The 57,671-nt window shown below is 40.1% G+C and carries 55 protein-coding genes (1 of these 55 running past the window's edge); 5 read left to right on the top strand and 50 right to left on the bottom strand.

Going from position 1 to position 57,671, the window contains the following annotated elements:
- The 5 genes from radA to ald all read right to left on the bottom strand — a co-directional run.
- Positions 1 to 456, bottom strand: partial view of a DNA repair protein RadA gene (gene radA, locus ACQRD1_RS11780; protein WP_235234235.1) — the beginning only. Its footprint begins 903 nt before the window's first position; 456 of the gene's 1,359 nt are visible here — the first part of the coding sequence; the start codon lies at positions 454 to 456; the stop codon falls past the left edge of the window.
- A gap of 107 nt (positions 457 to 563) precedes the next feature.
- The gene (locus ACQRD1_RS11775; RefSeq protein ID WP_235234233.1) at positions 564 to 977 is read right to left on the bottom strand and encodes an endosialidase; all 414 of its coding nucleotides are present in this window, start codon (positions 975 to 977) and stop codon (positions 564 to 566) included.
- Between the two features lie 56 nt (positions 978 to 1,033).
- Entirely contained in the window at positions 1,034 to 3,472 is a 2,439-nt protein-coding gene (locus tag ACQRD1_RS11770; RefSeq protein ID WP_235234231.1) for an ATP-dependent Clp protease ATP-binding subunit, read from the bottom strand.
- Positions 3,469 to 3,852 (bottom strand): GntR family transcriptional regulator, encoded by a 384-nt coding sequence (locus tag ACQRD1_RS11765; RefSeq protein ID WP_235234230.1) that lies wholly within the window; start codon positions 3,850 to 3,852, stop codon positions 3,469 to 3,471. Before ACQRD1_RS11765 ends, ACQRD1_RS11770 begins: the two co-directional genes overlap by 4 nt.
- A gap of 133 nt (positions 3,853 to 3,985) precedes the next feature.
- A complete protein-coding gene (gene ald / locus ACQRD1_RS11760) occupies positions 3,986 to 5,104 on the bottom strand; it encodes an alanine dehydrogenase (protein ID WP_235234228.1) in 1,119 nt (372 codons plus the stop codon).
- Between the two features lie 318 nt (positions 5,105 to 5,422).
- Between ald and ACQRD1_RS11755 the strand changes: the two genes are divergently transcribed.
- The 3 genes from ACQRD1_RS11755 to ACQRD1_RS11745 all read left to right on the top strand — a co-directional run bounded on the left by ACQRD1_RS11755 (position 5,423) and on the right by ACQRD1_RS11745 (position 9,486).
- Positions 5,423 to 6,280 (top strand): MurR/RpiR family transcriptional regulator, encoded by an 858-nt coding sequence (locus tag ACQRD1_RS11755; protein WP_235234004.1) that lies wholly within the window; start codon positions 5,423 to 5,425, stop codon positions 6,278 to 6,280.
- Positions 6,281 to 6,322: 42 nt separating this feature from the next.
- The gene (locus ACQRD1_RS11750; RefSeq protein WP_235234003.1) at positions 6,323 to 7,156 is read left to right on the top strand and encodes an AraC family transcriptional regulator; all 834 of its coding nucleotides are present in this window, start codon (positions 6,323 to 6,325) and stop codon (positions 7,154 to 7,156) included.
- A gap of 107 nt (positions 7,157 to 7,263) precedes the next feature.
- The gene (locus ACQRD1_RS11745; RefSeq protein ID WP_235234002.1) at positions 7,264 to 9,486 is read left to right on the top strand and encodes an alpha-galactosidase; all 2,223 of its coding nucleotides are present in this window, start codon (positions 7,264 to 7,266) and stop codon (positions 9,484 to 9,486) included.
- 87 nt (positions 9,487 to 9,573) lie between these two features.
- Here ACQRD1_RS11745 and purD read toward each other — a convergent pair whose 3' ends face one another.
- The 27 genes from purD to dapF all read right to left on the bottom strand — a co-directional run bounded on the left by purD (position 9,574) and on the right by dapF (position 37,834).
- Entirely contained in the window at positions 9,574 to 10,845 is a 1,272-nt protein-coding gene (gene purD, locus ACQRD1_RS11740) for a phosphoribosylamine--glycine ligase (protein WP_235234001.1), read from the bottom strand.
- Positions 10,846 to 10,847: 2 nt separating this feature from the next.
- A complete protein-coding gene (gene purN / locus ACQRD1_RS11735) occupies positions 10,848 to 11,477 on the bottom strand; it encodes a phosphoribosylglycinamide formyltransferase (protein ID WP_235234000.1) in 630 nt (209 codons plus the stop codon).
- Positions 11,471 to 12,496 carry a phosphoribosylformylglycinamidine cyclo-ligase gene (purM, locus tag ACQRD1_RS11730; protein WP_235233999.1) on the bottom strand — a complete coding sequence of 342 codons (1,026 nt, stop codon included), beginning with the start codon at positions 12,494 to 12,496 and terminating at the stop codon, positions 11,471 to 11,473. The genes purN and purM overlap by 7 nt, the downstream gene beginning before the upstream one ends.
- A 51-nt stretch (positions 12,497 to 12,547) precedes the next feature.
- Positions 12,548 to 13,060 (bottom strand): 5-(carboxyamino)imidazole ribonucleotide mutase, encoded by a 513-nt coding sequence (gene purE / locus ACQRD1_RS11725; RefSeq protein ID WP_235233998.1) that lies wholly within the window; start codon positions 13,058 to 13,060, stop codon positions 12,548 to 12,550.
- A 71-nt stretch (positions 13,061 to 13,131) separates the two neighbouring features.
- Positions 13,132 to 15,192, bottom strand: a complete 2,061-nt coding sequence (locus ACQRD1_RS11720; RefSeq protein WP_427787614.1) for an aminopeptidase — start codon at positions 15,190 to 15,192, stop codon at positions 13,132 to 13,134.
- A complete protein-coding gene (locus tag ACQRD1_RS11715; RefSeq protein ID WP_235233995.1) occupies positions 15,193 to 15,588 on the bottom strand; it encodes a DUF6142 family protein in 396 nt (131 codons plus the stop codon).
- On the bottom strand, positions 15,551 to 16,036 hold the full coding sequence (locus tag ACQRD1_RS11710) for a VanZ family protein (RefSeq protein WP_235233994.1): 486 nt from the start codon (positions 16,034 to 16,036) through the stop codon (positions 15,551 to 15,553). The genes ACQRD1_RS11715 and ACQRD1_RS11710 overlap by 38 nt, the downstream gene beginning before the upstream one ends.
- A 30-nt stretch (positions 16,037 to 16,066) precedes the next feature.
- Positions 16,067 to 16,219, bottom strand: a complete 153-nt coding sequence (locus tag ACQRD1_RS11705; protein ID WP_235233993.1) for a hypothetical protein — start codon at positions 16,217 to 16,219, stop codon at positions 16,067 to 16,069.
- Between the two features lie 17 nt (positions 16,220 to 16,236).
- Entirely contained in the window at positions 16,237 to 16,917 is a 681-nt protein-coding gene (pyrE, locus tag ACQRD1_RS11700; RefSeq protein WP_235233992.1) for an orotate phosphoribosyltransferase, read from the bottom strand.
- 126 nt (positions 16,918 to 17,043) lie between these two features.
- On the bottom strand, positions 17,044 to 17,946 hold the full coding sequence (locus ACQRD1_RS11695; RefSeq protein WP_235233991.1) for a dihydroorotate dehydrogenase: 903 nt from the start codon (positions 17,944 to 17,946) through the stop codon (positions 17,044 to 17,046).
- Complete coding sequence (locus ACQRD1_RS11690; protein ID WP_347376513.1) at positions 17,946 to 18,728, bottom strand: dihydroorotate dehydrogenase electron transfer subunit; 783 nt, start codon at positions 18,726 to 18,728, stop codon at positions 17,946 to 17,948. The genes ACQRD1_RS11695 and ACQRD1_RS11690 overlap by 1 nt, the downstream gene beginning before the upstream one ends.
- 91 nt (positions 18,729 to 18,819) lie before the next feature.
- Positions 18,820 to 19,737 carry an orotidine-5'-phosphate decarboxylase gene (gene pyrF / locus ACQRD1_RS11685; protein ID WP_235233989.1) on the bottom strand — a complete coding sequence of 306 codons (918 nt, stop codon included), beginning with the start codon at positions 19,735 to 19,737 and terminating at the stop codon, positions 18,820 to 18,822.
- Positions 19,738 to 19,792: 55 nt separating this feature from the next.
- Positions 19,793 to 21,070 (bottom strand): dihydroorotase, encoded by a 1,278-nt coding sequence (locus tag ACQRD1_RS11680; protein WP_235233988.1) that lies wholly within the window; start codon positions 21,068 to 21,070, stop codon positions 19,793 to 19,795.
- 156 nt (positions 21,071 to 21,226) lie between these two features.
- On the bottom strand, positions 21,227 to 22,405 hold the full coding sequence (locus ACQRD1_RS11675) for a S41 family peptidase (protein WP_235233987.1): 1,179 nt from the start codon (positions 22,403 to 22,405) through the stop codon (positions 21,227 to 21,229).
- A gap of 18 nt (positions 22,406 to 22,423) precedes the next feature.
- Positions 22,424 to 23,533 carry a murein hydrolase activator EnvC family protein gene (locus tag ACQRD1_RS11670; RefSeq protein WP_235233986.1) on the bottom strand — a complete coding sequence of 370 codons (1,110 nt, stop codon included), beginning with the start codon at positions 23,531 to 23,533 and terminating at the stop codon, positions 22,424 to 22,426.
- Positions 23,534 to 23,551: 18 nt separating this feature from the next.
- Positions 23,552 to 24,460, bottom strand: a complete 909-nt coding sequence (ftsX, locus tag ACQRD1_RS11665; protein ID WP_235233984.1) for a permease-like cell division protein FtsX — start codon at positions 24,458 to 24,460, stop codon at positions 23,552 to 23,554.
- Positions 24,450 to 25,136 (bottom strand): cell division ATP-binding protein FtsE, encoded by a 687-nt coding sequence (ftsE, locus tag ACQRD1_RS11660; RefSeq protein ID WP_235233982.1) that lies wholly within the window; start codon positions 25,134 to 25,136, stop codon positions 24,450 to 24,452. Before ftsE ends, ftsX begins: the two co-directional genes overlap by 11 nt.
- A gap of 16 nt (positions 25,137 to 25,152) precedes the next feature.
- Positions 25,153 to 26,241, bottom strand: a complete 1,089-nt coding sequence (locus ACQRD1_RS11655; RefSeq protein ID WP_235233981.1) for a PucR family transcriptional regulator — start codon at positions 26,239 to 26,241, stop codon at positions 25,153 to 25,155.
- Positions 26,242 to 26,437: 196 nt separating this feature from the next.
- Positions 26,438 to 27,112 (bottom strand): WecB/TagA/CpsF family glycosyltransferase, encoded by a 675-nt coding sequence (locus ACQRD1_RS11650; RefSeq protein ID WP_235233880.1) that lies wholly within the window; start codon positions 27,110 to 27,112, stop codon positions 26,438 to 26,440.
- Between the two features lie 101 nt (positions 27,113 to 27,213).
- Complete coding sequence (locus tag ACQRD1_RS11645; RefSeq protein WP_235233922.1) at positions 27,214 to 27,405, bottom strand: small, acid-soluble spore protein, alpha/beta type; 192 nt, start codon at positions 27,403 to 27,405, stop codon at positions 27,214 to 27,216.
- A gap of 123 nt (positions 27,406 to 27,528) precedes the next feature.
- Entirely contained in the window at positions 27,529 to 27,723 is a 195-nt protein-coding gene (locus tag ACQRD1_RS11640) for a PspC domain-containing protein (protein WP_235233881.1), read from the bottom strand.
- A gap of 14 nt (positions 27,724 to 27,737) precedes the next feature.
- Positions 27,738 to 28,583, bottom strand: coding sequence for a DUF4097 family beta strand repeat-containing protein (locus tag ACQRD1_RS11635; RefSeq protein ID WP_235233883.1), 846 nt, complete (start codon positions 28,581 to 28,583; stop codon positions 27,738 to 27,740).
- 2 nt (positions 28,584 to 28,585) lie between these two features.
- Positions 28,586 to 29,308, bottom strand: a complete 723-nt coding sequence (locus ACQRD1_RS11630) for a DUF1700 domain-containing protein (RefSeq protein ID WP_235233884.1) — start codon at positions 29,306 to 29,308, stop codon at positions 28,586 to 28,588.
- A complete protein-coding gene (locus tag ACQRD1_RS11625) occupies positions 29,305 to 29,628 on the bottom strand; it encodes a PadR family transcriptional regulator (RefSeq protein WP_235233885.1) in 324 nt (107 codons plus the stop codon). Before ACQRD1_RS11625 ends, ACQRD1_RS11630 begins: the two co-directional genes overlap by 4 nt.
- Before the next feature lie 238 nt (positions 29,629 to 29,866).
- On the bottom strand, positions 29,867 to 33,496 hold the full coding sequence (gene addA, locus ACQRD1_RS11620) for a helicase-exonuclease AddAB subunit AddA (protein ID WP_427787610.1): 3,630 nt from the start codon (positions 33,494 to 33,496) through the stop codon (positions 29,867 to 29,869).
- A 3-nt stretch (positions 33,497 to 33,499) separates the two neighbouring features.
- Complete coding sequence (gene addB, locus ACQRD1_RS11615) at positions 33,500 to 36,853, bottom strand: helicase-exonuclease AddAB subunit AddB (protein ID WP_235233887.1); 3,354 nt, start codon at positions 36,851 to 36,853, stop codon at positions 33,500 to 33,502.
- A gap of 123 nt (positions 36,854 to 36,976) precedes the next feature.
- Positions 36,977 to 37,834: a diaminopimelate epimerase gene (dapF, locus tag ACQRD1_RS11610; protein WP_235233888.1), complete on the bottom strand. Its 858-nt coding sequence runs from the start codon at positions 37,832 to 37,834 to the stop codon at positions 36,977 to 36,979.
- Positions 37,835 to 37,983: 149 nt separating this feature from the next.
- On the opposite strand from dapF, the gene ACQRD1_RS11605 reads away from it, so the two are divergent.
- Complete coding sequence (locus ACQRD1_RS11605; protein WP_235233889.1) at positions 37,984 to 38,826, top strand: helix-turn-helix domain-containing protein; 843 nt, start codon at positions 37,984 to 37,986, stop codon at positions 38,824 to 38,826.
- Here ACQRD1_RS11605 and hflX read toward each other — a convergent pair.
- From hflX to ACQRD1_RS11545, 12 genes are all read right to left on the bottom strand, one after another.
- Positions 38,818 to 40,065, bottom strand: coding sequence for a GTPase HflX (gene hflX, locus ACQRD1_RS11600; RefSeq protein WP_235233890.1), 1,248 nt, complete (start codon positions 40,063 to 40,065; stop codon positions 38,818 to 38,820). The two genes, ACQRD1_RS11605 and hflX, sit on opposite strands and share 9 nt — an antisense overlap.
- Before the next feature lie 11 nt (positions 40,066 to 40,076).
- On the bottom strand, positions 40,077 to 40,601 hold the full coding sequence (locus tag ACQRD1_RS11595; protein WP_235233894.1) for a tetratricopeptide repeat protein: 525 nt from the start codon (positions 40,599 to 40,601) through the stop codon (positions 40,077 to 40,079).
- An 8-nt stretch (positions 40,602 to 40,609) separates the two neighbouring features.
- Positions 40,610 to 42,472 carry a heavy metal translocating P-type ATPase gene (locus ACQRD1_RS11590; protein WP_235233895.1) on the bottom strand — a complete coding sequence of 621 codons (1,863 nt, stop codon included), beginning with the start codon at positions 42,470 to 42,472 and terminating at the stop codon, positions 40,610 to 40,612.
- 30 nt (positions 42,473 to 42,502) lie between these two features.
- Positions 42,503 to 42,862, bottom strand: coding sequence for an ArsR/SmtB family transcription factor (locus tag ACQRD1_RS11585; protein WP_235233896.1), 360 nt, complete (start codon positions 42,860 to 42,862; stop codon positions 42,503 to 42,505).
- Between the two features lie 121 nt (positions 42,863 to 42,983).
- Positions 42,984 to 45,323, bottom strand: a complete 2,340-nt coding sequence (locus tag ACQRD1_RS11580) for a heavy metal translocating P-type ATPase (RefSeq protein ID WP_427787608.1) — start codon at positions 45,321 to 45,323, stop codon at positions 42,984 to 42,986.
- Between the two features lie 245 nt (positions 45,324 to 45,568).
- Positions 45,569 to 46,102 carry a hypothetical protein gene (locus tag ACQRD1_RS11575; RefSeq protein WP_427743868.1) on the bottom strand — a complete coding sequence of 178 codons (534 nt, stop codon included), beginning with the start codon at positions 46,100 to 46,102 and terminating at the stop codon, positions 45,569 to 45,571.
- Between the two features lie 87 nt (positions 46,103 to 46,189).
- Positions 46,190 to 47,617 (bottom strand): dihydrolipoyl dehydrogenase, encoded by a 1,428-nt coding sequence (gene lpdA, locus ACQRD1_RS11570; RefSeq protein WP_427787606.1) that lies wholly within the window; start codon positions 47,615 to 47,617, stop codon positions 46,190 to 46,192.
- A 27-nt stretch (positions 47,618 to 47,644) separates the two neighbouring features.
- Entirely contained in the window at positions 47,645 to 48,313 is a 669-nt protein-coding gene (locus tag ACQRD1_RS11565; protein ID WP_427787605.1) for a uracil-DNA glycosylase, read from the bottom strand.
- A 16-nt stretch (positions 48,314 to 48,329) separates the two neighbouring features.
- The gene (gene hisF / locus ACQRD1_RS11560) at positions 48,330 to 49,091 is read right to left on the bottom strand and encodes an imidazole glycerol phosphate synthase subunit HisF (protein WP_235233906.1); all 762 of its coding nucleotides are present in this window, start codon (positions 49,089 to 49,091) and stop codon (positions 48,330 to 48,332) included.
- Positions 49,092 to 49,105: 14 nt separating this feature from the next.
- Positions 49,106 to 49,711: an imidazole glycerol phosphate synthase subunit HisH gene (gene hisH / locus ACQRD1_RS11555; protein WP_235233908.1), complete on the bottom strand. Its 606-nt coding sequence runs from the start codon at positions 49,709 to 49,711 to the stop codon at positions 49,106 to 49,108.
- 64 nt (positions 49,712 to 49,775) lie between these two features.
- Complete coding sequence (locus tag ACQRD1_RS11550; RefSeq protein WP_235233910.1) at positions 49,776 to 51,239, bottom strand: sensor histidine kinase; 1,464 nt, start codon at positions 51,237 to 51,239, stop codon at positions 49,776 to 49,778.
- On the bottom strand, positions 51,236 to 51,919 hold the full coding sequence (locus tag ACQRD1_RS11545) for a response regulator transcription factor (protein WP_235233912.1): 684 nt from the start codon (positions 51,917 to 51,919) through the stop codon (positions 51,236 to 51,238). The genes ACQRD1_RS11550 and ACQRD1_RS11545 overlap by 4 nt, the downstream gene beginning before the upstream one ends.
- 184 nt (positions 51,920 to 52,103) lie before the next feature.
- Between ACQRD1_RS11545 and ACQRD1_RS11540 the strand changes: the two genes are divergently transcribed.
- Entirely contained in the window at positions 52,104 to 53,258 is a 1,155-nt protein-coding gene (locus tag ACQRD1_RS11540) for a double-cubane-cluster-containing anaerobic reductase (RefSeq protein WP_235233914.1), read from the top strand.
- Positions 53,259 to 53,379: 121 nt separating this feature from the next.
- On the opposite strand, the gene ACQRD1_RS11535 is transcribed toward ACQRD1_RS11540, so the two are convergent.
- From ACQRD1_RS11535 to ACQRD1_RS11510, 6 genes are all read right to left on the bottom strand, one after another.
- Positions 53,380 to 54,303: a TDT family transporter gene (locus ACQRD1_RS11535; protein ID WP_235233916.1), complete on the bottom strand. Its 924-nt coding sequence runs from the start codon at positions 54,301 to 54,303 to the stop codon at positions 53,380 to 53,382.
- Between the two features lie 33 nt (positions 54,304 to 54,336).
- Positions 54,337 to 54,861 carry a C-GCAxxG-C-C family protein gene (locus tag ACQRD1_RS11530; RefSeq protein ID WP_235233918.1) on the bottom strand — a complete coding sequence of 175 codons (525 nt, stop codon included), beginning with the start codon at positions 54,859 to 54,861 and terminating at the stop codon, positions 54,337 to 54,339.
- 208 nt (positions 54,862 to 55,069) lie between these two features.
- Entirely contained in the window at positions 55,070 to 55,735 is a 666-nt protein-coding gene (locus tag ACQRD1_RS11525) for a LysR substrate-binding domain-containing protein (RefSeq protein ID WP_427787602.1), read from the bottom strand.
- A 206-nt stretch (positions 55,736 to 55,941) separates the two neighbouring features.
- Entirely contained in the window at positions 55,942 to 56,847 is a 906-nt protein-coding gene (locus ACQRD1_RS11520; protein ID WP_235234279.1) for an IS3 family transposase, read from the bottom strand.
- 14 nt (positions 56,848 to 56,861) lie between these two features.
- Positions 56,862 to 57,149, bottom strand: coding sequence for a transposase (locus tag ACQRD1_RS11515; protein ID WP_235234280.1), 288 nt, complete (start codon positions 57,147 to 57,149; stop codon positions 56,862 to 56,864).
- Positions 57,150 to 57,219: 70 nt separating this feature from the next.
- A complete protein-coding gene (locus tag ACQRD1_RS11510) occupies positions 57,220 to 57,339 on the bottom strand; it encodes a LysR family transcriptional regulator (RefSeq protein ID WP_427787600.1) in 120 nt (39 codons plus the stop codon).
- Positions 57,340 to 57,671: the final 332 nt, after the last annotated feature.

The raw sequence follows: 57,671 nt of genomic DNA, 5'->3' as shown, positions 1-57,671 counted from the left end.
CAGGCTCGTTTCGCACAAAAGATATAAGGTCTCTGCAAATGTCCCCATTCGATTTGCTCTCAGTTTGATCTGCTTCAGAGACTCTTCTCCTGATATATATAATATTTTTTTATTCATTGCGGACAGTCTTTGACACACCTGAAGAAGCAGAGTTGATTTCCCGATTCCCGGATCGCCTCCTACCAATACCAAAGATCCCGGTACAATTCCTCCTCCCAGAACACGATCCAGTTCATCAATTCCTGTTTTCATCCTTTCATCTTCATCTGTAGTAATACTTGTCAAAGTAACTACTTTCGTCTCTTTACGTTCTTTTACTGCCACCTGCTTTATTGAAGTCACTTTTTCTTCTACGAATGTATTCCACTCCTTACATGCAGGGCATTGCCCCAGCCATTTACTCTCTTCATGTCCACAATTCTGACAGAAAAAAATACTTTTCTTTGCTTTTGCCATATCTCTCTCCTGATGTTTCAATGATACTTATATATTTTGTCAGCTAACAACATCTCTCTTTATTCAGAAAAAGGGCTGCAATCAGCAGCCCTTTTATGGTACTATCATTATTTTTTTACTACTTTTACTTCAACAGATTTATCAGGCTCTAATTCAGCACTTACACTCAACTTACCACTTAAATTAGTCCTCATATCTCCCACATTTACATCATCCATGTATACAACGTATTCGCTATCCGCCTCTAATTCCAAAGTAAACTGTGCATCTTTGGTTCCTGACACTTTAAACGACACAATATCTTCACTTGCCTTAAAGTTCTCAACAGATGTTCCCGGTACAGATTCGTATACAAACATACCGTTTTTCTCTAACTTTGTAATCTCAGCAAATGTCTTTACCTTATATAAGTCCCCCTGAAATTCGAATCCATCCAGTTTTGTTTTGCTGCCTAATGTATAATCTCCAAAACTAAGTGTTCCATCTGCTTCGGCTTTCAAAAGTTCTTTCACTGCTGCCATTTGTTTCTCCTCCTAAGGTTCTTCTTTTGTACCCCTTATTATATATCAAAAATATATTAATTTGTAGTCTTAGGGACAAATTTTATTTCTTTTTTAGACATTCCAACTATCACTTCGGAACCCCGTTTAATCTCCCCACTAAGAATAGCTTCTGCCAATTTATCTTCTAGTTGATTTTGAACAGCTCTCCGTAACGGACGCGCCCCATATTTTTGATCAGTTCCCGTTTCTACAATATGCTTTTTCACAGAATCTCTGATAATAAGCTGAATTCCCAGTTGTTCTTTGGCTCGAGATATCAATTCTCTACACATTAATCCCACGATCTTTTTCATCTGATCTTTATTCAGCGGATGGAATACAAGAATCTCATCAATACGGTTCAAAAATTCTGGTCGGAAGATTAATTTTATTTCATTCATTACATTATTCTTCATCCTCTTGTAATCTCCAGCCTCATCTTCTTTCACATTAAAGCCCAGTTTTTTCGGATCAATAATTGCCTGTGCTCCCGCATTTGATGTCATAATGATCACTGTATTGCGAAAATCTACTTTTCTTCCCTGAGAATCTGTAATATGACCATCATCGAGAACCTGCAAAAGAATATTAAATACATCTGGATGCGCTTTTTCAATCTCATCAAACAGAATCACTGAATATGGATGTCGTCTAACCTGTTCGCTAAGCTGGCCGCCATCATCATGTCCCACGTATCCCGGCGGAGAACCAATCATTTTTGCAACGCTGTGCTTTTCCATGTATTCCGACATGTCAACTCGTATCATGGATTCTTCATTTCCAAAAAGTGCTTCTGCCAACGCTTTAGACAATTCTGTCTTGCCTACACCCGTTGGTCCCAGGAACAGGAATGAACCGATTGGACGTGTCGGATCTTTAAGTCCCACTCTTCCCCTTTTGATTGATTTTGCTACCGCAGTAACGGCTTCATCCTGGCCGATCACACGTTTATGAAGTGTCTGTTCCAGTTTATTCAGTCTTGCGCTTTCAGATTCCGCAAGTCTTTGTACAGGTATCTTTGTCCATTGTGACACAACATCTGCAATATCATTTTCTGTCACTATAACCTTTTTCCCGGCGTTCCTTTTTTCAAAACGTTTCTTCATCTGCTCCAGCCTCTGCATTATCTCTTCCTGCTCTTTATGAAGCAAAGAAGCCTCCTGCATATTTCCATTGCGAATTGCTTCTTCCAACTCATTTGACAATTCACACACAGTCTCTTCCAAACGATATATATTTTCAGGAACTTTAAATCCTCGCAGGCTGACTTTTGAGCAAGCTTCATCCAAGACATCTATCGCTTTATCCGGAAGAAACCTGTCATTAATATATCGACTCGACAATCTAACAGCTGCACATAATGCTTCTTCTTCTATCATCACATGATGATGCTCTTCATATTTTGCACATAGACCTTTTAAAATATCCAGGCAGTGTTCTTCTGTTGGCTCTTCTACAGTTATTGGTTGAAACCGCCTCTCTAAAGCCGCATCTTTTTCAATATATTTACGATATTCGGCTATCGTGGTCGCACCAATCAATTGCAACTCCCCGCGTGCCAGTGAAGGTTTTAATATATTGGATGCATCCATCGCACCTTCTGCCCCTCCTGCACCGATAATCGTATGCACTTCATCAAGGAACAGAATCACATTACCAGCTGCTTTCACTTCCTGGATCAGCCGCTTCATTCTTTCTTCAAATTCTCCACGATACTTTGAGCCTGCTACCATCGCCGCCAGATCCATCATAAGAATTCTCTTATCCTTCATTCCTTCCGGCACAACACCAGATGCAATCCGCGACGCAAGGCCTTCAATTACTGCCGTCTTTCCCACTCCCGGTTCTCCTACCAGGCAAGGATTGTTTTTCGTTCTTCTACTCAACACTTGCATCAGACGACTGATTTCTTCTTCTCTTCCAATTACAGGGTCGAGTTTTCCCTCTTCGGCCCGTACCGTCAAATCGGTCCCAAATCGCTCTAGAACCCCCTCTTTTTTCGATGCACCCTCCTGCATCATATCTTCCTGATATTCCTTCGGATCCAATCCAAGTACCATCAAGATGTCCTGGTACATCTTTTGTATATTAATATTTAAAGTAAGTAATATACGTGTAGCAACACAATCCGCATCATGCATTAGCGCCAGCAACATATGCTCTGTCCCAATCTTATCCGAACGGGAATGTATTGCTTCTGTTTTACTTTCCTCTAAAATATATTCCAATCTAGGACTAAATTCCGGCTGATATTTTACCGATACGTCTCCCGTCTGAGATACCAGTTCATCTACAATTTTTAAAATCTTCTCTTCATCCACACCATTCGTGGCCAAAATCTGTCCCGCAACTCCACTATAAACTTTTCGCAATCCAAGAAGCAGATGTTCCGTTCCAACATAGGGATGGTTTAAATCTTTTGCAGTCTTCTTTGCAATCTGCAAAACACTATTCGCCTGTTCTGTATAATTCATTCTGTCTTTCCCTTTCCATATTCGTCAAATATCTCATCTACCAATGCATGCACTTCTTCCCTCGAAATGTTCTTGCATCTTCCTTTTGCCAATAAAATCCGCATTCGTTCCTTCATTTCGAGAAGCGCTCTTGCTTTATCAACATCAATCGCAATTACTGCGCCTTTCCTCCTGTCAAGCTGAATAAATCCTTCTTGCTTCAGAATTGCATATGCTTTATTCACCGTGTGCATATTAATGCCTACAGTCTCAGCCAGCTGTCTGACCGAAGGAAGACTGTCTCCCTCTTGTATCATATCTGTCGCAATTCCCAAAATAATCTGATTTTGCAGCTGAACGTATATCGCTTCATCACTATTAAAGTCAATCTCTATCAGCATAGTATCACCTTTTTCTAAACCTTGTGTCTTTTGTTATATATATAATATAACATAAGTAAAGGGAGCTTACAACCTAAATTGTAAGCCCCCTTTGCAACTTTGAAGGAATTAAGTTTGGAAATTTTAATATTAATTAGCAAAGTGTCTTGATATCTACATATTCATAGCAATCGAAGCTGTCTGCAACGTTCTTGCAGGTCAGTTTTCCATCATATGTATTGATTGCAGAGTAGATAACTTCGTTATCTTTACAAGCCTGCTCTAAGCCTTTGTTTGCAATCTGCAGACCATAGCTTAATGTAGCATTTGTAAGAGCAATTGTTGATGTTCTTGGAACTGCTCCTGGCATATTTCCTACACAGTAGTGAACAACGCCATCTTCTACGAAGATTGGGTCATCATGATATGTAACCTTTGTTGTCTCGCCACATCCACCCTGGTCAACTGCAACGTCTACGAATACAGCACCTGGTTTCATCTCTTTCAGATATTTCTTCTTAAAGATCTTCGGTGCAGATTTTCCTGGAATCAATACACAACCGATAACAAGATCAGCCTCTTTTACTGCTTTTTCAATATTAGCATCTGTAGAAACTAATGTCTGAACACGTGCTCCGAAAAGGTCATCCAGATAAGCTAATCTTGGAAGGCTAATATCCATAATTGTTACATTAGCGCCCATTCCAACTGCAATCTTACAAGCGTTTGTTCCTACATTACCACCACCAAGGATTACGATGTTAGCCTTTGGAGTTCCTGGAACACCTGCAAGAAGAACACCTTCTCCACCAAATCTCTTTTCAAGATATTTAGCACCTTCCTGGATACTGAGACGTCCGGCAATCTGGCTCATTGGTGCAAGAAGTGGAAGGCCTCCATTTCTTGGGTCAAATAATGTCTCATAAGCAACACCTTTTACCTTGCCATTCAAAAGCGCATCTGTCTGCGGTTTGTCAGCTGCAAGATGAAGATACGTATAAAGGATAAGCCCTTCATGGAATAATGGATACTCTTCTGGCAATGGCTCTTTAACCTTAACCATCATCTCAGAAATATCCCATACCTCTTTTGCTGTATCTAATAACTTTGCTCCAGCTGCTGCATATTCTTCATCTGAAAATCCAGAACCAATTCCAGCACCTTTCTCAATATAAACTTCATGACCTGCATTTACATAACTTTTTGCATTATCTGGTGTCATACCTACGCGAAATTCATTGTTCTTAATTTCTTTTACGCATCCTACTTTCATTTCAATCTACCTCCTACTCTTACACTAAGTTAATAGTCTGTCGCTCGTTCCGACATTGACATTTTTTGAACAATATTTTTCACTCCCAATTTTTTGTGAAGAATATTATTCATTTGTCTCTAAAATTAGACTAACACATGCATCTATATTATTCAACAAAAGTTATTTTTTTCACAAAACTTTTAATTGTATTGATAAAATAGCTATTGTATCTACAATTTACTTGCATTATTTTGCGTTTCATGATTAAATTTAACTATACATTATGATATAATATGGAAAATATTCCTTATATCTGCGATTTCCGGAGGAAAACATATGAAAGAATTAAGAGAAATCTTCCACAACGCCAATTTAACCAAAACACAGAAAATGATTGCAAAATATGTATTGGATAATTCATCTGATGCATGTTTCATGACTTCCACCGAGATCGCTTTGAAATTAGGAGTAAGTGAATCCTCCGTTATTCGATTCAGCAGGTCTCTCGGATTCACCGGATTCATGGATTTCCAAAAAGCCTTGAGAAAAGATTATCAAGACAAAGTATTTAGCATTTCCAGCAGTATTACTGTACCAGCACAGCGTGTTGCCAAAAGAGCGAAATTAGAAAATAATTCTGATTATCTTAATCGCCATTTAAAAAATGCTGCAAAAAATCTGGAATCTGTATTTGTCAATAATTCCAGTAATGTATTTGAAGAAGCTGCGGATATCATCATCTCCAGTAAGCACAAATACATTGCTGCATCCCGTGGCAATTCTTGTCTGGGTGACTTTTTCTTACTGTATTTAAAACATATGATACCGAATGTAGAGATGACCAATGCGTCTCCGATCAGCCCCATCGATCATATGTGTAATATCAGCAAAGACGATTGCCTGATTGTCTTCTCTTTTCCCAGATATTCATCGGTAGATAAGATTACCGCTGAGATGGCAAAAGAAGTAGGTGCCAGCATTATCGTAATCACTGATAAGCCCAGTTCTTTGCTGGCTCAGTATGCAACAGTTCTTCTTACCGTTCCAGTAGACAGTAACGCTTTCTTTAATTCAATGGTCGGTCCACAATTTGTAGCCGAAGCGTTGCTTGAAACTATCAGCCATAAGGTAAAAGGATTTGAAAAACGCCTGAAAAAAATTGACAAATATCTTGAAAAATTGGGGAATTATTGATTTCTCAAAATGACTATTCTCATGCATATACAAAGGAGCAACATGGAAGCATCATATATTCATCAGACATCTGACAGAAAGTTCTCAGATTTATATTTGTGTTATTGTGGATACGACGAATGTGCGTCAGGGCATAGTTTTGGTCCGGCGGTACGTCCGAACTATCTATTACATTATATTCTAAAAGGAAAAGGTCAATACCATATTGGAGAAAAAAGATATCATCTGTCTGCCGGCCAGGGATTCTTGATTTTCCCACAGATACAGACATTTTATCAAGCCGATATCTCCGATCCATGGACTTATATCTGGGTCGGTTTTGACGGAAATAGTGCCCGCCAGTATCTACAAGACATCGGTCTTACCCGTCAGCATCCAACTTTCCAATGCAGCTATGCAGATGAATTAAAACAGACAGTCCTCCACATGCTGAACAACAATACTTCCGCTGTCATGAATCAGTTTTTATCAGAGAGCTTAATCTATTCTTTTTTTTCCATCCTGTCAAGAGACATTTCCACTGTCATTCCTACACAATTAGAGGAAGGAAATCTATATGTAAGGCGTGCAGTAGAATTTATTCAAGATAACTATTCTCTTCCAATTCATGTAACAGATATTGCTAATTATGTCTGTATTAACCGTAGTTATCTCTATACACTTTTTCGTAAATATCTTGGTGTATCACCACAGGAATATCTTGCCAATTACCGAATCACACATGCAGCAGAACTTCTGAGACTGACAGATCTATCTATTGAGAGCGTGGCCTTTTCTTGTGGTTACACAGATGCCCTCGTTTTTTCTAAAACGTTCAAGACACATATGGGACAAACACCTTCCAGCTATCGCAAAGAAAGCCGGCAGACCACATGACCGGCTTTTTAACATTTTGACTGTTTTGTCTAACATATCTTTCTACTTTTTCCATCACTTTTTTTCTATAATCATCTTATAGCATCGTATTATTAGGAGGTACTAACATGAATATCATCTTTCAAGAGCATTCAAAAACTTTTCATCTGTATAATGACACCATCAGTTATATCATGAGCGTATTGCCTACCGGCCATATGGCACAATTATATTTTGGAAAACACATCCATCACAAAGAGGATTTTTCTTATCTTGTAGAATCTGCTCCAAGACCGATGGCATCTTATCTGATAGAAAATGACAAAACAATTTCATTAGAACATATCAAGCAAGAATATGGCGTATACGGGACCACCGACTACCGAGAATCTGCTGTTGAGATTCTTCAGGCTAACGGGAGCCGTATCTCAGACTTCCAATATTCTGGTCATATGATTACTTCCGGCAAGCCAAAGCTTACTGGACTTCCGGCAACTTATACAGAAGATGATTCTGAGGCAATGACACTCACACTTCAATTAAAAGATACTGTCACAGGAATGGAGCTGGAATTATTATATACAATTTTCTGCAAAGGTGGTATCATCGCACGCAGCGCGAGATTTACAAATCATGGTTCTGAAAGCATACATCTGACCAAAGCTATGAGTCTTTGCATGGATTTACCAGATTATAATTATGATTTTCTTCACTTTTCAGGTGCATGGGCCAGAGAACGTCATCTGAAAACAAGGAAACTAGAACAGGGCATTCAATCTGTCGGAAGCCTTCGAGGTCATTCTTCCCATGAACATAATCCATTCATCATACTGAAGCGTCCAACTGCCGATGAATTCCAAGGAGAAGCAATTGGATTCAGTCTAATATACAGTGGCAATTTTCTCGCTCAAGTGGAAGTAGATACTCACGCTTCATCCAGAGTTTTGCTTGGAATCCATCCCGACACTTTTGACTGGAAATTAGAATCTGGTGAAAGTTTCCAGACCCCAGAAGCCGTAATGGTCTACTCAGACAAGGGACTGAATCATATGAGTCAGACTTTCCAGAAATTATATCAAAAGCGACTGGCACGTGGAGTCTGGCGTGATAAAGCCCGTCCGATTCTAATTAACAATTGGGAAGCAACATATTTTGATTTTAACGAAGATAAGATTCTCGAGATTGCCCACACAGCCAAAGAAAGTGGTGTGGAACTCTTCGTCCTGGATGACGGCTGGTTTGGCGGCCGCAGAAACGAACATGCCGGACTTGGTGACTGGATTCCAAATCCAGATCTTCTCCCACATGGAATTGCAGGACTTTCTCAAAAAATCGAAGAATTGGGCATGAAATTCGGCCTTTGGTTTGAGCCTGAAATGATTAACAAAGATTCTGACCTTTACCGGGCACATCCAGACTGGATGCTCCAGACACCACAGAGAAATGCATCTCACGGTCGTTATCAGTTTGTTTTGGACTTCTCCCGAAAAGAAGTCGTAGATCATATCTATCAGATGATGGCTAAGATTTTGGACGAATCCCATATTTCTTACATAAAGTGGGATATGAACCGCAGCATTACGGAATGTTATTCAGCAATACTTCCCGCCGATAGGCAGGGCGAAGTATTCCACCGCTATATTCTGGGTGTTTATGACTTATATGAGAGACTTACTTCACAATTCCCGGAGGTGCTTTTTGAATCCTGTGCAAGTGGAGGTGCTCGTTTTGATCCTGGAATGTTATATTATGCGCCACAGTGTTGGACTAGCGATGATACGGATGCAATTGAACGTTTGAAGATTCAATATGGTACTTCCTACTGTTATCCGATCAGCAGCATGGGAAGTCATGTATCCGTAACACCGAACCATCAACTTGCACGTACAACACCTCTTCACACACGTGCAAACGTTGCATACTTTGGAACTTTTGGATATGAGTTAGACTTAAACAAACTGACGAAAGAAGAACAAAGCGAGGTCAAAGAACAGATTATATTCATGAAAAAATATCGCCAACTCATTCAGTTTGGTACATTTTACCGCTTAAGCAGTCCATTTGAAAGCAATACAACTATGTGGATGGTTGTAAGTGAGGATAAGACAGAGGCCATCGTTGGCTGGTACAAAGTACTGAATACTGTAAATGATTCTTACACACGCATCCAGCTTAAGGGATTGGACCCAGCTCTATGTTATGAAAATACAATAACCGGTAAAATGTATTATGGTGATGAGTTGATGAATCTTGGTTTGATTACTACTGATGTGTCTGCGGGAGAAGCATATGGAGATCTGGAACCAGGCGGAGATTTTGATTCCAGATTATATATCTTCAAAGCAAAATAACTTACTATTATCGTTAGATTCTTTGTAAAGAGCGATGTATGTTTTTTCATACATCGCTCTATTATAATAATAAATAATAATTACTACCTATGCCTCATCGATTGCCTTACCGATATCATGTCTCATATATTTATTATCGAACTGTACCCATTCTGTCGCTGCGTATGCATTGGCCCTTGCCTCTTTCAGATCTTTTCCTTTCGCAGTTACTCCAAGCACACGTCCTCCATTCGTTACGATCTGATCTCCATCGAATTTGGTTCCCGCATGGAAACAGTAATAGCCTTCATGCTTCTTGAATTCATCCAAACCGCTGATTGGAAGGCCTTTATCGTATTTTACCGGATACCCTTCACTTGCAAGTACTACGCAGACTGCAGCATTGTCTTCAAACTGCAGATCAATCTGATCTAGAGTTCCGTCTATACAAGCTTCTACAACATCAATGATATCATTCTTCATTCTCGGAAGAACAACCTGCGCTTCTGGATCTCCGAATCTTGCATTATATTCCAATACCTTTGGTCCATCTTCTGTCAGCATCAGTCCAAAGAAGATTACTCCCTTGAAAGGTCTTCCTTCTGCTTTCATCGCATCTACCGTTGCCTGATAGATATATTTATTACAGAAATCTTCTACTTCTTTTGTATAGAATGGACTTGGAGAGAATGTTCCCATACCACCGGTATTTAATCCTGTGTCACCATCTCCGGCACGTTTATGATCCTGTGCGGAAGTCATAGTCTTAATGGTATTGCCGTCAACAAAAGACAGGACAGATACTTCCCGTCCGGTCATAAATTCCTCAATAACCATCTCATTACCGGCTGTGCCGAATTTTTTATCCAGCATAATGGTCTTAACGCCATCTTTTGCCTCTTCCAGATCGTTACAGATCAGCACGCCTTTACCAAGGGCCAATCCATCTGCTTTCAGTACAATCGGGAATTTTGCAGTTTCAAGGTAAGCAAGTGCCTTATCCGGATCAGTAAAATTCTCATATGCTGCAGTTGGAATATTGTACTTTTTCATCAGATCCTTGGAAAATGCCTTTGAGCCTTCCAGAATCGCTGCATTCTTTCTTGGTCCAAATGCACGGATGCCTACCGCTTCCAGTTCATCCACCAGTCCGCCTACCAATGGATCATCCATGCCGACAATTACCAGATCGACTTCTTTTTCCTTTGCAAATGCAACGATCTTGTCAAATTCCATCGCGCCGATCGGTGCACACTCTGCATATTCTGCAATTCCGGCATTTCCAGGTGTACAGTAGATCTTATCTGTCTTTGCACTCTTTGCCACACAGTATGCGATTGCATGCTCTCTTCCGCCGCTTCCTACGATTAATACTTTCATCCTTAATCCCTCCTAATCACTGTTCTGCCATCTATCACACTGACTTTGTCATTTGCAATCAGGTCAATTGCTTTTGGAAGTATCTTCCATTCTGCCTGTTCCATTACTCGTCTCTGGAGTACTTCCGGAGTATCTCCCTGCTCTACTTCCACAGCCTTTTGCAGAATAATCGGCCCAGTATCCGTTCCTTCATCTACATAATGTACCGTCGCACCAACCACTTTTACGCCACGGGCAAGAGCTGCCTCATGTACTTTCAGGCCATAGAACCCAGTTCCGCAGAAAGACGGAATCAAAGACGGATGGATATTAATGATCCGGTTTCTGTATTTTTCAATCATTGCAGGAGGAATCACAACCAAAAATCCCGCCAATACGATCAGATCCGGCTGCATCTCATCAACAGCTTTGATAAATTTCTCATTAAATTCTGCCCGCGAAGAAAACTGCTTCGGTGAGATACACTGACCTGCAATCCCATGCTTCTTTGCTCTCTCCAATGCATAGGCATTTTGATTATTACTGATAACTCCGACAATCTTTGTATTTGTAATGGCACCAGATTCTACTGCATCAATAATTGCCTGCAGATTCGTTCCGCCGCCAGATACCAGCACAACTACATTTAGCATAATGTAACTCCCTTTTCTCCGGCTTCAATATGACCAACAACGTATGGTGTCTCTCCGGCTGCTTTGATTGCTTCCATTGCTTTCTCCACGTCTGCAGGATCTAATGCGATGACCATTCCAAGTCCCATATTGAATGTGTTATACATCATTTCCTCTGCAATATCTCCTTCTTTCGCCAGAAGTTTGAAGATTGCAGGAACCTCATAACTATTCTTTTCTACAACTGCTCTCACGCCGTCCGGTAACATTCTCGGAATATTTTCATAAAAGCCGCCACCAGTAATATGGCTGCATCCTTTTACTTTTACACCGCTGTTCTTAATGCTCTTTAACGCTTTTACATAGATCTTTGTAGGAGCGATCAAAGCTTCTCCTAATGTCTTACCCAGTTCATCATAATATGTATCCAGAGACTCTTTCGTCATCTCAAACACTTTACGGACAAGGGAGAATCCGTTACTATGAACACCGCTGGAAGCCATACCAACCAGCACATCCCCTGGTTTAATATTCTCACCGCTGATGATATCCTTTTTATCGACAACACCTACAGCAAATCCTGCAAGATCATATTCATCTTCCGGCATAAGTCCCGGATGTTCTGCCGTTTCTCCACCGACCAGAGCACATTCTGACTGTTTACATCCTTCTGCAACTCCACTTACAATTGTTGCAATTTTTTCAGGATAATTCTTTCCACATGCAATATAATCTAAGAAGAATAATGGCTCGCCCCCTGAGCAGGCAATATCATTTACACACATTGCAACAGCATCGATTCCAATGGTATCATGCTTGTCCATTACAAATGCGAGTTTTACCTTTGTTCCGCAACCATCTGTTCCTGACAACAGGACAGGTTCTTCCATATTCTTAATACCACTCAAATCAAAAGCACCGGCAAATCCGCCAAGACCACCTAAAACCTCTGGTCTCATTGTCTCTTTTACATGTTTTTTCATAAGTTCTACTGATCTGTAGCCAGCTTCAATATCAACGCCTGCGTTCTTGTAATCCATAACGTATCTCCTTATTATATGCTTTATTTTTCTACTTTTTATTCGTATCTTTTATTTTTGAGCAAGATATGCCTCATATCCAATCTCATCCAGCTTTGCAGCCTTGCCCTGCACTGCCTCTTTCATCTCTCTTGTATAGGCTTTTAACTTGTCCAGAAGTGCTTCATCAGAAGCCGCAAGAATCTTTGCAGCAAGAATCGCTGCATTCTTGGCTCCATCGATTGCTACAGTTGCAACCGGAACTCCCGGCGGCATCTGCATGATAGAAAATACTGCATCCATTCCATCCAGATTCTTTCCGGAAAGCGGAACTCCGATTACCGGTAATGCAAATAAAGCTGCACACATACCTGGAAGTGCCGCAGCCATTCCGGCTCCTGCTATTATAACTTTCACTCCACGTCCTTCAGCTCCTCGCGTCCACTCAATCAGTTCATCCGGCTCACGATGAGCAGAGATAATAGTCATCTCATAATCGATTCCCAGCTCTTCCAACATTGCGGCTGCCTTACTCATAACCTTCAAGTCAGAATCGCTGCCCATAATAATACCTACTTTCGGCATATTTTTCATCCTTTCTTTCCATAGTTTGCTATATAAGCACCTCAAGAATCCTATTCTGTCAGTGTTCATTGCTATGCGTTCACTATACCGTATTTATCCAGATTTTTCAATGGTTCATTCAGAATCTCTGTTCCTTCCAACACAAATCTTCCATTTTCCAGCAGAAGAATCTCTTCTCCATTTTTTGTCACTACTGTAATACTTTTCAATTCTTCATATGGAATCGTAATGTCTGTATGGCAATGGAAATATGCCTTGGAAACATCTTCTTTTCTTAAAGCAGATATCGAATTATCTTTTGCTACAATCTCTTTCCCATTTGGATTATATACCTTAATATCCTCACTCCAGCTATAACAAGTATCTCCAACTGCAAAATGAGGTCCCATCTTTTCTGCAATCAGAATCGGCATTTTTTCCTCGATACCATATTTTTTGGCTGCTACATAGGCTGTTGTATTGGTTCCAATTGCAAATTCCCCCAGCGGGAGTGTCGGATGTTTATAAAGGATATTATCACGAATATATTCTTTATTCTCTAGTTCTCTTTCAAAATTTCTACAATTATAGTCTGCGATCATTCCATTGGCAAATGTAATCTCTAGATCCTGATACTGTAATTCATTAAGATATACCTTGCTCACATGCAACACACCATTGGTTCCTTCCAAAACAGGAGATGTGAAGACTTCTCCCACCGGAATATTCACATCTGCCACACAATTCTCAAATATAGTCTCTTTATTCGGGTCATGAAGCGGATGAAGTTGAATCTTAAGATCTGTCTTGTTTCCATCAGCCCCCAGAATATGAACATATTCTCCCTGATCCAGTGCGTCGATCAACGTCTGCTGCACTTTCTCATAAGTCTTGGCATCCAATGTATTGATACGGATAATCTCATCAAATATCTCGTCATATTGTTCTCCTATGTCAGGCACTGGATAAGCAATAATCGTAAAACTCCTCTCGTCACCGCGAATATACTGATTCGTAATCTGACTCTGTCGGCTGTCAAACTGAAGTGCAAGTTCTTCTTGTCTGTCCGTAAGTCGGATGACCTCCTCTTTCTGTCCTGGTGAAAAAGGCTCTTCGCCAAACATGTCTATACAGGCTGGACCTGCAAATTGTGCCGCCTGCTCTTTATGATGCTCATACGTAGTCTGAATGACTTCTAATTTGCGTTCCATAAACTTTTTATCCAAAAATAATGCCTGATCATTGCGGTGATCATATTCATACTGCTTATTAGCAATCGCGCCATAATATCCTATTTTCAGATGCTGACGTTTCGTCAGGACACTTACACCAGAACGATATATGACAGGCTTTAATCCCATTTTTTCAAAATTTTCAATTGCTTTTTTCACTACCTTCTCGAATCCAAGAACATAACGAATATTGACAATTGATTTTTTAGAAAGGTCCTTGCCTGTATTAATGAACCCAATCCGATAACCTTCTGTGTATACATCTGCCATCTTTTGGATCACCGTTTCATCCAATTCCATAAGATGTCTTGCAGTCTGCAATTCATTGTGGCTGATATATTCTCCAAATTGATACAAGTAATTCACATTGTTCAAATCACTGTTCATAATAATATCCACCGCAAACGATTCTGCAGGATCAAGTTGTTCGCAAATTCGATCTGCTGCAAATACATCACAATAATCACTGGCATACCAGTAAATTGTCTCTTTGACATTTTTTAGATTCGGCTCTTCTTCAAACTGATTATAAATTTCAATCAATAATTCAAATAAAATATCCAGATACTCTTTCTTTTGTTCAAAGACATATACTATAGCAGCTCTGAGTTCTGTATACAAAAAACTCAGAATCTGTCCATAGCCTTCTCCAAGCATTTCCACCGCATAGGATGGATTCGCATAGCTCGTGTTATATTGTTGAGGAAGAATATCCTGATATAACCTTTCATTCCACTCTTCCAATTCTTTAAGTTTGAACTGGGCGTATGCTCCTGATTCTATCTGCGTCTTCAATTCATCCAGCATAATGACAAATTCTGCCATCTTTTGAAAAAATTCTCGAAAAGGTGGCTGTACAACCTTTTCGTCTCGCATCTCTTTGATCCGCCCAATTGCCAGTTCATATCTTTCTTCTATCATCTATATAAGCCCCCTGATAAATATTCCAATCAGTCCAAGAAGTATCGCAGCATTTACACCGATCCCTACCTTGCACGTTATGTAATTTTTGTCTCTTTCTTTTAGGCCGCGAAATCCTAATACAAGCCCCATACAGGATAATGCAATCGTTCCCAATCCTACAAATCCGATCAAAATACCAACATCACCTTTGCCAATAAAAGAAATGCTTATCATCAGCAACAGCAGCATTGCTACTACTGCCGCATAGCAACACGAATAGACACCCTTTCTTGCATGTCGAAGTGGTGTCTGTCCGTACTTGGTCTTTATCATCTTTTTTCTCTGTTTTTCTCTGGCTTTCGCAACAGCTTTTGCCCTATCTTCTTCTGTTACTACCTTTTTTCTTATAAACATGTCTTCTCCTTATTGCCGCACAGATTACAAATATAACATATCCCAGGAGACCTCCGATTGTATTCAATAAGAGGTCATCCACATCAAAACTTCCAACTTTCGTAACCAGCTGAAATGTTTCAACACAAAGACTAAGTCCAAAACTATAGAATACAGTAGCCAGAAAGCTTCTGTATTTGCTTGCCATGGGCATAAAGAATCCAAAAGGCATAAAGATAATTACATTGCCAAGCAAATTAGTAAACATAGCGAACAGACCAACCTGATTCCGGTATTCCCAGAATCGATTGATTTCTTTAAAGAGCACAAGATTATAATGATATTCCTGCATCTCTCCTGTCCGTCCGTACCAATCAGAAAATATCAGAAAGTATATAATAAACATAATATATAATACAAAGAATATCTTTCCGAGAATACGGATTCTTTTTCTACTCTTTAATTCCAAAAATATAGCACCCTTTCAGTCTGGACCCAATTAAAAGGTAAGTCCTTTTTTTTCCTTCAGTAAGCGTGCTCCACTTACAATCGATATAATTCCTGCCGTCACCCCAATAATTGCTACAATCACACCAACAACTATATTCGCCACACCTGCAAAATTCATTGCTTTATATACCTTTTCGTTCATCTGATTCCCTCCTGGTCTTATTTCACACCATATTGTTCATAATATGCGTCAATTGCAGCTTTTAATGTATCATCAATGATAACTTTTCCCTGACATTCTCTATTATAAAGATAATCCACAACTTCTTCCATTGTTACAATTGCACCAGTCTCAAATCCATACAGATCTTTTATCTCATCCAGAGCACATTTTTCTCCGCCCTTACCAACTTCCATACGATTCAGAGACACCATCAATCCTTTAATCTCCACATTAGCTGCGCCTCGAACCTTTGGCACCGTCTCTTCCATGGACTTTCCAGATGTTGTCACATCCTCAATCATGATGACACGATCACCATCTTTTAATTTACTTCCAAGGAAACTTCCTTTATCAGCTCCATGATCCTTTTCTTCCTTACGATCTGAGCAGTAACGTACTTCTTTACCATATAGCTCGCTGAATGCCATTGCTGTTACAACTGCCAGCGGAATTCCTTTATATGCAGGTCCAAAAAGCACATCAAAATCCATTCCGTAGGCATCATGGATTGCCTTGGCATAATACTCACCGAGTTTTTTCAGCTGTGTACCAGTCACATAAGCACCCGCATTCATAAAAAACGGGGATTTTCTTCCACTCTTTAATGTAAATTCTCCAAATTTGAGCACATCGCTTTCTACCATAAATTCGATAAATTCCTGCTTATAGCTTTCCATTATTCTTAAGACCTCCATATCAACAAATTTCTTTTCAATTTTACCATACCCGACACACATTTTCAATCCAATAACTGGAGACAAAAAATATCCATATAAGTCCTTCCTTATATGGATATTATATATTTATTTTACAATTCCAACCATCTCTTCAACCGATTCAAAACCATTTTTTTTCATATAATCTTCTATTCCAGCCACGATCTCCATTGTAACTGCTGGATTATGAAAATTTGCAGTTCCGACAGACACCGCACTTGCTCCGGCAAGAATCATTTCAATCGCATCTTCTGCGCATGAAATTCCACCCATGCCTATAATCGGAACTTTTACTGCATTTGCCACCTGATATACCATACGCACTGCTATTGGATGCACGATCGGCCCAGATACTCCACCAGTTTTATTTGCAATGGCAAATGTCTTTCTGTGGATATCAATCTTCATTCCTGTCAGAGTATTGATCAATGAAACGGCATCCGCTCCTCCTGCCTCTACCGCTTTTGCCATCTCTGCAATATCCGTTACATTCGGACTTAACTTCATGATAACAGGCTGCTTTGCATATTTTTTCACTGCTTTTGTAATATCCTCTGCTGCTTTCGGATTCTGACCAAATGCTATTCCACCTTCCTTGACATTCGGACAAGAGATATTGATTTCCAGCATATCTACCTCTTCATCCGCAAGTCTCTCTACCACTTCACAATAATCTTCTGTAGATTTTCCACAGACATTTACAATAATCTTTGTATCATATTGCCTTAAAAACGGGATATCTCGTTCGCAGAACAAATCGATTCCCGGATTCTGAAGTCCAATTGCATTCATCATACCGCCATAAACTTCCGCCACTCTTGGCGTTGGATTACCAGGCCATGGAACATTGGCAACCCCCTTGGTCGTTACCGCTCCCAATTGATTCAAGTCTACAAACTCAGAAAACTCAGCACCTGAGCCAAAAGTTCCAGAAGCAACTGTCACAGGATTCTTCCACTCTACACCTGCAATATTTACTTTCATATCCATTAGATTTCCACCTCCGTAGACAGAAATATCGGACCATCTTTACAGATTCTCTTATTATGCACATTGCTGTGATGATCCTTTTCCTTAGACTGGCATACACATGCAAGACATGCTCCGATTCCACATGCCATTCTCTCTTCCATCGAAATATAGCATACAATATTATTTTCTTCCGCATACTGCTTAATCGCGCGCAACATCGGGGTTGGTCCACAAGCATAGATAATCTCTGCCTCCAATGCATTTGCACGAATTGCATCCATAACATTCCCCTTTGTTCCAACACTTCCATCTTCGGTAGATATATACAGGCTTCCGTTTTGTTCAAATTCTTCTTTCAAAAACGTATGCGCATCACGATAACCAACCACAATCTGCTTGCACTCACAGGATAACTGCTTGGACAGTTCCAAGATTGGCGGGACGCCAATCCCTCCACCCATCAGAAATGCTTTCTTTCCCTCCGCTTTTTCCAGTGGAAAACCATTTCCAAGAGGACCAATCACCGGAATCTCGTCTCCTTCTTTCAACTCAGAAAACTGCTTTGTTCCTGTATTCTCCCCTGTCACACGATAGACCACACGAAGTTGTCCATCAGCCTTATTTATCTCACAAATACTGATCGGTCGCGGAAGAAGCTTACTCCCATCCTTCGTATACATCGATATAAACTGACCAGGCTTCGCAGTCTGGGCCGCATCCGTTTGAATCCACATACTGAAGATCCCATCCGCCAGCATCTCCTGAGATACAACCACAGCATTTTCTTTCTTCATATCCATGTTTTCTCCTTTCGGGTACACCCCATTTTTCATTTGGGTACACCCCATTTGTTAATTAGGGACGTAGACCTTTTAAAAAATACTACGTCCCTTACATAGCATTTTTGATATCTGCAATCATATCTTCTACAGCTGCTCTGGATGCATCTCCGAATGCTTCTGCACCGTATTTGGCGTATTTTTCTTGCTTATATGCAGCGATGATTCCTCTGGATGAATTTACGATTGCTCCCAAGCCATCCTCGTTGAAGAAATGTACGAGATCTTTGCCTTTTCCGCCTTGTGCGCCATAGCCCGGAACCAGAATATAAGCTTTCGGCATAATTTTGCGAAGGATTTTTCCCATCTCTGGGTAAGTAGCTCCTACTACGGCTCCTACGTAACTATATTCTTCTCCCATTGCTTCTGCTCCCCAGGCTGCCACTTTCTCGCCTACCAATTCATAGAGTGGACGGCCGTCAATTAACTGATCTTGAAACTCTCCACTAGATGGATTGGATGTCTTGACCAGAACAAAGATACCTTTCTTTTCTTCTTTGCATATGTCTAAGAATGGATTCACACCGTCAGATCCCAGATATGGATTTACGGTTGCGAAGTCTTCATCGAAAGGAACATAGGAGTTGCTTCCCACCTGTACTCTTCCAAGATGTCCTACTGCATAAGCAGCAGATGTTGAACCGATATCTCCTCGTTTAATATCTCCAATTACGACCAACCCTTTTTCTTTACAATAATCTACAGTCTTCTTGAATGCCTGAAGTCCTGGAATTCCAAATTGCTCATACATTGCAATCTGTGGTTTCACTGCCGGAATCAAATCATAAGTTTTGTCGACGATTTCTTTGTTAAACTGCCAGATTGCTTCTGCAGCACCTTCTAATGTCTCACCATACTCTGTAAATGCTTTTTTCTGCACATGCTCCGGTACATAATTTAACATCGGGTCTAACCCAACTACTATAGGTGCTCCTGTTCTTTTGATATTTGCTACTAATTTGTTAATCACTTGTTCATTCCTCCTAGTTTCTTCATTATACAATCAGCATCTTATTCCAATCCGGTTATCTTTCGTATACTACTTTTCCATCTGCAAGTGTATATGCAACCTCACCAGTCACTTCATATCCGTCAAATGGTGTATTTTTGCCCTTTGATGCAAATGTATTCTTATCAATCTTATATGTCTTGTCCGGGTCAAAGATCACAATATCTGCGATTTTTCCTTCGGATACAGAGCCTTTTTCATCCAATCCTAAGACCTTTGCAGGATTATAACTCATCTTCTCGGCCATATCCATTACACTCAAAAGTCCTGTTTTTACCAATGAGGTATACGTAAGTGCCGCAGATGTTTCCAGCCCAACAATTCCAAACGCGGCTTTTGCAATAGACTTATTCTTTTCCTCTGCTGCATGTGGTGCATGATCTGTGGAAATAACATCCATAATGCCATCCTTCAGTCCCTGTCTTAGGGCTTCTACATCCGCCTTACTTCGAAGTGGCGGATTCATCTTATAATTGCCATCATCTTCTTTGATATCTTCTGAACTTAAGATAAAATGATGCGGACACACCTCACCAGTTACCGGAAGGCCTTCTTCTTTGGCTAGTTTGACCATTTTTACACTGTCTGCTGTCGAGCAGTGACACAGATGAAGTCTTACTCCCGTTTCTTTAGCCAACAAAATATCTCTCGCTACAATCACATCTTCTACCGAATTAGTAATTCCCTTTAGCCCAAGACGCTCAGCATTCTCATCTGCATTCATAACGCCGCCTTCTACCATGGTAATGTCTTCACAGTGAGCAAATACTGCAATTCCATTTTCTTTTGCAATTTTCATTCCCTTTCTATAAAGAGAAGCATTCATCACAGATTTGCCATCTTCACTGATTGCATGGCATCCAGCCTTTGCCATTCCTTCTATATCTGCCAGTTCCTGCCCTTTCTGTTCCCGCGTAACCGCACCAATCTGAATCACATGGGACAGAGATTCCTTCTTTGCTCTTTCATGCACTGCAGCAACCTTGTCTCCGTTATCAATAACCGGTTTTGTATTAGGCATAGCACACACCGTGGTAACACCGCCCCTCACGGCTGCCTTACCACCTGTCTCAAGGGTCTCTTTATATTCCAACCCCGGATCTCTAAAATGCACATGGAGATCAATAAATCCAGGCATTACATAACATCCTTTGGCATCAATGATCCGATCTGCCTTTTCCTCAATCTTTTCTTCCACTTTCTGGATTCGGTCATTCTCAATCAGCACATCATAACATCCATCTTTTCTGGTAAGTGGGTCAATTACATGGCCATTCTGAATTAAAATCGTCATATATATTGTCCTTTCTGTCGTCTACACTACTGGGTAGCATATTAATAGTATATCCATATAGCATTCCATACTGTAATTTATTTTATCACATGGAATGCTAAAAGGGAATGCCAATTTGGTCATTCCCTTCTACCTTGTGTATTTCTCTTTGTATAATTATTGCAATTCGCTCTTTAAGATTTCCATTGCTTTTTCAAGCTGATTATCTGCATCCGGGTTATTTTCATCCTTTTCATATTCTACTTCCACATCCGGGGTAATACCCTCACCGTTAATATTTCTTCCATTCGGTGTAAAATACTCTGCAATCGTCAGTTTCACGCAAGTTCCATCTTTCAAATCAAAGATCTGCTGCACAACGCCCTTTCCATAAGACTGTGTTCCAACAATTTTGCCAAGCCCATAATCCTGGATAGCTCCCGCATAGATTTCAGATGCACTGGCACTATTTCCATTCATCAATACTGTCATCGGAAGATTAAATTGATGTTCGTCATCAGACGTCATTTCCTGCCGATTTCCATCTTTATCTTCCGTATAGACAATCAATCCTTCCGGAAGCATCAGATCCAGCATATCGCAGACAGTACTCAGATTACCTCCCGGATTATTTCTCAAATCCACAATCAGTCCCTGCATTCCCTGATTCTGAAGATCTTCTAATGCCTGTTGATATTGATCATAAGTAACACTGTCAAATTCTGAAACTGCAATATATCCCAAATTATCTTCCAACATACGGTATTCTACTGTCTGCGCCTGAATAGTATCACGAGTTACCGTCACCGTTACTTCCTCATTTTCTTCTCCCCGAAGCACAGTTATATCTACGGTAGTTCCTTTCTCGCCTTTGATGTGAGATACTACTTCCGTCAGATCCTCTCCTGTCACTTCTTCTTTATCTACCTTATAAAGAATATCCTCATCCTGAAGTCCTGCCTTCATCGCCGGAGAATCATCATATATCTGAACAAGTGTAATAATCCCAGTATCCATATTCTGGCTCAGTACTGCACCGATACCGTCATATTCTCCCTCTGTTGTTTCGTAGAAAGATTTGGTTTCTTCTTCATCATAATACACAGAGTATGGATCATCCAATCCTGAAATATAGCCTTTATATATTCCTTCCTGAAGTTCTTCTTCATCTACGTCATGTAAATAATTTTTATCAATTAACTTCTTTAATTCTGCAATTTTTTCTTCCGTCTCACTGGTAACAGCTTCCCTACTGCTGTCACCCAGTTTTAATCCACAGGATACAAGTCCTGCAATCAATAACATAGCAAGGGCGCCAAAAAGCGCCCCCTTAACAAAACTTTTTTTATCTTTCATAGATATCAACCTTTATTCTTACAGATAATTACGTGGATTCACCGGTGTACCATTCTGCATAACCTGGAAATGCAGATGTGGGCCGGATGAATTTCCTGTACTTCCTACTGCACCGATATTCTGTCCCTTACTCACCGTCTGTCCTGCCCTGACATACATCGAATTGCAATGCATATAATAAGTCTGAAGTCCATTTCCATGATTGATTACGATCATATTTCCGGCATTCCCACTATAACTTGCAGAAGTCACAGTTCCACTCGCTGCTGCATAGATTGGTGTTCCTATCGGAGCAGCAAAATCCATTCCTTTATGATTCGTACTTGCTCCCGCAATCGGCTGTTCTCGATATCCAAATTCACTGGATATGTAAGTATATCCCGGACAAGGATGTGTAAATGTTCCATTTCCAGTAATCACAGATGCTCCCGCATTATTACTGTACCCACTGTTTTTCTCCTGTTGCTTACGCTCTGCCGCTGCCGCAGCTGCCTGCAGTTCTGACAGCTTATCCTTTGTGTCACCAAGATCACTGCTAATCTGTTCAATCTCAGCATCCTTGCTTTCCATAAGCTCTGTCACACTGTCTTGCTTTGTGATCAGATCATTCTGCATAGTCTCCAGTTCATCATATTCTGCCTGAAGCGCCGCTTCCTGTTCTTCCACATCTTTTACAACCGCCTGAAACTCTACCAGCATGGTCCGGTCGTATTCTGAGATTGTTGTAATATATTCCGCATTGTTCAGAAATTCACCAATACTTTTTGACTCGCACAAAATCTCAACGAACTGTGTATTTCCATTTTCATACATGTACTTGATTCTTTTCTTCATGCTTTCGTATTGGTCATTTTCATCAACCTTTGCCTGAATCAGTTCTTCTTCTTTCGCACTGATTTCTGTTTCTTTCTCTTCAATCTTCGTCTTTGTCTCTTCCATCTCACTGACAATAGACTCTAACTGTTTTTCCAAAGACTGCTTTTCTTTCTCTGCATCTTTTTTCTTCTTTTCCAGCTCTTCCGCTTTTTTCTGCGTTTCGCTGATTTCAGTCGCATTCGCCTGAATCGCCATTCCAAGGCACAATACCAGCACTAATAAAAAACTAAGCGCCTTCTTTCTTCGTATCATATGTAACCTCCTATGATATTATACCTTCAAGTGCTTACGGATTGTAAAGAAACTTCCCACAAAACCGATTCCTACTCCCAAAGCAATACCAACCGGAAGCAATGTCTTGTATACCTCCATTACCGGAAGGAAATCTACAATATTATTCAGGAGGCTGAACTTAGTCATGATATAACTTACAGCCTTATCATACATAAAATACAATGCAACCAAAGGAATAATTGCTCCAATTGCTCCAATTAACAAACCTTCTATTACAAATGGCGCCCTGACAAATCCATCCTTTGCACCAATATACTTCATAATCGCAATCTCTTCACGCCTTACTGTAATACCCATCGTAACTGTATTGCTGATCAGGAAGATGGAAACCGCAAGTAAAATCGCGATAATTGCTGCAGAAATATATCCCACCAGCTTATTGACACTAGTCAAAGTCTTAGCTACTACATCTGATTTATTAACTTTACGGACCCCATCGAGACTTTCTGCATACTCTACAACATCCTTTTGCTTTGACACATCAGACATATACACTTCATAGTTATCTGAACTTGCCAACGGATTATCATTTTTAAATCCATCCGCAAGATCACTGGATTCTCCAAAATATTCCTCTTTAAAGTTCTCCCATGCATCATCTGCACTTACATAATTAACTTCCAGCACACCTTCCGCATTTGCAAGCTGTTTTCCTATCTCTTTTTTAGTAGAATCAGATGCATCTTCATCAAAGAAGACGGTAATCGCTACACCTTCTTCTGCTTTTTCCACCATATAATTAAAATTCACAACAATGGCGAAAAAAAGTCCGAACAGAAAAATACAAGCTGCCATCGTTGCAATAGACGCAACGGAAAACATCTTATTTCTTCCTATGTTCTTTACCCCTTGTTTCATCGAATATCCAAATGTACTAATTCTCATTATTATACCCACCTTTTTTCTCGTCGCTTACAATGACTCCCTTTTTCATTGTAACAACTCGCTTCTTCATCTCGTTTACAATCTCCTGGTTATGTGTAACTACCAGTACGGTCGTTCCTCTGTCATTCGCCTCCTCCAACAACTTCATAATCTCCCATGAATTTGTCGGGTCAAGGTTACCGGTAGGCTCATCTGCCAACAAAATCGCCGGTTCATTTACAATTGCTCTAGCAATCGCAACACGCTGCTGCTCACCACCGGACAATTCTTTTGGAAATGACTTATATTTCTGCGCTAAACCAACCAGTGACAATGCTGCCGGTACTTTCTTCTTGATAATTCTGGTCGGTGTCTCTGTTACACGCTGCGCAAATGCAATATTATCGTATATATTTCTATCCTTCAGCAATCGGAAATCCTGGAACACAACTCCAATATTTCTTCTATACATCGGAATCTTTCTGTGTTTCATTCGATTCAGATTCTGACCATTTACAATAATAGTTCCAGATGTAGGTTCAAGCTCTTTCATGATCAGCTTAATCAAAGTTGATTTACCAGAACCGCTGTCACCTACGATAAATACAAATTCGCCTTGTTCAATCGTAAGATTTATACCATTCAAGGCCGCAACCCCTTTTGAGTACTCTTTCGTTACTTCTTTTAATTCAATCATATTTTCCTCCTGATTATTAATACTCCAGCGACTCCATATAATTCATATACTTCACAACCATAAGTGCAATCTTAAAGGTAATTGCATCTTCAAACACACGCAGATCCAAGCCGGTACTTTTCTGTAATTTATCCAGCCGATACACCAGTGTATTACGATGAATATATAATTGTCTGGATGTCTCTGATACGTTCAGATTATTCTCGAAGAATTTGTTAATCGTAGTTAACGTCTCCTCATCGAAATCATCTGGAGATTTCCCCTCAAAAATCTCACGTATGAACATCTTGCACAATGGAATCGGTAATTGATAGATCAAACGTCCAATTCCCAAAGCACTATATGCAATCACATTCCTTTCACTAAAGAAGATCTTTCCTACATCCAGAGCAAGTTTTGCTTCTTTGTATGATTTGGATACTTCTTTAATATCATTGACGATGGTTCCATATGCAATCAGGACTCCCTCTTCTCCTTCCTCTGTCAAAAGATTATACAGATTCTGAGCAATCTTCTCCAATTCCACATGACCATCATTAGGCTCCAGTTCTTTCACGACAATAATATTTTTCTCATCAACTGCCGTAACAAAATCTTTCGCCCGGTTTCCTAACAGATTCCGCACATTATCAAGTGCAGTACTGTCCTTTTCGTGCTTTGTCTCAATAATAAAGATAACACGTCTTACTTCCGTGTCAATATGTAATTTTTTGGCACGGTTGTAAATATCCACTAATAACAGATTATCCAGCAGCAAATTCTTGATAAAATTATCTTTATCAAATCTTTCTTTATAAGCAATCAAAAGATTCTGAATTTGAAATGCAGCAATCTTTCCCACCATGTATACATCATCACTGCCGCCATTAACAAGAAGTATATACTCCAGCTGATGTTCATCAAAAATCTTAAAGAACTGATACCCCTGAACAACCTGACTGTCAGCCGGAGATTCTACGAATGAAACAATTTCATCCTCATAATTTTCCTGTTCTGTAAATGTACTTGCAAGAGATTTACCATCGGTGTCCATTACGCAGAAGTCAATACGTGTAATCCCTTTCAATCCTTCAATTGTATTTTGAAGTATTTGATTAGATATCATATTCCATCTCCTCCACTCATTTCAATATGCATTTTTCACAATAAAATAGGCTCAATAATTCTAAAAACACACATTACTAGACTATATATTAATATATATAGACAAAAAAATAAAGAGGAAATCACATTTTTTTGTTGATTTCCTCAAGTTTATTTTCATTTATCCATTTTTTTGTCATGTACATAGTGACGAAAAGTTATTTTTCTCGTTTTCTTTTTTCCATCTCGTTCTTAAATAGATGCCTGATAAAGAATTGTCCCAGCCATCCTTGCCCAAAACCGGTTTGTTTCACAGGTGTGTTTTTCTTTCCAAGTCCTACCCATAAGCGCGCATCCAAAAGGGATCTGTTCTTTATAATAAATGTTTCCTGAAGAGGTGAGGAAAGTGTTGCAAGAATACAATCCACTTCTCCTCCATTGATTGCATTGACCAGCATATCATCCGCACGATTTTGTGCAGATACTTTTGCCATACCTATAATCTGTGTACCCCCATAATGGCGTTGAAGATAATTATACATCTCCTGTCCTTCTTCTTCTGATTCCACCAAAAGATAGACTCTTTTATGATTCTTGTGGAGATATCTCATAAACATTTTTAAGAAAACTTGACCTTCTGTTTCCTGTAAAAACTTACGGTCTGTAATATCTGCCGCCTCAAGGATCGTCTTATCTCCAGCCAAAACCAGATCAAACTTACTGACAGCTTCTTTGACTGACGGCATGTCATCGACCTGCATCAATCCTTCCACTGTTGCGGTCTCAATTACACTGACCGGCTCTGTTTCCAGGTAAGACATTGCTTTTTTCATTGCTTCTTTTGCTGAACATTGATCTATATCTACATCTAAAACTCTAATCTTACTGTCCATATTTTCACCTGCATAAATTACTTCCAGTTTTTCGATTATAGCAAATGGATATTCTCTTTTCAACCTTTATGTCCAAATGTTCACACTTGTTAATATTTTTGTCATTTTTTCCCTGTCTCTTTTTTCTTTTTTGTCATCAATCCGCCAATTTTCCCTGTTTCTTTTGAAGAAAGTGATTTCCACCCTTCTTCCATGACTTTATCCAACAATCCCAATTCTTCTGCTATCTCATATTTTAATTTTTCATCTTGCGTCAGCTCATCAAGTCGAATACTTTTCTTCTTTTCTTCCATATCCATGCATACCCCTTTCATTTTTCATAAGTATTGACCTGTTTTCTTTAGAATATACTGGAAGGAAGTCCAAACTTTTACCAAAAAGAAAACGTCTCTCCTCAGAAAGACGTTTTCCATCCCTTAATAATTGGCCGGTTCATCCGGAATGATAATTGCCGCAATAAAATATGCCAGAATTCCTGTTCCTGTACATGCAAAAAGTACCAATGCCAGTCGGATTAATGTGGGATCTATATTAAAATATTCTGCAATTCCTCCACATACTCCACAGATCATTCTGTTTTTTCTTGAACGGTATAACTTTTTAGGTTCCATACTCATATCCTCCTTTATTCTTCATGATGCATTTCTTCAAATTCAACAGTAACGTTTCCAACACCACATTCAATCTGCATCTCCTTATTTGCTCCGTTATCAATCCGTTTTTCTACTGACAGACCAGAATAACTGTTTTCACCGCAAATAATTTCTCCAATGCCACATTCAATATCATAATTAAATTCATGTTCTTCCCCCTCTGCAGTGTACTGAATCTCACCAACACCGCATTCAATCTCCATATCTAGATCCGCACTTCCTCTGGCAGTCAGAGAACCAGTATCACAATTAAGATCAACCTTCGCAGCTGAAAAATGATCAATCTCTGCCTCACCGGCACCAACATCTACCGAAAAACTTTCTGCGCATACATCTTCCACATATAATGTTCCCGCGCCAATATCCAGAGAGACTTCACCCAGTTTTGCTTCTTTTGGAAGATAGATTCGAATTGTGCCAATTCCAATATGATTGATATGTGTCAGATTCTTTTTTGTACTTAGTTTTAGTTCATTATTCTCCATATAACATCGAAAGCCCAATTTTTCACTGATTCCGTCTGTCTCTACGATTATATCTTCACTGTCCGATGTCAGGACCTCTACTTCACCTGCAAATATCTCTGCATTTATTTTTCTTACTTCATGGAAAGATTGATGAATGTCTTCCGCAATATATTCTCCTGCATCTTCTGATTCATCATCCCAATGAATCACTCCAAACCCAATTCCATTCGGGAATCTACTATGCAATGCCTCTGTCGTAACTCCAAGCCCCCATGCCGCCACGCAACATGCCAGACCTATCCCGGCAGTCACTCCGCACACGATCCAGAATATCTTCCAGCCACGTCTCATCGTTACGCCACCACCCTTCTATGAAATGGTTTTCTGCAAAGCCATACAATTCCTCTACAGATTCCTGGGAACACAATAATACAAAGTCTGACACTTGCCACTGTTGCTATCACTCCAAGAACAGACAGAATCAATCCTGTTCCAATAAGAGCAAGGCCAATCGCTAATTCCGGAATAAGATTAATGATTCCCACACAGAAGACAGATACTCCTGCAATCACAACTGCAATAGAGGCAATAACAAGTGCTACAAATACTGCAAATAACACAACTACACATCCAATAATCAATGCTGCTATTCCCAACGCAACGGGGATAATAACTGGACCCGCCATAAGAATGATTGCAATAATTAATATAATTTTTAATATTTTGCTGGTTCTCGGCGGACGTTGTTCTTCATAGCTTTGATAGCCGCCACGATACTCCTCTTGAGATTCTTTATGACTCTCACGTTCTGTCGGCATATTCTTCTGCTCATATCTTGCATCCGTATATCCATTTTCAGTATACTCGCCGGCATCCTGGAAATCTCCTCTCAAATCGGCTTTGATATTGGCTGCGACAGTTGCCGGTTCTCCCAGTTCCTCAATAACCTGTTGTTCATTCTCTTCTCCGGCATCATCAAAATAGTCATTATAATACTGCATCGCTTCTTTTCGTTCCTCCACAGGTACATCCTGTAATAATGAAGCTAATTCTGTCATAAACTCTATGCGATTCATGCAGTTACACCTCCCTCAAACAATTCATTGATTTTTCCAGAATAATTTTTCCATTCTGTCCGATACAAATTCAACTGCACCATTCCTTTTTCTGTCACTTTATAGTATCGCCTGTTCCGGCCATCAAACTGCCGGTCATATACTTCCAGACATTCATCCTTCTGCAGTCTTCTCAGCACCGGATATAAAGTTGACTCCGATACTTCGATCGTCTTTCTTACATCCTGAGTAATCTTATACCCATAAGTTCCTTCCTTCTCTCTCGAAACAACCGCCAAAACGATTGCATCCAGGAGAGCAGCTCCGGTGTTAAATACCATATTCTCACTCCTTTGCTGGAATTTATAATATTATTTATAAATACAATATTATTTTTATGCATATATTATATGTTGTATAATATAGTTTGTCAACACATATTGTGTGGAAAGTGTTAAAAAAGCAGGATAAAATTCTCATGCGAAATTTTATCCTGCTTTTTTTATGGATTCTTAGCGAAAGACATCTGAAACCATCTGCCCAGCTCCACTCCTCACCGTACTCTCTCTACACTTCCTCCTACACAACGATTTCCTTCTTCATCGTAAAGGAATAGATGATCTTCTCTTTCACTTTTTTTTGCGTCATCTGCTCCAATGCTTTTGCATAATAATCGAGCTGCGCATGGTATTTCTCAGCCAGTTTGTCTGGACTGCAGATCTTATCTGTCTTGTAATCCAATACAACAAGACCATCATCTTCTTCAAAATACGCATCAATAATCCCCTGAACAAGGATTAACTCCCCCTCCTCCTCTTCCGGATAAATCTCTCGGGCATCTACTCCGAGGACAAAAGGCTGTTCTTTCCACAGATGCCCCAGCTCAGCGGCTTTTTTCATCCGCTGCCCCACACTGCATTCCAGAAATCCTTTTATGTCCACAGTCCGGATACATGCCGCCATATCTTGTCCCAGCTTTCCGTCTGCTACATAAGCATCCATTGCAGATTGTAACGTTAATGTATCGTAAGATTTCGACAGATCCAGAAGCTCCATCACCCGATGGTATGCCGTACCACGCGAAGCACCCGTTAACTCCTCTTTTTCCTGCAAAAATCTAGGCACAAGAGGCACGACTTCCGGTTCCTCATAAAGAAGTTCTCCTGATTCATCCAACTCTTCTCCGAGACTTTCCTTTAGATAGCTTCTCTTTTTTAATTCTGACACTGTAAATTTCAGCTTTTGCTGTCGGCTGTCCATATATGGATACTGATAACTGAACTGTTCCCGCAATATCTTATGAACATCCTCTTCATAGATTTTCTGAGTATCCCAGTTTTCCAATATGGTTCTGGTAAGTCTTCCAGCCGTTTCTTCTTCCACCTCGTTCCGTACAATATCCTCAATTGTTAAGATTCGCATCTCCATTGGAACATCTGATCCCAGACGCTGCATAGCAGGAAGAATCCAATCCCAATAAGTTACTGCTTTACTTAATCTTTCGAATGACAACGTATCTTCTTTCTGCTCAGTCACTATCTTATACCCTGCCATTTTCTTTTCCAGATTCGAGATAGTTCCCGTAAGAATCAATTTTTCCTTTGCTCGAGTAAGTGCCACATACAAGACCCTTAATTCTTCTCCCAGACTGTCTAAGGCTTCTTCTTTCTGTATTACTTTTTTTATGATACTCGGGCTTTTGGTTCTTGCCGCAAGATCAACAGCATCCAGTCCCACCCCCATCTTGGCATGGAGTGACACGCTGCTTCGTGCATCCTGCATATTAAATTTCTTTCCTAAGCCAGCTACAAACACGACAGGGAATTCCAGTCCTTTGCTTTTGTGGATGGTCATTACACGGACGGTATCTGACTGCTCATCCTCAATACTTGCCTCTCCATAATCCACATCATATTTTTGAAGCTGCTCAATATAACGGACAAAATGAAACAATCCTTTATAGCTAGTGGCTTCAAAAGCTCTTGCTTTCTCAACCAGCATCTCCAGATTCGCCCTTCTTTGTTCTCCTCCGGGCATTGATGATACATAATCACCATAACCAGTCTCTTCGAGAATCTTCCACAAAAGTTCATGCATAGGTGTATACGGCAGAATAGACCTGAATTCATCCATCTTCTTCAGACATTTTTCAAGTTTTCCTCGAATCACAGAATCTTTTCCCTCAGCACAATAAGATGTAACTGCCTGATGAAAGGAACCATCTCTATATACGCTCTTGATAGATGCCAATTCCATTTCAGTCAGTTCACCGAAAGGAGATCTTAACACTGCTGCCAGAGGAATATCCTGTCTTCGATTATCCAAAACTCTCAGATAATCCAACAGAACACCTATTTCCTGCGTTGCAAAATACCCTTCTCGCGTACCTGCATATGTCGGGATTCCTTGTCGATTCAAAACTTCTGTAAATACATCTGCAAACCCTTTCACACTGCGGGTCAAAATTACAATATCCGAATATCGTACCGGACGAAACTCACCGGTTTTTTTGTCGATCACCTGATGGCTGGCCAACAGTTCTCGAATTCTGCCCGCAATTGCCCGCGCCTCTAATTCTCTCTCTGTTATCCTGGTAACCTCTTTTAACTCAACGTCTGCTCCTTGCCATGATTCCAGATCACTGTCAATCACCAGGACTTCTGTCTTCAGATTCTTACCTTCTTTATAGTCCGCTCCCGCATATAAAGCTGCCTGATCATCATAGGTAATTCCTCCCAGATTACGTACCATAATCTGTCTGAATATAAAATTCACACTGTCCAACACCTCGCGCCTGCTTCGAAAGTTTTTATGAAGATCAACACGCTGAGTCTGACTATCTTCCATACTATAAGTATGAAATTTCTCCATAAAAAGTTCTGGTCTGGACAAACGAAAGCGATAGATGCTCTGCTTCACATCACCTACCATAAATATATTGTAATGTCCCTGAGACACCTTAGAGATGCTGGTCAGTATCGTCTCCTGAATAAAGTTACTGTCTTGATACTCATCAATCATAATCTCAAGAAATTGTTGCTGATATTCTCTGGCAGCTGCTGATGGCAACAAACCATGTTCTGTCTTCTCCGTCAGAATCTGTAGAGCATACTGCTCCATATCCGAGAAATCAATCATATTTTTCGCCCGTTTTTTCTCCTCAAATCGCTCTGCGAATATCTGCACCAATTCCGCAAGTTCCTCCATCGCCGGGCGGCAAAGCTGAATATCCTCCAGGACATCCCTTACATCCTGATAGAAATACTGTCCTTTCAGGTCTTTTACAATCTTTTTTACTTCTTCTCGGATAGATTTTACTTGTTCTATTTTATCTTCTGATACCATCTTGTCTTTGTTGACCGCCAATCGCACCCACTTTACTTCCGAAAATACCTGTGTCATTTTCTCAAATGTGTCAGCAGAGCGCAATTTCTCAATGACCTGACTGTCATTCAAAAGAGTCGTCTCATATACCGCTGGTCCATCTGCAGTCTGGCAAATTGCGATTCCCTGCTCCAATAATTTCATAGCTTCTTCCAGATAGCTTCTTGTATTCTTCATTGCGAAACAAATATAATCACATTCTTCCAGTTCCTGAAGATCTTCTATCTGATAAACTTTTACACATTTTTCTATCCACTCTTTGGCATCTGGATAACTTCTGGAAAATTCATAAATCTTCAAGATCAGCTCTTCTATCTTCTTATCACTTTTGCCTCCTCCATATGCCAAAGAAAAATCCAAAAATCTCTGATTTCCTTGCTGATATTTTTCTTCCAGAATCTCTTTTACAACATCCTGACGAAGTAATTTCAGCTCTCCTTCTTCTCCAATGCGAAATCCAGGATCCAGATTAATCACATGAAAATGATCTCGGATCACAGACAGACAAAAGCTGTGTATCGTAGTAATATGAGCATTGTGAATCAAAGTTGCCTGTTGCTTTAGATGTTCATTCTCTGGAAATTCATCCAGTTTTTTTTCTATCGCATTTCTAATTCTTTCTTTCATCTCAGCTGCTGCCGCTTCCGTAAATGTTACGATCAACAGTTGATCAACATCTATCGGATTCACATCTGCTGTCAGCATCGTAATAATGCGTTCTACCAAAACCGCTGTTTTACCAGAGCCAGCCGCTGCTGAGACAAGGATATTCCGATTTCTCAGATCAATCACTTTTTGCTGTTCTTCCGTCCATGTCACGCCCATGATCTATTCCTCTCCTTCCCACTCTTTTGTCTCTGCTTTCATCGCAGCAATTGCTTCTTCCTGAGTCATTTTCCCTATCTCACGATATGCATATCCTTGTATCTTCGTATCAAAACCACAGACATGCTTATATTTACAGTAATCACAGCCCGTCTCCTGACCTCTGCGATAAGGCGACACATCCGTGTTGCCTTCCAGTATCTGTCTCTTTGTCTTTTCTATCTTCTGGACAGCATGATGCATCATAATCTGAAATTCTTCCTCAGATACCGCTTTGGAACTTTTCGCAAGGCTCCCATTCTTGTTATATTTTACCGGAACAGCAAGCGATTCTCCATTTTTCTTACGATCCAGATGCTCTAACGTATCGCCACTTAGGTTTATCATGCCATCTGGTTTTAATTCTTTCAAAAGTGCATCTTCGATTTCTTCTTTCTTCTGCTTTTCTACCAATGGATCCTGAATCCGATAATAGAACACACCCGATGGGATTACTTCTTTTCCCGGATGCTTTTGGGTTTCCATCTTTACAGCGGCATCCATATAGACCATCAATTGTAGCTGAAGGCCATGATACAACGATACGATATCAAAAGCCTGACTTCCGGTCTTATAGTCCACTACTTTCACATAGACTTTCTCTTGATCCTCGCAGGTATCTATCCGGTCAATTTTTCCATTGGCAAATCGGAACTCATAAGCGGACGGCCGAAAATCTCCGGCCTCCAATTGCTTTGTCAATGCCCATATCGTTCGTTCCAGCATTCGTTTTATACGGACAATCATATATTCATCTCTGGAAGAACTATAGAGAACAGAATTCCCGTAATCAGTAATTGCTTCTTCCACACTTTCTTCTATATAATACTTCTGTTCATCTTCTGATAAACATACCCAGTCCTTATGTCCTCTCTCCACTTTTTGTGAATACTTCTCCAACGCACTATGACATATATTTCCGAGATCTACTGCCTGAAACTCATACTGCTGTCGTTCCCGTAAGTTCAAACCATATGTAAGAAAATGTGCAAATGCACATGCCGAGAACCGCTCCATTCTTGTAATACTTGTCTCAAAATTCTCCCCATACAGTCTTTTTGCAACTTCTTCCGTCAATCCATCCATCGGACGCTGATAATATCCAGCATTCAATAAGCTTTCTACCTTCTCGTGCCACTTTGGATTTCTCCTATACCAAGAATACAATTCTTTCCAGGTATCATCCATGCCATTTCCTGTTCCCTGCATTCCCCGGATGATACAATCCAGCCCCATTTTTTCTGTAAACTCTCGCTGTTTTAACTCTTTTTCTTCTTCATCCTGAAGCTTCATAAGAGGAAATATTCTACGCAATTCCTGTATCAGATAAGAAGGGCGGATACTTTTCCCATCGGAAGATACTTTACTATAATAGACTTCCAATTTATCAGAGGGTTTCGTCAGGTTCATATATAGATAAAACTTCTGAATATAAGCTTTTTCTTTTCCTCCAGGCGATAATGCCAACTTCTCTCGTTGAAAACTCTCTCGATCACGTTCAGATAATAACCCTGTCTGCAACAATGCACCCGGGAGCTGCGTATCATTTGCCCCCAGGAAAAATAATGCTTTGATATCTTTTAACCTGGTACGCTCCACATCACCGGCTACAACCTGATCTATACTCGGAGGAATCACCCCTACTCTTGCTTCCTCCAGACCGGCATCCAGCAATTCACAGTATTCCTTCAAACTTACTGGCTCATCCCCCAGCAATTCCACAAACTTATCAAAGAGCTCCACTACTATCCGATATACCTGTGCATATTCTTTTGCCAAAGCCAGCTCTCCCATCGCCTGAAATTCTTCTTCTTGCTTTTTTAGGCGCAGCTGCAGTTCTTCACGGACCATGAACTCATACACCGCCAAGGTAATATCCTTTACCGTTTTCTTTCGTTGCTTTAACACAAACATTAATGCATCTGTCTTCTCCACCAAAAGGACGCGAAAATGATTCATACGTTCCAGTTCTTCTTCCGTCATACCTTTCAGACGACGTACCCATTTTTCCTGCCACTTCTTATACCCTTTGATTCCCAGGCCAATCACATAGTTCTCTAATTCATCAATCTCATCACAGGTAAATCCTGCCAGATTCGTGCGCAAGAACCGAAAAACACTTTCGTAGGAGAAATTCTGTTCCGCCATATTCAAAAGGCTTCGAATATACTCCACAAAAGAATTCAAAAGGATACTTCTCTTATGATCCATAAATACCGGTATCTCATACAGTTCAAACGCCCGCTCCAGATAATCCCCGTACACATCCATATTGCTTACGATGACTCCAATATCTCGGTAACGATATCCCTTTCGTCTGACCAGCGCCCGGATATCTCCTGCCAGAGCAAGTGCTTCTTCTTTCGGATTTCTTGCAACATGAATTCCTATCGAATCCTGTTCTTTTCTAAATGTATCTTTCCCATAACGGAACAAGTTCCGTTCCAAAAACGCAAGAGCATCATTTTCACGGAAACGATAAGCCGGCTTTTCATACTTACAGATTGGTTCTTCAATCGGAATTTTCTCCTCTTGAGCTAACTGAATCATCGTAGTAACCGTATGTTTACTCAGTGCAAACAACTGATATGGGTGCTGATAGACATATGGATTTTCACGGTCATCCATCGTAACTGTCACTATCACTTTACGGCAATGCCTGAGCAGTTCCAATATCAAACGATTCTGTACCGGTGTAAATCCCGTGAATCCATCTAACACGATCATACTATTCTTTAATATATCTGATCTGCAGATTACCTTACTCAGAGCATCTAAAAGTTCCTCTTTGGTAATGTATTTTTTCTCCAGATATTCTGAGAATCCACGATATAGAATCTGGATATCTTTTAACTTATAATAAAGTCTCGACTGCTCACCTGCCGTCTCCATTACCCGTTCCAGCTCTTCTTCGCCAATGTCATATTGTGTAAACTCTGAGATAACAGACTTTACTTCACTGATATATCCCAGTTTTTTCATATTACCTCTTAGAACGCATAATTCATTCTCGTAATCTCCCGCAATCTTTCGCAGAATTAGATTCTTTCCCTCATCATCCAATACCGGAAGGGGCTCTCCACCTGTCTCCTCAAACACTCGATATGCAAGACGTCCAAAACTCAGGACATCAATATTCATAATTCCATGACATGGATGCATCGTCACCAGATCCTTCTGTGTCTGCATAGTAAACTGCTCCGGCACCAGAACAATGTAATTTCGTTCCGGATATCTCCGGGCTTCTTCAATAACGTACTGATATAAATCATGTGATTTTCCAGAGCCAGAAGGCCCAAATACAAATTGCAAAGACATCCTTGTCCCTCCCTGAATTGCTATTGTGCTTATTATATCACACTTGTATCAGTGATGCACGGCAATAGAAAAGGCCTGCCGGACAGATGCCAGACAGACCCTACTATCTTCATATATTCTATATTATAAACTTCTTAATTTTTCCGCGAATTCATTACTTAATGTAATCTTTGCTACATAGAATACATCTCCAGTCATATAGACATTCCAGTCATCTTCGATCTCAACCTGAAGATCTCCGCCTGGCATATGAACAATCACTTTATTGTTCGTCATGCCCAGCTTATATGCAACTCCCGCTGCCGCGCAGGCACCTGTTCCTGATGCCAGTGTATAACCGGCGCCTCTTTCATAGATTTCAATAGAGACATGTTCTTTATCAACAACTTTCATAATCTGCGTATTCACACGATTTGGAAAATATCTTGCAATCTCAGCGTAATCTCCGATCTTGCAAACCAACGGCTTAGATATCTCACGCATTGGAATGACACAATGTGGATTTCCGATGGAGACACAAGTGACTGGATATAATGTTCTTCCAAATACCATATCTTCATTGATTACTTCTCGACGCTCCCCTGTAACTGGGATATCATCACTCCAAAAAGATAATTTTCCCATTGACACACGCAGACGGCTGCCGTCTTCATTCAGGAAAGTCACCTCCACTGGTCCATTGCCTGTGTAGAGTTTGAAGTTTTTCTTCTGCACATAACTTGCATCTTTCAGATATTTTGCAAAAATACGAACACCATTACCACTGGTCTCAGATTCACTTCCGTCTGGATTCCATACCTTTACATACATGCCATCTTCTTTTAAGATTGGTCCCTCCAGGACACCGTCAGAGCCCAGTCCCGCATTACGGTCACAAATCATCTTTACATTTTCCGGTGTCAATTCCAATTCATTTTTATTTGGATCAAATACAACATAATCATTTCCCAACCCATGATAACGTTCCAATACAACTTTCATAACATACCTCCATCTTTTTTTACGGGAGTTTTCCCCAAGTCGTTCTAAGGACATCATATCAGGCATTTTTTCCCTTTTCAACGTAATTAGTGCTTATTATATTGCAAATAATGCTCTCTTCATATATGATAATGAAAGAGGTGATTTTCATGGGACAATATATAAAAAAAGGATACCTGAACAGTGAATTCAGACTATTCCACCTGACTGATCAAGAAACTCGTGAAGTAAAATACCATTATCATGATTTTGATAAGATTACCATCTTTATCAAAGGACACGTTATTTATACGATTGAAGGAAAATCTTATGAATTGTCTCCTTATGACATTGTTCTGGTCCGACACAATGACATACATCGTCTGGTTGTAGATAATTCCCAGATCTATGAACGAATCATTGTCTATATCTCACCAAATTTTATGAACGCATACAAAACAGATTCTTATGATTTAAGTTATTGCTTTCAAAAAGCAGAAGAAGAGCATTCCAATGTATTAAGAATTCCTTCCTTAAAAAACAGTTCTTTATTCCAGTCAATCACACGATTAGAAAAATCTTTTTCCGATGACGGATACGCTTCCGATCTTTATCGCCAAGTCCTCTTTCTGGAGTTTATGATACATCTGAACCGTGCTGCAAGAAAAAATCGTCTGGAATTCATTGATACAGATAACTGTAATACCAAAATTCTGGACATCCTGCAATATATTAACGAAAATCTAAACCATGATCTGAACATCGATATCCTTTCAGATCATTTTTACATCAGTAAATACTATATGATGAGACTATTCAAGCAGGAAACCGGTTACACTCTTGGACACTATATTTCCCAAAAACGGCTCCTGCTTGCAAAAGAATTAATACTAACCGGTGTGTCAGGCACACAGGCTTGCTTTGATTGTGGCTTTAAAGATTATTCTACATTTTCCAGAGCTTACAAGAAGTTCTTCCATGAATCGCCACGCGAGACCGGGACTTTACTTTGAAGTTCTAACTTTATCATAGATTTCTACCGGTACAAAGGCTCTTACAAATATTCCATCATCCCGGTAATCTTCTTGCTGTAATTCACCGTATTTACGGATCAACTGAATCTTCCCTGCCTCCTGGTAGGAATACAGATTCTCAATTGCAACTTTCTGTTCACGCAGAACTGCCTCGATTGTTTGAAGCAGTTCTGAAATTCCATCTTTCATCTTTGCAGATATCTTTACGGTATAATCTGCATGAAAATCTCGAATGATCTGTTGATTTCCAGCTTTATCCATCTTATTAAATATGGTGATAACTGGTTTGTCAGTAACCTCCAGATTCTTAAGCGTCTCATATACAATAAACATCTGTTCATCCATCTGCGGATTCGCCATATCAACCACATGCAGAATCAGATCTGCATATTTAGCCTCTTCCAGTGTACTGCGAAATGCTTCAATCAGATGATGAGGAAGCTTTCGGATAAAACCGACGGTATCTGTCAAAAGAATCTCCTGCCCACTTGGCAATTTCAATCCACGGGTCGTTGGATCCAAAGTAGCGAACAGCTTATCCTCAGCCAGAATACCTGCTCCTGTCAATGAATTCAGTAGTGTAGACTTTCCTGCATTCGTATATCCTACAATAGCAGCGACCGGAATTCGATTCCGGTTCCTCTGTTCTCGTGTAACCTCCCTATGACGTTTTACATCTTTCAATTCTCTGTTCAACTGGGCGATCCTACTCTTTATCAGTCTTCGATCCATCTCCAGTTTCTTCTCTCCTGGTCCTCTGGTGCCAATTCCTCCTCCAAGACGAGACATCGCTGTTCCGAAACCAGTCAATCTAGATTGACGATACTTTAATTGTGCCAGTTCTACCTGAATCTTACCTTCACTGGTAGATGCTCTGGAAGCAAAAATATCCAGAATCACCAGCGTACGATCCATTACTTTCGTATCCAACTCATCCTGAAGATTTTTCATCTGTGCCGGCGAAAGTTCATCATCACAAATAATACCTGTTGCGTCCAACTCCCACAACAGGTCTTTTAACTCTTCAATCTTTCCTTTTCCGATATACGTTCCCGGATGCATCTGCTCTCTGTTCTGAATTACTGTTCCAACAGTTTCTGCCCCTGCAGTTGCTGCCAGCTCCTTTAATTCATCCAGTGATTTCTGCGTGTCATCCTGATCCGACAGACTGACTCCTACTAAGATTACCCGCTCGGTTACTTTATCTAATTCAATCATCTTCTCTTTCCTTACCGTGTCTCCAGAAATTCCAGTTCTTTCTGCGCATTCTGATCGTCAGGATAATCATTCAGATATTCCTTCAGCTTCACTTTTGCACTTTCCCAGTCCTCTGCCTGTTCATATGCAACAATTACATTATACTGCATCTCCTGCTTCAGTTCCTCGCTGATATCTTCCTGACCAAGACCGAGACGGAAATAATTAATTGCTGAATCCGGATCTTCTAATTTCAGTTCACAGATTCCAATAAAATTATAAATCGTTCCTGTCTTCTGCGCATTGTTTTCCAGTGCACTTTCAAAAGCATCGCGTGCTCCTTCAAAATCCTCTTGTTCCCATTTGGCAATCCCGATTCCTCTGTAGGCATCCCCCACATTCACCTCTTTTTCAATTGCCTCTTCAAATTGTTCTATCGCCTCTTCATACTGCCCATTTTCCAGATATTCTATTCCTTCTTCCGAAGGATTTTTCCCGCATCCGCTGAGACACACTCCCAAAAGTAAAACGGACAGTACTACCCTTATACGCTTCATACTTCCTCCTATACGTTATATCTTGCTACCCACGCAGCATTTAAAATAGCAGCAAACATTACTCCAACTTCTGCCAATATTGCTTCCCACATACCAAAATAGCCAATAATGGCAAGAATCAAAATCAATCCCTTAACAACCAATGCAAAAGTAATATTCTGGTTTACTACTCTTAATGTCTCTCTGGATATCTTAATTGCATCTATAATTCTTGGAAGTTCATCTTCCATCAATACGATATCAGCTGCCTCAATCGCTGCCGCCGAACCTAACGCTCCCATGGCAATTCCCACATCCGCTCTCGCAAGAACTGGCGCGTCATTGATTCCATCACCTACACATACCAGCCTCTCGGTTCCATCCTGAATACGCAGGAAATCTTCTACCTGCTCCAGCTTATCTTCCGGCATCAAGTCTGCATATGCATAATCCATCTCCAATTCTTTTGCCACTTGTATACTTCCGCTCTTCGTATCGCCAGTCAACATGACCAATACCGCCTTACATTTTTCCTTCAAATATTTAAGTGTATCCACGGCATCTTCTTTTATAGTATCCGCAATAACAATGTATCCCGCATATTTCTTTCCGACAGCTACATAGATAACAGTTCCCGGCTGACTGACATCATCACAAAGTATCTGCTGCTTCTCCATCAGCCTGTTATTTCCAACATAGACGCGCTCTCCTTCGAATGTCGCATTGACACCATATCCTGGTATCTCTCGCATTCTATATACTTTATTCTCTGCTATCTCTTTCCCATAGGCTTCCCTCAGTGACTGTGCAATCGGATGATTAGAGTGGCACTCAACATGTGCGGCGATCCTAAGGAGTTCCTCGTTCGGCATTCCAATTGCCTTGACTTCCTTCACCTGAAAGACACCTTCCGTCAGGGTCCCTGTCTTATCAAAAATAAATGTATCAGCCTTTGCCAGATCTTCCAGGAAATTACCGCCCTTCATTACAATTCCATGGCGTGCAGCCGTTACGATTCCTCCAAGAAATGCAATTGGTACTGACAATACCAATCCACAGGGACAGGCAATCACCAGGAAAATCAATCCGCGGTAAATCCAAGTATCCCAATTTCCATAAGAAAATGTCAGTGACGGATATATCATGACCGCAAAAGCTCCCAACAACATAAGCGGTGTGTAAATTCTGGAGAATCTGGTGATGAAAGTCTCACTCTCTGCCTTTTTATTCTGCGCATCCTCCACCATCTCCATGATTCTGGATACGGTAGAATCCACATATAATTCTAAAACTTTTGCTTCAATCACACCATTCAGATTAATACATCCACTATAAATCTTATCCCCCGGCCATGCAGATTGAGGAATTGCTTCTCCCGTAATTGCCTTCGTATCAATACTCGTAGTGCCTGATGTTATCACAGCATCTACCGGAATACGCTCTCCCGGCTTAATCACAATAATATGTCCCGGCTTCAATGCGGACGGATCTACCTTGAATTCTCTTCCATGAACCTTTCTTGTTGCATATTCTGGACGGATATTAATCAACTCTTCAATATTTTTTTTCGCTCTGTCTCTTGAAAAAGCTTCAAAAATCATTCCCAATTCAAACAAAAGAATTACAAGTACACCTTCTACATACCTTCCAATTCCCAAAGCTCCAATTGTGGCCAAGATTATTAACGTATATTCTGACAGGAACTTTTTCTGCAGCAGATTTTGTTCCAGTTTCTTAAAAGCATCAAACCCTATGATCAGATACGCAATAAGAAACCATATAAATTTTACTCTGTCAGTTAACGTCAGATGTATGGTAGCTTCAATCGCACTCACATACACCAACACCCCTACACTATAAATGATACATCTTTTTTTCAACTTCTCCGTCATATGATATTCCCTTTAATCACTATATGAAAACTACTCCATAATATGTTCCATTCCTTGACTGATAATTGTCTGGATATGATCATCTGCCAGCGAATAATATACGGTCTTTCCTTCTCTGCGGTTCTTCACTAACTTCATCTGTTTCAATATTCGAAGCTGATGGGATATAGCTGACTGCGTCATGCCTAACACCTCGGCAAGATCACAGACACACATCTCAGCCTCCAATAACACACACAAAATCTTAATTCTTGTCGAATCAGCAAATACCTTATAAAAATCTGCCAGTTCTTTTAACAGATCTTCTTCCGGCATCTTGTTCTTCACCATGTAAACTGTATCCGTATGAACACATGTAACTTCGCAACACTCAGCTTCCGTTCTCTTCATACATTCCTTCCTTTCAAAAAATCAGAAACCTTATCAATTAATTATGCCAAATGGCCTCTTCAAATTCAACCATTTGGCATAAAATGAAATTAAAATTAATAATTTTGTAACTATTGTATATCTATTTGATTCGTTCTTTTTGAGTATACAGCACACGAATCGAATTCATCACGCACAACATGGCAACTCCCGTATCCGCAAACACAGCCATCCACATGTTCGCATATCCCATAATTCCTAATATCATAATCAGGAACTTAATAATCAAAGCAAAAGCGACATTCTGCATTGCAATTTTACCAGTTTGTCTGGCAATTTTTACTGCTTCAGGAATTGCATTCATTGATGAAGTCATGAAAACGACATCTGCTGCTTCAATTGCTGCATCTGCGCCATTTCCCATAGCTGCTCCTACATCTGCCCCCGCAAGAACTGGAGCATCATTAATCCCGTCACCTACAAACATAACAGAACCATATTGTTCACGAATCTTCTGTAAATGTTCCAGCTTCTCTTGAGGCAGGAGCTGAGCATGCACTTCATCAATTCCTGTCTTCTTGGCCACAGCTATCGCATTATCCTTCGCATCTCCTGTCAACATTGCTGTCACCAAATTCTGAGACTTCATCCGACTCACAGCATCAGTCGCTTCCTCTTTAATCACATCGGCAACAACCAGATAGCCTGCTAATTTGCCGTCTACGGCGAGCAACACTTCCGTTCCATATATTCCTGCTTCATAATCATTGGTATCTATACCATATAATTCCAACAATCCGCGATTACCGCAAAGCACTGTTCCTTCCGGGAATACTGCACGGATTCCCTTCCCTGATATCTCCTCTGCTTCCAATGGTCTGACAAGCCCCAGTCCTTTTTCTTTCGCTGCTGCCACTATACTGGTTCCAATTGGATGTGTAGAATTCAGCTCACAATCGGCTGCCATCGTCAATATCTGCTTTTCCGTTAATCTTCCCAATGACTCTACTCGCTGAACCACAAAATTTCCCTTGGTAATGGTTCCCGTCTTATCCATGACTACAGCTTTTATATCTTTCAGCGCTTCAATCGCAATTCCGCCTTTAAATAAGATTCCCTGTCTGGATCCAGCCCCAATACCCGAGAAAAAGGCCAGCGGCACACTCAGTACCAATGCACACGGGCAACTGATGACCAGGAATGTAATTGCCGTATAGATCCAGTAATTCCAGTTACCAGTAATCAAGGAAGGAATCACAGCCGTCAATATCGCTGCAAAAACAACAACTGGCGTATAGATTCGGGCGAACCTTGTAATAAAGCGATCAATCTTTGGCTTGCTTGCCGCAGCATTTTCTACCGAATCCAGAATACGTGTCACCATAGATTCACCTAACGGCTTTTGAACTTCCAGCTTCAACACGCCCAGATCATTGACACATCCAGAATATATCTCTTTCCCAGGAAATACACTGACAGGTACCGGTTCTCCAGTAACCGGTGAAGTATCGATCTGACTACGTCCTTCAATAACTTTTCCATCCAAAGGAATACGATCCCCCGGACGAATCAGAATAATATCTCCAACTTTTGCATCCTGTGCCGGAATACTCCTCACTTCGTCTCCCTTGACCAGATTCACGACTTCAGGCCTAAGATCTACCGCCTCCATTATCTGAGACCGACTACGGCTTACTGCAATCTCTTCGAACACTTCTCCCACACGATAGAACAACATAACTCCTACAGCTTCCGCAAAATCTCCGATTGCAAATGCCGCCAGTGTTGCCACACTCATCAGGAAATTCTCATCAAACACGTGTCCTTTTGCCAGATTCCTAACTGCTGTCCAGACAATTTCCAGTCCAAGAATCACATATGCAGCCACAAATACAATACTTACAATCCATGAACCCGGAAGCATATGACTTGCAATTTGACCTGCAATGAACAAAACTGCACCCACGGTAATAGCCAGAATATCCTTCTTATTCTCTTCCAAAGGATTCTCTTTCTTCTTATTCACACTTCGATCTTCCCTTGGTGTTACGATTACTGCTTCTTCTATTGAAGCACAAATTCTCCTGAATTCTGGCAACAACTTTTCCTGATTATCTGCTGCCACAATCAATTGTTTTGTTGCAAATGTAATCGTTGCCATCTCAACACCTGGAATCTCACGAATCTGTCGTTCCATCTTAGCTGCACAATTGGCACACCCAAGATTCTCTAAAATATAAACTCTTTTTTCTACCCCTTCCGGCATTGACGGTATCCTTTGCTCTTCTATCTCATGATGGTGGTGCTCATGTCCACAACCACATTCTTCTTCGTGATGATGGTCGTGATGGTGGTGATGCTCACAGCTACATTCTTCCTCATGATGATGCTCGTGCCCACAACTACATTCTTCTTCGTGATGCTGCTCATGTCCGCAACCGCATTCACATACCGTTTCCTTTCTTCTCTCCCGATTCTCCATATCTATATCCTCCTGGCTGGTTAAATCTTTTCATATGAACAATTATTCATATGTTCATATTTAAATATAATCACATTCTGATACTTTTGTCAATATATTTATGCAGAAACGAGATTAACTTTGCGAATTTCATTGCTAGAACAAAGAGTTCTGCGAGCGTAGGGTTTTTACTCTATGGAAACGAAGTTTCCTATAGAGTAAAAAACAGAAGCAGGTATATTCCCGCTTCTGTTTTTATTTCCCCATTATTTTACTTTTTTCTTCTTTGCAAGCTTTGCCATCAATTCATTCTCTCCATCAAAGATTCTGGATATACGGAATCTCTTTTGAATAGAGTATGTATCTTCTGAAAACACTTCCGCAAATAATGCTTTTGGATCAGCAACTTCTTTCATTCCTTTTCTCTCGATAGCATCAGTTACGACTGAAACCGTCCCGTTAAATACAATAGAACTTCCTTTTACCGTAGCATTGTCTACTTCAAGCACTTTATAGAAAATGAATTCATTACCGGCTCTTGAACTATAAGTTGGATAATAGATGTACACATCATCATCAACCAGGAAAATACGATAGGTTGAATTAATATAAACATCGTAGATCAAAGACAGCATGATAATAAAAACTGCAAATATACAGATTGTAAATATCGGAATGCTGTGCACAAATGAATTAGATATAACCCCCGCTACAATAATTGCGACAACGCTCACCCCAAGAACTGTCATCAGGTAACCTCTGCGAACATCCAAAATTGTCTTCGTTTGTTTTAATTCCATATGAAGCCCTCCATTTCGTTTTTGTTCTCACTACCTCTTTTATTATACTCTTTTATCTAATATAAAATCAAGATATTGTAGGAATTTCTACCATCTTGACTGACTTTCTCTGCTATTTTCTACCGCACAGGAGATTGCCTCATTAAATGTCGGATGCGCACGCATTGCATACATTAACTGTGCAGATGTTAATCCATTCGCAATTGCCGTTGCCAATTCTCCAATCATATCCGTTGCACGCTGACACATAAGCTGCGCTCCCAGGAGCACATCACTATCGGCTGCAAATAATACCTTAATGAATCCCTGCTCTTCTTTTGAAATAATGGACTGTCCATTGACATTCATGACGTATTTTCCACAGCGAAGCGGTATCCCCTTCTTTCTTGCCTCTTCTTCCGTAATACCCACAGAAGCAATCTCAGGGTCTGTATACAGACAACTCGGAACAATGGAAATAGACGTGAACAGACAGCTTGGAACCATCTCCACAATCACAGAAGGCTCCACATTATTCATGCGTTCTACTACGTATGTCGCTTGTGCAGAGGCAACATGTGCCAGTTGAATTCCACCAATCACATCTCCGATCGCATAAATTCCAGGGAGATTCGTCATATAGAAATCATCTACAACGATTCTGCCATTTTCTAATTTTATCGGAACATCTGAATCAAATAATCCTGTTGTGTTAGCAACTCTTCCCACAGAAACCAGCACCGCATCCACACAAGTCTTTTGATTCTCTCCCTGACATACATAATGGCATTCCAGTCCCCTGTCATCCTTCGTAATCTTTTCCAATATACTTTTCTTACAGATATGTATTCCACGATTCGTAAGAATCTCTTCTAATGCATCTGAAAATTCCTGATCCATATTCGGAAGAAGGCGGTCAGACACCTCAACAATCGTCACCTTACCGCCAAGTGCATTGAATACTGTTGCCAATTCAATTCCTATAACTCCACCGCCAAGAATCAACAATCTGCCATAGCTGCTTTCTTCTGATGTCAATAATTCTTCACTTGTCATAACTCCAGGCAGATCCATTCCTGGAATGTCTATCATCCGTGCTTTCGCACCCGTTGCAATCAAAATATTTTTTCCAATATAATATTCTGTTCTCTGGTCAGATGTTGTTACCCGCACTCTGCGATCACTTTGAATAACAGCAGTTCCCTTTACGGATTCTATACCAAGTGCATCAAATTCTTTCTGCAATTCTTCTCGCATTCTGGCTGATGATAATTCCTTATATTCATATATCTTCTGCAGATCAAATCCAACTTTCTCTGCAGTAAGTCCGAATTTCTCACACTCTGTCATCTCACGATACAGTGTCGCCGCATGAATCAAAGCCTTTGTAGGAATACATCCACGGTTAATACAAGTACCGCCAATCTCTCCCTTATCTATGATAACAACCGACATCCCCAGTTTTGCCGCTTTCTTTGCAGCTACATATCCTCCCGGACCTGCTCCAATAATTACAAGATCATATTGTTTTCCCATCGTATCCCTCCTGGTATCTCTACCCTTCTATTCAATCTGCCAGTCAATCGGTTCGATTCCATGTTCTTCAAGAAATGAGTTCGTCTGGCTAAAAGGTTTGCTGCCAAAAAAACCTCTGTATGCAGATAACGGACTTGGATGAGGCGCTTTTAGGATTAAGTGATTTTGATTTGTCAACATCTTCTCTTTTTTCTGAGCGGGCGCTCCCCATAGAATAAACACAATCGGTCGATCCTGATTATTTAACGCCATAATTGCCGCATCTGTAAATTCCTCCCAACCAATCCCGCGATGGGAATTGGCCTGATGTGCACGCACGGTAAGGACTGTATTCAACATCAAAACACCTTGTTCGGCCCATTTCGTCAAACATCCATGATTTGGAATCGTACATCCAAGATCATCATGCAATTCCTGATAGATATTAACCAGAGATGGAGGTATATCTACACCTTTCTTTACAGAAAAGCAAAGTCCATGCGCCTGTCCATCATTGTGATATGGATCTTGTCCCAGAATCACAACTTTTACCTTATGTAATGGTGTCAGATGAAACGCATTAAAGATATCATCTGCCGGCGGGAAGATTTTTCTCGTCTTATACTCCTGATTTACCGTTTCAAATAATTTTCTATAATAAGGCTTTTTAAACTCTCCCTGAAGAGCCTCCAGCCAATCATTATTAATCGCAGCCATAACATTCACCTCTCTGCTACAGACGTACGGACACACCTCGTCCTTTCAGATATTCTTTTACTTCTTTAATCTCCAGTTCTTTATAATGAAACAATGATGCAGCCAATGCAGCATCTGCTTTTCCGTCCGTCAATGCATCATAAAAATGTTCCAGCGTCCCGGCACCCCCGGATGCAATCACAGGAATGGATACCTCTTCTGCAATAGCTCTTGTAAGTTCCAGATCATATCCTGCTTTCGTTCCATCACAATCCATACTCGTCAGAAGTATCTCTCCGGCTCCTAACTTTTCAACTCTAGAAGCCCATTCCAGCGCATCGATTCCCACATCAATACGTCCGCCATTCTTATATATGTTCCAACCGCTTCCATCAGCTCTTTTTTTGGCATCAATAGCTACAACTACACACTGACTGCCAAACTTATCTGCCGCATCTGAAATCAATCTTGGCGTATTAATAGCAGAAGAATTAATAGAAATCTTATCCGCTCCTTCCCGAAGCAACGCCTTAAAATCGTCTACAGTCCGAATACCGCCGCCCACGGTAAACGGAATGAATACGGTCTCTGCTACCTTCCGAACCATATCTATCACAGTTTCTCTGGCATCTGAAGATGCTGTGATATCCAAAAACACCAGTTCATCAGCACCAGCTTTATCATATGCCTTACCAATCTCCACTGGATCACCGGCATCTCTTAAATCAACGAAGTTGACACCTTTTACTACTCGTCCATTATTTACATCCAGACATGGAATAATTCTCTTTGTATGCATCCTTTAACCTCCGCCTATATTTCCACAAAATTCTTAAGTATCTGAATTCCCACATCACTGCTCTTTTCCGGATGGAATTGACAAGCAAACACATTGTCTTTCTCAACAGAAGCATGAATATGTGTACTATACTCTGTTGTTGCTGTTACAATCCCCTCATCTGCTGCTCTCAGATAATAAGAGTGTACAAAATAAACGTAAGGTTCTTCTGGCAGATTAGCAAATAACCTTCCTTGATTCTGGAACTTCAGTGAATTCCATCCCATATGCGGAATCTTAAGTCCCTCTTTGTCCGGAATTCGTAAGATCTCACCTTTTAAAATTCCCAGGCCTTCCACTCCCGGTGTCTCATCACTTCTTTCAAATAATAACTGCAGTCCCAGGCAGATTCCCAAAAATGGAGTCTTCTGGTCTACAACTTCGCCAATGACTTCCTCCAGACCATACTGACGTATCTTACCCATGGCATCTCCAAATGCACCAACTCCAGGAAGTATAACCTTATCTGCCTGCAATATTGTCTCTCTGTCCCTGGTGATGGTTACGTCCTGTCCCAGTAACTGCATGGCTTTTTCCACACTTTTAATATTTCCCGCATCGTAATCTATAATTGCTATCAATGTTCAAACCCGCCTTTCCTCATCCTGTCTTGCTCCGATTGCTTCTGCGCTCATTGCTATGGGCTTATTGTACATCAAGTTCGAACCAGAATTCAACACCATTGTCATAATTCTTGACACCATATTTCTGGTGGAAAGATTCCATAATTGCTTTTACGATTGACAGCCCAATTCCATTACCGCCATATTCTCTGGTATGTGCTTTATCTACTTTATAAAACTTATCCCAGATGTGCGTAATATCCTTTTCAGGAATTGGATTACCTGTATTGAATACTGTCACTTTCGCCTTCTGTTGTTCAAGCGTAATCTTCACTTCTACTACCTTTTCACCTTTCACATGATGAAATGCATTACTGATATAGTTACGAAGGACCTGCTCAATCTTGAATTCATCTCCCCATACACAGACAGGCTCCGACTGGCGAAAGATAACGGTAATATCTTCTTGTTGCGCAAGAATCTCCATACTCTGCAAAACACCTCTGATGAGCTCCGTCAGATTGAAACGTGTAAATTCAATCTCCTCATCTCCAAACTCTAACTGATTCAATGTCAAAAGATTCTTCACCATCTGATTCATTTTTGCCGCTTCATCCATAATAACATCACAATAGAATTCGCGGCTTTCAGGGTCATCACTGACGCCCTCCTTCAGACCTTCGGCATATCCCTGAATCAAAGCAATCGGAGTCTTCAGTTCATGAGACACATTGCCCAGGAATTCATTACGCATCTGTTCCAGCTTATCTTTCCGCTCAATATCTTTCTGTAGTTCATTATTTGCCTTTTTCAACTCCGATATCGTGCTTTCCAGTTTCTCAGACATGCGATTGAAATTTGCACCCAACTCGCCAATCTCATTACTTCCACCACTGGTATATTTTGCATCAAAATCAAGGTTGGCCATTTTATCAGACAGCACAGCCAACTCAAGGATTGGATTGGTAAGTCTTTTAGAAAAATACCAGATAAATACAATTGATATTATGATCAGAAAACTGGCAATATATATCAGAAAGCGATTAGAGATTGCTGCGCTTTCCCGGATACTTTCCAGTGGGCTCCGAAGTAAGAACTGGCTTCCATCATCGAAAGTCCCCCACATCTCAATATAATAATTCTGATTCCATGGATCCCAGGATTGATTGATCTGATATTCGTCCGTACTCTCCAATATCTCGCTTTCTTTCTGTGCCTGATTCAGGAAATATCCAACCAGCTGGTTTTTCAACAGATTCTTATCATGCACATTGGTGTAAACAGCTCCTCGTTCATCTTCCACCAAAAAAGAAATATTGTTTTTTTCTGCAAGATGCACCAGATTACTCGAGACCTCTTCATTATCCAAAGTTCCATTTTCTCTTGCTTCATTTAGCTTCTCATACATATTAATAAACTGTGTCTCTTTATTACGAATATAATACGGCTCCAGAAACTTTACATTAATTACCAGAAGCGCCAACACAAGAAAAGTCAAAAGCCCCAAAAACACCGTAATCATCTGTCGCTTAATAGAATGTTTCATGCCTCATCAACCTCGAATTTATATCCCATTCCCCAGATTGTCTTAATATAATTTCCTTTTTCTCCTAACTTACTTCTCAATTTCTTCACATGGGTATCAATAGTCCTTGCATCTCCAAAATAATCATAATTCCACACATTATTCAATATCTTCTCTCGAGACAACGCAATCCCCTGATTCTCCACAAAATATGTCAGTAATTCAAATTCCTTGAAGCTCAGATCTATTTCCCCGCCATCTATCTTTACCTGATGTGCTGCTTTATCAATGACAATTCCGCCGGCATCTATCGTCTCACCGGCCGCAATAGCATTGGACCTTCTTAAGACAGCCTCAACACGTGCGACCAGAATCTTCGGACTAAATGGTTTGGAAATATATTCATCCACTCCCAGATTAAATCCCTGAAGTTCATCACTTTCCTCCGCTCTCGCAGTCAACATGATAATCGGTACCTGAGAAGACTGCCGAATCTCCCTACAAGTCTGCCAGCCATCCATTCTCGGCATCATAACATCCAGAATCACCAGTGCAATATCTTTCTCCTCATAAAAAATTTCCATCGCTTCCATACCATCGCCAGCTTCCAGAACAACATATCCTTCCCGCTCCAGGAAATCCTTCACCAGCTTACGCATTCTACTTTCATCGTCCACTACTAATATCTTAATCTTCTCCATGAAATCACCCCAAACAAATTATTATTCATATTTTATATCATAGCATGGATTTATGACGCTTTTGTGAATTTTTTAATAGATTTCTTCTATATATATATTATTCATTTCTATTTTTCATTTTTCTTTAACACTTCTATAATATAAATTAATAATTATTTTCTATTCATAAAGGAGGTATTCTGACATGCCTGAATTTGCATTGCCCGAAAATTTTGAAACTTATCCCGAAGCACGCAAAAAAGCTTTTCTAACAATGAAGGAATTGAAGGAACAGGGGCATCGTATTGTTGGAGTTTTTTGTACTTATACTCCATGGGAACTGATTCTGGCTGCTGATGCAGTTGCAGTTGTGTTATGTGGTATAGGAGATGACAATATTCCTGCTGCTGAGGTTCGTCTTCCCAAAAACTTGTGCCCGCTGATCAAGGCCAGTTATGGAGCAGCTGTTACCGATCGTTGTCCTTTCTTCTATTTCTCAGATATGGTTCTTGCTGAGACAACTTGCGACGGTAAGAAAAAAATGTATGAATTGATGGGTGAATTAAAACACTGCCATATTATGCAGCTTCCACCGGGAAAGACTGGCCGCGGCGCTCTTGAATTCTGGAAACAGGAAGTCATTAGTGTAAAAGAAGATTTGGAACAATTCTACAATATAACCATTACCGACGATAAGATACGAGATGCTATCAAGCTTCGCAACCGGGAACGAAAAGCTGTTCTTGATTTCTTTGAGGTTGCCAGACTGAAGCCATCTCCGATTACGGGCTATGAGATTGCCACAGTGATTGCTTCCAATGAATTCTCTCCAAATCTGGAAGATAAGATTGCTTTTCTTGAAAAACGTACTGCAGAATTAAAAGACCTTTATGAGCGCGAATATAAAGGAAAACCATCCAGACCTCGTATTCTCATTACAGGTTGCCCTACCACCGGCGTTATGGACAAGATTATCAAGCGAATTGAAGAACTTGGCGCAGACGTTGTTGGATTTGAGAACTGTTGTGGTCCTCGCGAGAAGAAAGACCCGATCGATGAAACAAAGGATCCAATTACCGCAATTGCCGAAAAATACCTTCGCGTTAACTGTTCTGTAATGAGTCCAAACCCAGGACGTTTAGAAGCACTGGATGTACAGATTGATGAGTATCAGGTGGACGGTGTCGTAGAAGTCTTATTACAGGCCTGTCATACATTTGCCATTGAATCAGATGCTGTAAAGACATTCGTTACCAAAGAAAAGCATATTCCTTATATTGCAATCAATACTGATTATTCGCCAGCCGATCAGGCTCAGATTGATACACGACTCGGTGCATTTATTGAATTATTACAGTAATTTACTTAAGCTTATCTGACTTTTTAATTTAAATTATGTAATGATAAATACATATCAAAAAATCAGGGGGGAAATTTTTTGTAAATTTCTCCCTGATTTTTATTATGTACATCTATCCATTCTATTTAGCAGGCTGATTTATAAAAAGGAATCCCATAAATCTGATAAATGTGTAAACCACAAATACTACTGCAAGCACAGTCTCAATGAGTACTACATATTTTAATACTGGCATTGGTTGTCCCATATTGGCAAGACAAGCCATTGTCTGCTTCGTTGCAATTGCACTGATAACAAATGGGAAAGTAAATGCTGCATAACTCGGATAAAATTTTAATTTCAAATATCCGATTGCTTTTACAATTGAAAAGATGTAAAGCACGGTTGCAACTGCAAGCATTACAAGAAGAAATCCTCTTGATTTTGGAGTCACGGATTGTACGTATCCTGCAATACAAAGACTTGTAGGTGCTGCGTAGATACAGAGCAATGGCTGAGCTGGTTCAGGGATCTGCGGACACTTTACATATCGAACCGTAACAAGTACCAGCAAGATAATCAATGTCACAAAACCAAACCAGAATGCTGCCGCACCGATTCCTGTCTGTTCAAACGCCGGTGCCGTAACAGCTGCAACTGCGATTCCAACATATACAATATAATAACTAGCAAAAACTTTTGGCAGTTGAAGTTTTAGGATAAACTTCACTGTAAAATATACAATCAGCACAATATGCAGACCGATCGCAAAGAACCAGATATACATTGCTGCCGGCCCTATGAATGGTTTCACATATGTACTAAGAAGCATTAATGCCATCGGAAATGTTCCAGATACACTTGCCATGATTGGATTCTGCATATCTTCTTTGATCATCTTTGGAAACATGATCAGTTTTAAAAGTACCAAAATCAATAAAAATGCAGCTACAATTCCACATACTAAGCGAATACCCTCTCCATAACTCTGAAGCAGATTTCCAAGTGCTGCAAATCCAAGCATTACACCGCAAAGAGGCACTGGAACTTTTTTAATTATATTCATGTCACTCTATTCCTTTCTGGCTTAACGTTATATTTAAATCTCAGCAATCGTACGTCTTGGTGCCGGCTCATCAATCTCGTCCAGATTCTTAATACCCAACTCACGACAGACAATCTGAGCAACTTTCCATGTACAAAGACCTGTAAAGAAAATGCACTGTTCCTTGTGTTCTCCACGTCCTTTATCGAACTCTTTTGTAAGGACCCTACAGCAGATCGCATTCTTCTGATTTGCTACCTTGAACCAGTCATGAAGTTCCTTGGTAAGTTCCATACATTTTACACTCTTCGGATTAGTAGGACCATCCTGCTCAGTACGTCCAAAGAACATTCCAAGCGCCAGAATACCTCCATTAAATGCACCACAGACACATCCTGACTTTCCTGCACCAACTGCCATACCAGATGCCATAGCGATTACTTCCTCTGGAACATCCAGTTTAAATTCATCACGAATTGCGCTGATTAACGCCTCACAACAATAATAACCTTCTTTAAATTTTTTCTCTGCCACCTGCTGTACCGCTCTTGGGCTGATTTCTGTTACTCCAATATTCATCACAATGTCCTCCTTAATTTGTAACACTTTTCATTTGTTATTATTGTAACACACCTTTTTTCAAGCTAATCATCGGTGTTTTTTATGAGTATATTGTATCTTTCTATATATAGAGATTTCCCAAAAAAAAGCTTCGAAAGTTTTATCTTTTTTTGTATAAAAGGTAAAACTTTTGAAGCTTCATCAACTTTTTGTTACTTGCTTTCAACTATCTTGTGATACTTCCGATCTGGATCTTGTCTAACCACTCTTTTACATGACGCTGAAAAATATCCACACCATTACCTATCACCTCATTCTTCCGTGTAAGCATACAAATCTTCCATTCATAGATACCATCTGAAAATGGAATTAAAACCATATCCTCATGCCCCATATCATCAGAGACAAAATCTACCGTAACAGATATCCCTTTATTCTCCCTAACCATCTTATGACATAGACTAAAGCCACTCGTCTCAAACATAATATTGGGTTCAAAGCCCGCCTCCCGACATTTATCAACAATCATGTCGTGGATTTTAAATTCTCTGCTTTCTATATATAGAGGCTCTCCTTCCAGATCCTGAATTAACACAGAACTTTTTTTACTTAAACGATGTTTTTTGTTAACCAAAAGCTTTACAGGAAATGATGCCAATTCAGATACATCATATAATTTCTCATCACAAGGTGCCAGAGAAAAAGCAACATTGCCTTCTCCAGACAAAAACCATCGTTCCACCTGTTTGTCCGGGCATTCTCTATGATAAAAATCAATCTCTGGATACCTTCGCTTAAAATCCAAAAGACACTCCGGTGTTACAAGACGCAAAATACCAAATGCAGAAAGCAGATCTACTACTCCATGCTCTTTCTGCTTAATGCGTAACATTTCATTTCTCATATTATGATAGTCAAATTTTGCTTTTTGAGCATATTCAAAAAAACATTTTCCACATTCAGACAGTTCCATTCCACTGCTGGTGCGTATGAAAAGTTCACAGTCACATTCATTCTCCAGGTTTTTAATCACTTGGTGCTATGTCAAGAAAAAGTACAAATTAAATATAACCATTTTTTCCATTTGTTGTGTAGAATTCAACTTGCCATTTTCATTGCGTTCTGCTCCATGTTCTTAAGATATTCTTCTTCATATTGATTGGGAGACAGATATCCACAATGGCTATGAATTCGAACTGTGTTATAAAAAGTTTCTATGTACTCAAATATAAGCTTATACGCATGTGTATAGTTAAATATTTTGAAACGATTAATCCACTCCCGTTTTAACAGTGCATGAAATGATTCAATACATGCATTGTCCCAGGGATAGGCTTTCTTGGAATAACTGTTAATCATTCCAGACGTTGCATTCTGAAAGGCTTCAGAAACATACTGGCATCCTCGATCGCAATGGAAAATCAAGGGATGATCAATCTTTCGTTTTGCTTTTGCATCTTCAATACATCTTACTACATGAGATGCTTCCAGAGTATCACTAAGTACCCATGCAATGATTTTTCGGGAATATAAGTCCATAATACTGGTAAGATATACAAATCCTTCAAAGGTCCAAATATAGGTAATGTCGGAACACCATACGGCATCTGGCTGTTCAGGATTAAACTGCTCGTTTAAGATGTTTTTTAATTTGTTGCTAAAATCAGGATTGATTGTTGTCCGAATATATTTTTTTACCCATTGTGCTTTTATTCCCATTTGGCGCATGTAATTGCCAACTGTTTTTTGAGCAATCTCTGTTCCGGATTTCCTTAATTCTGCTGTAATTTTAGGAGCGCCATAATTCTGGTGAGAAGCATCATAGATATCCTGAATCTTCTCTTTCAGGACTTCCCGACGTGCTTCAGTATTGGAAGGGGTACGATGCTTCCATGCCCGATACCCAGACCGAGAAACGCCTAATTTTTTCAGTATCCCGCTGACAGAAACCTGGCGTTTCTCAGGCAGGGCCTTGATTTCCTCTACATACTCAGAAGTAGCCATGTAGAGAGCTTTTGTCATTTTCCCAGGATACCGATTGCTTTTTTTAACACTTCAAGTGCATCCTTAGTATCCCGCAACTCCCGTTGTAATCTGGCAATTTCTTTTGCCTCATCGCTGGAATAGTTTCCTGAACCTCTGGTAGGAACAACTCCTTCATGATCCTGAGCTGCTTTCATCCAACATTTCAAAGCAGATTCACTGATCCCAAGATTTGTAGCTGCATTACGGAGAGATAATTCCGGATGATCTTTTCTGTATCTAACGGCATCCTCCTTAAATTGTTGTGAGTATTGCTTAGCCATAACCATTCCTCCTTACCATATGACTATCATATAATATTTATCGAAAATGGTCATGTTTATTTTGTACTATTTATATACTACCATCAACTTTACTGATACCTTGAGGCGTCATATAAAGAAGTTTCGACGCTTTTGTCAGATGTTTTGTCTCTACAACTGCAAAAAACACATTCAAATCTCTAATATTCATCCTACTGCCTCCATTCAAAAATGCTGTAACAAAAAAGAAATGCCTGTCAAACAGACATTTCCGAAGTGGGACTATCGGAAATCAACTCGAAGAATTACGATATAATCCTCGGCAAAGTCAAGTCTACTCCAATAACCTCTGTTACGAATAGCTCTATGTCAGAGTATCCTGATAATGCTTATATTATCAAAACTGAGATAAAGCAGCAACAAAAACATTTATCGAATAATGAGGTCTTAGAAATAATATCTAAATATAAGGCTGGAAAATCTACATATGAGTTAGCCAAAGAATATGGCTGTCATCGCCGCACCATAAGCGATAACCTCAAA

The organism is Bariatricus sp. SGI.019, from assembly GCF_050315235.1.
Taxonomy (GTDB): Bacteria; Bacillota; Clostridia; order Lachnospirales; family Lachnospiraceae; genus JAFBIX01.
The sequence above is the reverse complement of the archived record's forward strand: the minus strand, read 5'-3'. Positions and strand labels throughout refer to the sequence as shown.

Coding starts and splice junctions, on each gene's coding strand:
- hflX (WP_235233890.1), bottom strand. CDS start 40,065: ATGATTGAATTAGATAAAGTAACCGAGCGGGTAATCTTAGTAGGAGTC.
- ACQRD1_RS11545 (WP_235233912.1), bottom strand. CDS start 51,919: ATGGAGAAGATTAAGATATTAGTAGTGGACGATGAAAGTAGAATGCGT.
- ACQRD1_RS11580 (WP_427787608.1), bottom strand. CDS start 45,323: ATGGAGAATCGGGAGAGAAGAAAGGAAACGGTATGTGAATGCGGTTGC.
- ACQRD1_RS11645 (WP_235233922.1), bottom strand. CDS start 27,405: ATGGAAGAAAAGAAGAAAAGTATTCGACTTGATGAGCTGACGCAAGAT.
- ACQRD1_RS11550 (WP_235233910.1), bottom strand. CDS start 51,239: ATGAAACATTCTATTAAGCGACAGATGATTACGGTGTTTTTGGGGCTT.
- ftsX (WP_235233984.1), bottom strand. CDS start 24,460: ATGAGAATTAGTACATTTGGATATTCGATGAAACAAGGGGTAAAGAAC.
- ACQRD1_RS11715 (WP_235233995.1), bottom strand. CDS start 15,588: ATGTTTATAAGAAAAAAGGTAGTAACAGAAGAAGATAGGGCAAAAGCT.
- hisF (WP_235233906.1), bottom strand. CDS start 49,091: ATGCATACAAAGAGAATTATTCCATGTCTGGATGTAAATAATGGACGA.
- ACQRD1_RS11770 (WP_235234231.1), bottom strand. CDS start 3,472: ATGAATTATACAGAACAGGCGAATAGTGTTTTGCAGATTGCAAAGAAG.
- ACQRD1_RS11515 (WP_235234280.1), bottom strand. CDS start 57,149: ATGGCTAAGCAATACTCACAACAATTTAAGGAGGATGCCGTTAGATAC.
- dapF (WP_235233888.1), bottom strand. CDS start 37,834: ATGAAAGTTGTATTGGAACGTTATCATGGGTTGGGAAATGATTATGTT.
- ACQRD1_RS11535 (WP_235233916.1), bottom strand. CDS start 54,303: ATGAATATAATTAAAAAAGTTCCAGTGCCTCTTTGCGGTGTAATGCTT.
- ACQRD1_RS11670 (WP_235233986.1), bottom strand. CDS start 23,533: ATGATACGAAGAAAGAAGGCGCTTAGTTTTTTATTAGTGCTGGTATTG.
- ACQRD1_RS11750 (WP_235234003.1), top strand. CDS start 6,323: ATGGAAGCATCATATATTCATCAGACATCTGACAGAAAGTTCTCAGAT.
- ACQRD1_RS11745 (WP_235234002.1), top strand. CDS start 7,264: ATGAATATCATCTTTCAAGAGCATTCAAAAACTTTTCATCTGTATAAT.
- ACQRD1_RS11625 (WP_235233885.1), bottom strand. CDS start 29,628: ATGGTATTTAACACCGGAGCTGCTCTCCTGGATGCAATCGTTTTGGCG.
- ACQRD1_RS11655 (WP_235233981.1), bottom strand. CDS start 26,241: ATGATATCTAATCAAATACTTCAAAATACAATTGAAGGATTGAAAGGG.
- ACQRD1_RS11530 (WP_235233918.1), bottom strand. CDS start 54,861: ATGAATATTGGAGTAACAGAAATCAGCCCAAGAGCGGTACAGCAGGTG.
- addA (WP_427787610.1), bottom strand. CDS start 33,496: ATGGGCGTGACATGGACGGAAGAACAGCAAAAAGTGATTGATCTGAGA.
- ACQRD1_RS11630 (WP_235233884.1), bottom strand. CDS start 29,308: ATGAATCGCATAGAGTTTATGACAGAATTAGCTTCATTATTACAGGAT.
- purE (WP_235233998.1), bottom strand. CDS start 13,060: ATGCCGAAAGTAGGTATTATTATGGGCAGCGATTCTGACTTGAAGGTT.
- purD (WP_235234001.1), bottom strand. CDS start 10,845: ATGAAAGTATTAATCGTAGGAAGCGGCGGAAGAGAGCATGCAATCGCA.
- pyrE (WP_235233992.1), bottom strand. CDS start 16,917: ATGGAAAGCTATAAGCAGGAATTTATCGAATTTATGGTAGAAAGCGAT.
- ACQRD1_RS11585 (WP_235233896.1), bottom strand. CDS start 42,862: ATGAAGAGAACGGAAGCTGAGTGTTGCGAAGTTACATGTGTTCATACG.
- ACQRD1_RS11520 (WP_235234279.1), bottom strand. CDS start 56,847: ATGGCTACTTCTGAGTATGTAGAGGAAATCAAGGCCCTGCCTGAGAAA.
- addB (WP_235233887.1), bottom strand. CDS start 36,853: ATGTCTTTGCAATTTGTATTTGGGCCTTCTGGCTCTGGAAAATCACAT.
- ACQRD1_RS11635 (WP_235233883.1), bottom strand. CDS start 28,583: ATGAGACGTGGCTGGAAGATATTCTGGATCGTGTGCGGAGTGACTGCC.
- ACQRD1_RS11525 (WP_427787602.1), bottom strand. CDS start 55,735: ATGTTACGCATTAAGCAGAAAGAGCATGGAGTAGTAGATCTGCTTTCT.
- lpdA (WP_427787606.1), bottom strand. CDS start 47,617: ATGGGAAAACAATATGATCTTGTAATTATTGGAGCAGGTCCGGGAGGA.
- ACQRD1_RS11705 (WP_235233993.1), bottom strand. CDS start 16,219: ATGAACGAAAAGGTATATAAAGCAATGAATTTTGCAGGTGTGGCGAAT.
- ACQRD1_RS11720 (WP_427787614.1), bottom strand. CDS start 15,192: ATGATAGAAGAAAGATATGAACTGGCAATTGGGCGGATCAAAGAGATG.
- ACQRD1_RS11675 (WP_235233987.1), bottom strand. CDS start 22,405: ATGAAAGATAAAAAAAGTTTTGTTAAGGGGGCGCTTTTTGGCGCCCTT.
- purM (WP_235233999.1), bottom strand. CDS start 12,496: ATGGATTACAAGAACGCAGGCGTTGATATTGAAGCTGGCTACAGATCA.
- ACQRD1_RS11775 (WP_235234233.1), bottom strand. CDS start 977: ATGGCAGCAGTGAAAGAACTTTTGAAAGCCGAAGCAGATGGAACACTT.
- ACQRD1_RS11595 (WP_235233894.1), bottom strand. CDS start 40,601: ATGAAGCGTATAAGGGTAGTACTGTCCGTTTTACTTTTGGGAGTGTGT.
- ACQRD1_RS11765 (WP_235234230.1), bottom strand. CDS start 3,852: ATGCTGATAGAGATTGACTTTAATAGTGATGAAGCGATATACGTTCAG.
- ACQRD1_RS11565 (WP_427787605.1), bottom strand. CDS start 48,313: ATGGCTGCGATTAATAATGATTGGCTGGAGGCTCTTCAGGGAGAGTTT.
- ACQRD1_RS11690 (WP_347376513.1), bottom strand. CDS start 18,728: ATGGATATGAAGAAAGAAAATGCTGTGGTTGTATCTCAGGAGATGCTG.
- ACQRD1_RS11590 (WP_235233895.1), bottom strand. CDS start 42,472: ATGACGGAGAAGTTGAAAAAAAGATGTATCATTTATAGTGTAGGGGTG.
- purN (WP_235234000.1), bottom strand. CDS start 11,477: ATGCTAAATGTAGTTGTGCTGGTATCTGGCGGCGGAACGAATCTGCAG.
- ACQRD1_RS11640 (WP_235233881.1), bottom strand. CDS start 27,723: ATGGAACCTAAAAAGTTATACCGTTCAAGAAAAAACAGAATGATCTGT.
- ACQRD1_RS11605 (WP_235233889.1), top strand. CDS start 37,984: ATGGGACAATATATAAAAAAAGGATACCTGAACAGTGAATTCAGACTA.
- ACQRD1_RS11510 (WP_427787600.1), bottom strand. CDS start 57,339: ATGAATATTAGAGATTTGAATGTGTTTTTTGCAGTTGTAGAGACAAAA.
- ACQRD1_RS11575 (WP_427743868.1), bottom strand. CDS start 46,102: ATGGAATTAAAACAAACGAAGACAATTTTGGATGTTCGCAGAGGTTAC.
- ACQRD1_RS11650 (WP_235233880.1), bottom strand. CDS start 27,112: ATGGACAGTAAGATTAGAGTTTTAGATGTAGATATAGATCAATGTTCA.
- ACQRD1_RS11695 (WP_235233991.1), bottom strand. CDS start 17,946: ATGGATATGAAAGTAAATATTGCAGGTGTAGAGTGGAAGAATCCTGTG.
- ACQRD1_RS11680 (WP_235233988.1), bottom strand. CDS start 21,070: ATGACGATTTTAATTCAGAATGGCCATGTAATTGACCCACTTACCAGA.
- ACQRD1_RS11540 (WP_235233914.1), top strand. CDS start 52,104: ATGCCTGAATTTGCATTGCCCGAAAATTTTGAAACTTATCCCGAAGCA.
- ftsE (WP_235233982.1), bottom strand. CDS start 25,136: ATGATTGAATTAAAAGAAGTAACGAAAGAGTACTCAAAAGGGGTTGCG.
- ald (WP_235234228.1), bottom strand. CDS start 5,104: ATGAAAGTAGGATGCGTAAAAGAAATTAAGAACAATGAATTTCGCGTA.
- ACQRD1_RS11755 (WP_235234004.1), top strand. CDS start 5,423: ATGAAAGAATTAAGAGAAATCTTCCACAACGCCAATTTAACCAAAACA.